Annotated in this window: 57 protein-coding genes and 4 pseudogenes (1 of these 61 cut by a window edge); 34 read left to right on the top strand and 27 right to left on the bottom strand. The window is 63.2% G+C overall.

What is annotated here, in order from left to right; translation table 11 throughout:
- The 7 genes from C7411_RS02225 to C7411_RS02195 form a co-directional block, all read right to left on the bottom strand.
- Positions 1 to 52 carry the 5' portion of a DUF3564 family protein gene (locus tag C7411_RS02225; protein ID WP_110382912.1) on the bottom strand. The gene continues 317 nt to the left of window position 1, outside the view, so only the first 52 of its 369 coding nucleotides appear in the window; the start codon lies at positions 50 to 52; its stop codon lies beyond the left edge, outside the window.
- Between the two features lie 34 nt (positions 53 to 86).
- Positions 87 to 422, bottom strand: a complete 336-nt coding sequence (locus C7411_RS02220; protein WP_220025052.1) for a c-type cytochrome — start codon at positions 420 to 422, stop codon at positions 87 to 89.
- 198 nt (positions 423 to 620) lie between these two features.
- Positions 621 to 1,409 (bottom strand): helix-turn-helix domain-containing protein, encoded by a 789-nt coding sequence (locus C7411_RS02215; RefSeq protein WP_110382910.1) that lies wholly within the window; start codon positions 1,407 to 1,409, stop codon positions 621 to 623.
- A gap of 13 nt (positions 1,410 to 1,422) precedes the next feature.
- Complete coding sequence (locus C7411_RS02210) at positions 1,423 to 1,830, bottom strand: response regulator (protein WP_110382909.1); 408 nt, start codon at positions 1,828 to 1,830, stop codon at positions 1,423 to 1,425.
- Between the two features lie 125 nt (positions 1,831 to 1,955).
- The gene (locus tag C7411_RS02205) at positions 1,956 to 2,609 is read right to left on the bottom strand and encodes a response regulator (RefSeq protein ID WP_110382908.1); all 654 of its coding nucleotides are present in this window, start codon (positions 2,607 to 2,609) and stop codon (positions 1,956 to 1,958) included.
- Complete coding sequence (locus C7411_RS02200) at positions 2,606 to 4,699, bottom strand: PAS domain-containing sensor histidine kinase (protein ID WP_243413016.1); 2,094 nt, start codon at positions 4,697 to 4,699, stop codon at positions 2,606 to 2,608. Before C7411_RS02200 ends, C7411_RS02205 begins: the two co-directional genes overlap by 4 nt.
- A gap of 201 nt (positions 4,700 to 4,900) precedes the next feature.
- Positions 4,901 to 6,340: an MBL fold metallo-hydrolase RNA specificity domain-containing protein gene (locus C7411_RS02195; RefSeq protein WP_110382964.1), complete on the bottom strand. Its 1,440-nt coding sequence runs from the start codon at positions 6,338 to 6,340 to the stop codon at positions 4,901 to 4,903.
- A gap of 480 nt (positions 6,341 to 6,820) precedes the next feature.
- On the opposite strand from C7411_RS02195, the gene C7411_RS02190 reads away from it, so the two are divergent.
- On the top strand, positions 6,821 to 7,021 hold the full coding sequence (locus C7411_RS02190) for a hypothetical protein (protein ID WP_110382906.1): 201 nt from the start codon (positions 6,821 to 6,823) through the stop codon (positions 7,019 to 7,021).
- A gap of 198 nt (positions 7,022 to 7,219) precedes the next feature.
- Here the strand turns inward: C7411_RS02190 and C7411_RS02185 are convergent, their stop codons facing one another.
- The gene (locus C7411_RS02185) at positions 7,220 to 8,245 is read right to left on the bottom strand and encodes an Acg family FMN-binding oxidoreductase (RefSeq protein ID WP_110382905.1); all 1,026 of its coding nucleotides are present in this window, start codon (positions 8,243 to 8,245) and stop codon (positions 7,220 to 7,222) included.
- A 307-nt stretch (positions 8,246 to 8,552) separates the two neighbouring features.
- On the opposite strand from C7411_RS02185, the gene C7411_RS02180 reads away from it, so the two are divergent.
- Positions 8,553 to 9,299, top strand: coding sequence for a beta-ketoacyl-ACP reductase (locus C7411_RS02180; protein WP_110382904.1), 747 nt, complete (start codon positions 8,553 to 8,555; stop codon positions 9,297 to 9,299).
- 97 nt (positions 9,300 to 9,396) lie between these two features.
- On the opposite strand, the gene C7411_RS02175 is transcribed toward C7411_RS02180, so the two are convergent.
- The 5 genes from C7411_RS02175 to C7411_RS02155 all read right to left on the bottom strand — a co-directional run bounded on the left by C7411_RS02175 (position 9,397) and on the right by C7411_RS02155 (position 11,548).
- Positions 9,397 to 9,639 carry a hypothetical protein gene (locus C7411_RS02175; RefSeq protein WP_110382903.1) on the bottom strand — a complete coding sequence of 81 codons (243 nt, stop codon included), beginning with the start codon at positions 9,637 to 9,639 and terminating at the stop codon, positions 9,397 to 9,399.
- Between the two features lie 237 nt (positions 9,640 to 9,876).
- The gene (locus tag C7411_RS38030) at positions 9,877 to 10,185 is read right to left on the bottom strand and encodes a hypothetical protein (protein ID WP_243413015.1); all 309 of its coding nucleotides are present in this window, start codon (positions 10,183 to 10,185) and stop codon (positions 9,877 to 9,879) included.
- Between the two features lie 105 nt (positions 10,186 to 10,290).
- Positions 10,291 to 10,572 carry a DUF6566 family protein gene (locus tag C7411_RS02165; RefSeq protein ID WP_110382902.1) on the bottom strand — a complete coding sequence of 94 codons (282 nt, stop codon included), beginning with the start codon at positions 10,570 to 10,572 and terminating at the stop codon, positions 10,291 to 10,293.
- Positions 10,573 to 10,652: 80 nt separating this feature from the next.
- On the bottom strand, positions 10,653 to 11,066 hold the full coding sequence (locus C7411_RS02160; protein ID WP_110382963.1) for an Hsp20/alpha crystallin family protein: 414 nt from the start codon (positions 11,064 to 11,066) through the stop codon (positions 10,653 to 10,655).
- Between the two features lie 41 nt (positions 11,067 to 11,107).
- Complete coding sequence (locus tag C7411_RS02155; RefSeq protein WP_110382901.1) at positions 11,108 to 11,548, bottom strand: Hsp20/alpha crystallin family protein; 441 nt, start codon at positions 11,546 to 11,548, stop codon at positions 11,108 to 11,110.
- 197 nt (positions 11,549 to 11,745) lie between these two features.
- On the opposite strand from C7411_RS02155, the gene C7411_RS38570 reads away from it, so the two are divergent.
- The 6 genes from C7411_RS38570 (at position 11,746) to C7411_RS02115 (ending at position 16,317) form a co-directional block, all read left to right on the top strand.
- Positions 11,746 to 11,868: a hypothetical protein gene (locus C7411_RS38570; RefSeq protein WP_258365406.1), complete on the top strand. Its 123-nt coding sequence runs from the start codon at positions 11,746 to 11,748 to the stop codon at positions 11,866 to 11,868.
- A 471-nt stretch (positions 11,869 to 12,339) separates the two neighbouring features.
- Positions 12,340 to 12,657 carry a co-chaperone GroES gene (locus C7411_RS02135; protein WP_110382962.1) on the top strand — a complete coding sequence of 106 codons (318 nt, stop codon included), beginning with the start codon at positions 12,340 to 12,342 and terminating at the stop codon, positions 12,655 to 12,657.
- A gap of 76 nt (positions 12,658 to 12,733) precedes the next feature.
- Complete coding sequence (gene groL, locus C7411_RS02130) at positions 12,734 to 14,356, top strand: chaperonin GroEL (RefSeq protein WP_110382900.1); 1,623 nt, start codon at positions 12,734 to 12,736, stop codon at positions 14,354 to 14,356.
- 109 nt (positions 14,357 to 14,465) lie between these two features.
- Complete coding sequence (locus C7411_RS02125) at positions 14,466 to 14,720, top strand: hypothetical protein (protein WP_110382899.1); 255 nt, start codon at positions 14,466 to 14,468, stop codon at positions 14,718 to 14,720.
- Positions 14,721 to 14,797: 77 nt separating this feature from the next.
- The gene (locus tag C7411_RS02120; protein ID WP_133253606.1) at positions 14,798 to 15,196 is read left to right on the top strand and encodes a hypothetical protein; all 399 of its coding nucleotides are present in this window, start codon (positions 14,798 to 14,800) and stop codon (positions 15,194 to 15,196) included.
- An 842-nt stretch (positions 15,197 to 16,038) separates the two neighbouring features.
- The gene (locus C7411_RS02115; protein WP_110382897.1) at positions 16,039 to 16,317 is read left to right on the top strand and encodes an HU family DNA-binding protein; all 279 of its coding nucleotides are present in this window, start codon (positions 16,039 to 16,041) and stop codon (positions 16,315 to 16,317) included.
- A 228-nt stretch (positions 16,318 to 16,545) separates the two neighbouring features.
- Here the strand turns inward: C7411_RS02115 and C7411_RS02110 are convergent, their stop codons facing one another.
- Together C7411_RS02110 and C7411_RS02105 are read right to left on the bottom strand one after the other, a co-directional pair.
- Entirely contained in the window at positions 16,546 to 18,048 is a 1,503-nt protein-coding gene (locus C7411_RS02110; protein ID WP_341476933.1) for a sensor domain-containing diguanylate cyclase, read from the bottom strand.
- A 239-nt stretch (positions 18,049 to 18,287) separates the two neighbouring features.
- Positions 18,288 to 18,665 carry a DUF427 domain-containing protein gene (locus tag C7411_RS02105; protein WP_110382895.1) on the bottom strand — a complete coding sequence of 126 codons (378 nt, stop codon included), beginning with the start codon at positions 18,663 to 18,665 and terminating at the stop codon, positions 18,288 to 18,290.
- A gap of 213 nt (positions 18,666 to 18,878) precedes the next feature.
- Here C7411_RS02105 and ssuD point away from each other — a divergent pair, with 213 nt between their 5' ends.
- From ssuD to C7411_RS02090, 3 genes are all read left to right on the top strand, one after another.
- On the top strand, positions 18,879 to 20,024 hold the full coding sequence (gene ssuD / locus C7411_RS02100; RefSeq protein WP_110382894.1) for an FMNH2-dependent alkanesulfonate monooxygenase: 1,146 nt from the start codon (positions 18,879 to 18,881) through the stop codon (positions 20,022 to 20,024).
- Between the two features lie 150 nt (positions 20,025 to 20,174).
- Positions 20,175 to 20,420 (top strand): helix-turn-helix domain-containing protein, encoded by a 246-nt coding sequence (locus C7411_RS02095; RefSeq protein ID WP_110382893.1) that lies wholly within the window; start codon positions 20,175 to 20,177, stop codon positions 20,418 to 20,420.
- Between the two features lie 2 nt (positions 20,421 to 20,422).
- Positions 20,423 to 21,748 (top strand): type II toxin-antitoxin system HipA family toxin, encoded by a 1,326-nt coding sequence (locus C7411_RS02090; protein WP_110382892.1) that lies wholly within the window; start codon positions 20,423 to 20,425, stop codon positions 21,746 to 21,748.
- A 94-nt stretch (positions 21,749 to 21,842) separates the two neighbouring features.
- Here C7411_RS02090 and C7411_RS02085 read toward each other — a convergent pair whose 3' ends face one another.
- Complete coding sequence (locus tag C7411_RS02085) at positions 21,843 to 22,763, bottom strand: LysR family transcriptional regulator (RefSeq protein WP_110382891.1); 921 nt, start codon at positions 22,761 to 22,763, stop codon at positions 21,843 to 21,845.
- Positions 22,764 to 22,955: 192 nt separating this feature from the next.
- Between C7411_RS02085 and C7411_RS02080 the strand changes: the two genes are divergently transcribed.
- The 15 genes from C7411_RS02080 to C7411_RS02010 all read left to right on the top strand — a co-directional run bounded on the left by C7411_RS02080 (position 22,956) and on the right by C7411_RS02010 (position 38,473).
- Positions 22,956 to 24,104 (top strand): muconate/chloromuconate family cycloisomerase, encoded by a 1,149-nt coding sequence (locus C7411_RS02080; protein WP_110382890.1) that lies wholly within the window; start codon positions 22,956 to 22,958, stop codon positions 24,102 to 24,104.
- 29 nt (positions 24,105 to 24,133) lie between these two features.
- Positions 24,134 to 24,424 (top strand): muconolactone Delta-isomerase, encoded by a 291-nt coding sequence (catC, locus tag C7411_RS02075; RefSeq protein ID WP_110382889.1) that lies wholly within the window; start codon positions 24,134 to 24,136, stop codon positions 24,422 to 24,424.
- Between the two features lie 41 nt (positions 24,425 to 24,465).
- The gene (gene catA, locus C7411_RS02070; RefSeq protein WP_110382888.1) at positions 24,466 to 25,401 is read left to right on the top strand and encodes a catechol 1,2-dioxygenase; all 936 of its coding nucleotides are present in this window, start codon (positions 24,466 to 24,468) and stop codon (positions 25,399 to 25,401) included.
- Between the two features lie 113 nt (positions 25,402 to 25,514).
- Entirely contained in the window at positions 25,515 to 26,885 is a 1,371-nt protein-coding gene (locus tag C7411_RS02065; protein ID WP_110382887.1) for a Rieske 2Fe-2S domain-containing protein, read from the top strand.
- Entirely contained in the window at positions 26,882 to 27,370 is a 489-nt protein-coding gene (gene benB, locus C7411_RS02060; protein WP_110382886.1) for a benzoate 1,2-dioxygenase small subunit, read from the top strand. Before C7411_RS02065 ends, benB begins: the two co-directional genes overlap by 4 nt.
- 52 nt (positions 27,371 to 27,422) lie before the next feature.
- Positions 27,423 to 28,445, top strand: coding sequence for a benzoate 1,2-dioxygenase electron transfer component BenC (benC, locus tag C7411_RS02055; protein ID WP_110382885.1), 1,023 nt, complete (start codon positions 27,423 to 27,425; stop codon positions 28,443 to 28,445).
- Positions 28,442 to 29,218: a benzoate diol dehydrogenase BenD gene (gene benD, locus C7411_RS02050; RefSeq protein ID WP_110382884.1), complete on the top strand. Its 777-nt coding sequence runs from the start codon at positions 28,442 to 28,444 to the stop codon at positions 29,216 to 29,218. The genes benC and benD overlap by 4 nt, the downstream gene beginning before the upstream one ends.
- An 83-nt stretch (positions 29,219 to 29,301) precedes the next feature.
- Positions 29,302 to 30,036 carry an ABC transporter substrate-binding protein gene (locus C7411_RS02045; protein ID WP_110382883.1) on the top strand — a complete coding sequence of 245 codons (735 nt, stop codon included), beginning with the start codon at positions 29,302 to 29,304 and terminating at the stop codon, positions 30,034 to 30,036.
- A gap of 488 nt (positions 30,037 to 30,524) precedes the next feature.
- A complete protein-coding gene (locus tag C7411_RS02040; protein WP_110382882.1) occupies positions 30,525 to 31,685 on the top strand; it encodes a porin in 1,161 nt (386 codons plus the stop codon).
- 252 nt (positions 31,686 to 31,937) lie between these two features.
- Positions 31,938 to 32,315 carry a MarR family winged helix-turn-helix transcriptional regulator gene (locus C7411_RS02035; RefSeq protein WP_243413014.1) on the top strand — a complete coding sequence of 126 codons (378 nt, stop codon included), beginning with the start codon at positions 31,938 to 31,940 and terminating at the stop codon, positions 32,313 to 32,315.
- A 56-nt stretch (positions 32,316 to 32,371) separates the two neighbouring features.
- Positions 32,372 to 32,590 (top strand): hypothetical protein, encoded by a 219-nt coding sequence (locus C7411_RS38825; RefSeq protein ID WP_373682555.1) that lies wholly within the window; start codon positions 32,372 to 32,374, stop codon positions 32,588 to 32,590.
- Entirely contained in the window at positions 32,587 to 33,321 is a 735-nt protein-coding gene (locus C7411_RS02025; RefSeq protein WP_110382880.1) for a trimeric intracellular cation channel family protein, read from the top strand. Before C7411_RS38825 ends, C7411_RS02025 begins: the two co-directional genes overlap by 4 nt.
- Positions 33,322 to 33,606: 285 nt before the next feature.
- The gene (locus C7411_RS02020; RefSeq protein WP_110382879.1) at positions 33,607 to 34,710 is read left to right on the top strand and encodes a porin; all 1,104 of its coding nucleotides are present in this window, start codon (positions 33,607 to 33,609) and stop codon (positions 34,708 to 34,710) included.
- A 54-nt stretch (positions 34,711 to 34,764) separates the two neighbouring features.
- Positions 34,765 to 37,296, top strand: coding sequence for a glucose/quinate/shikimate family membrane-bound PQQ-dependent dehydrogenase (locus C7411_RS02015; RefSeq protein WP_110382878.1), 2,532 nt, complete (start codon positions 34,765 to 34,767; stop codon positions 37,294 to 37,296).
- Positions 37,297 to 37,435: 139 nt separating this feature from the next.
- Positions 37,436 to 38,473, top strand: a complete 1,038-nt coding sequence (locus C7411_RS02010; RefSeq protein WP_110382877.1) for a porin — start codon at positions 37,436 to 37,438, stop codon at positions 38,471 to 38,473.
- A gap of 151 nt (positions 38,474 to 38,624) precedes the next feature.
- On the opposite strand, the gene C7411_RS02005 is transcribed toward C7411_RS02010, so the two are convergent.
- Positions 38,625 to 39,065 carry a hypothetical protein gene (locus C7411_RS02005; protein ID WP_110382876.1) on the bottom strand — a complete coding sequence of 147 codons (441 nt, stop codon included), beginning with the start codon at positions 39,063 to 39,065 and terminating at the stop codon, positions 38,625 to 38,627.
- 259 nt (positions 39,066 to 39,324) lie between these two features.
- Entirely contained in the window at positions 39,325 to 39,462 is a 138-nt protein-coding gene (locus C7411_RS02000) for a toxin-antitoxin system HicB family antitoxin (RefSeq protein WP_243413013.1), read from the bottom strand.
- 159 nt (positions 39,463 to 39,621) lie between these two features.
- Between C7411_RS02000 and C7411_RS38020 the strand changes: the two are divergent.
- Positions 39,622 to 39,738: pseudogene (locus C7411_RS38020) on the top strand (IS481 family transposase); the annotation flags it as partial.
- Between the two features lie 352 nt (positions 39,739 to 40,090).
- Positions 40,091 to 40,411: a hypothetical protein gene (locus tag C7411_RS36885; protein ID WP_133253605.1), complete on the top strand. Its 321-nt coding sequence runs from the start codon at positions 40,091 to 40,093 to the stop codon at positions 40,409 to 40,411.
- A 184-nt stretch (positions 40,412 to 40,595) separates the two neighbouring features.
- Here C7411_RS36885 and C7411_RS01990 read toward each other — a convergent pair whose 3' ends face one another.
- The 3 genes from C7411_RS01990 to C7411_RS37790 are packed head-to-tail and all read right to left on the bottom strand — an operon-like array spanning position 40,596 to position 41,695.
- Entirely contained in the window at positions 40,596 to 40,952 is a 357-nt protein-coding gene (locus C7411_RS01990) for a type II toxin-antitoxin system HicB family antitoxin (RefSeq protein ID WP_110382875.1), read from the bottom strand.
- Positions 40,949 to 41,203, bottom strand: a complete 255-nt coding sequence (locus tag C7411_RS01985; protein WP_110382874.1) for a type II toxin-antitoxin system HicA family toxin — start codon at positions 41,201 to 41,203, stop codon at positions 40,949 to 40,951. Before C7411_RS01985 ends, C7411_RS01990 begins: the two co-directional genes overlap by 4 nt.
- Positions 41,204 to 41,239: 36 nt before the next feature.
- Complete coding sequence (locus tag C7411_RS37790; RefSeq protein ID WP_181431298.1) at positions 41,240 to 41,695, bottom strand: IS21 family transposase; 456 nt, start codon at positions 41,693 to 41,695, stop codon at positions 41,240 to 41,242.
- 247 nt (positions 41,696 to 41,942) lie between these two features.
- On the opposite strand from C7411_RS37790, the gene C7411_RS01970 reads away from it, so the two are divergent.
- A complete protein-coding gene (locus C7411_RS01970; protein ID WP_110382873.1) occupies positions 41,943 to 42,992 on the top strand; it encodes a PDDEXK nuclease domain-containing protein in 1,050 nt (349 codons plus the stop codon).
- Between the two features lie 41 nt (positions 42,993 to 43,033).
- On the opposite strand, the pseudogene C7411_RS01965 reads toward C7411_RS01970, so the two are convergent.
- Together C7411_RS01965 and C7411_RS01960 are read right to left on the bottom strand one after the other, a co-directional pair.
- A pseudogene (locus tag C7411_RS01965) lies at positions 43,034 to 44,499 on the bottom strand (ATP-binding domain-containing protein).
- 484 nt (positions 44,500 to 44,983) lie between these two features.
- The gene (locus tag C7411_RS01960) at positions 44,984 to 45,559 is read right to left on the bottom strand and encodes a DUF7686 domain-containing protein (protein WP_110382872.1); all 576 of its coding nucleotides are present in this window, start codon (positions 45,557 to 45,559) and stop codon (positions 44,984 to 44,986) included.
- A 756-nt stretch (positions 45,560 to 46,315) separates the two neighbouring features.
- Here C7411_RS01960 and C7411_RS01950 point away from each other — a divergent pair.
- A complete protein-coding gene (locus C7411_RS01950) occupies positions 46,316 to 46,492 on the top strand; it encodes a DUF3800 domain-containing protein (protein WP_110382870.1) in 177 nt (58 codons plus the stop codon).
- Positions 46,465 to 46,913 (top strand): annotated as a pseudogene (locus C7411_RS38015) (integrase core domain-containing protein); the annotation flags it as partial. The gene C7411_RS01950 and the pseudogene C7411_RS38015, both read left to right, overlap by 28 nt.
- Before the next feature lie 607 nt (positions 46,914 to 47,520).
- Here C7411_RS38015 and C7411_RS01930 read toward each other — a convergent pair.
- Positions 47,521 to 47,985 (bottom strand): MarR family winged helix-turn-helix transcriptional regulator, encoded by a 465-nt coding sequence (locus C7411_RS01930; protein WP_110382867.1) that lies wholly within the window; start codon positions 47,983 to 47,985, stop codon positions 47,521 to 47,523.
- 93 nt (positions 47,986 to 48,078) lie between these two features.
- Between C7411_RS01930 and C7411_RS01925 the strand changes: the two genes are divergently transcribed.
- From C7411_RS01925 to C7411_RS01915, 3 genes are read left to right on the top strand one after another with little or no spacing between them, the layout of a single operon-like run.
- The gene (locus tag C7411_RS01925; protein WP_110382866.1) at positions 48,079 to 49,077 is read left to right on the top strand and encodes a substrate-binding domain-containing protein; all 999 of its coding nucleotides are present in this window, start codon (positions 48,079 to 48,081) and stop codon (positions 49,075 to 49,077) included.
- 3 nt (positions 49,078 to 49,080) lie between these two features.
- The gene (locus C7411_RS01920) at positions 49,081 to 50,079 is read left to right on the top strand and encodes an amidohydrolase family protein (RefSeq protein ID WP_110382865.1); all 999 of its coding nucleotides are present in this window, start codon (positions 49,081 to 49,083) and stop codon (positions 50,077 to 50,079) included.
- A gap of 2 nt (positions 50,080 to 50,081) precedes the next feature.
- Positions 50,082 to 51,077, top strand: a complete 996-nt coding sequence (locus C7411_RS01915) for a substrate-binding domain-containing protein (protein WP_207786518.1) — start codon at positions 50,082 to 50,084, stop codon at positions 51,075 to 51,077.
- Between the two features lie 185 nt (positions 51,078 to 51,262).
- On the opposite strand, the gene C7411_RS01905 is transcribed toward C7411_RS01915, so the two are convergent.
- The 3 genes and pseudogenes from C7411_RS01905 to C7411_RS01895 form a co-directional block, all read right to left on the bottom strand.
- Positions 51,263 to 52,324 carry an IS630 family transposase gene (locus tag C7411_RS01905; protein WP_110382862.1) on the bottom strand — a complete coding sequence of 354 codons (1,062 nt, stop codon included), beginning with the start codon at positions 52,322 to 52,324 and terminating at the stop codon, positions 51,263 to 51,265.
- A 242-nt stretch (positions 52,325 to 52,566) separates the two neighbouring features.
- A pseudogene (locus tag C7411_RS01900) lies at positions 52,567 to 53,252 on the bottom strand (site-specific integrase); the annotation flags it as partial.
- A 156-nt stretch (positions 53,253 to 53,408) separates the two neighbouring features.
- Positions 53,409 to 54,047, bottom strand: coding sequence for an NAD(P)H-dependent oxidoreductase (locus C7411_RS01895; RefSeq protein WP_110382861.1), 639 nt, complete (start codon positions 54,045 to 54,047; stop codon positions 53,409 to 53,411).
- Between the last annotated feature and the right edge of the window lie 126 nt (positions 54,048 to 54,173).

Below are 54,173 nucleotides of genomic sequence, written 5' to 3'. Positions count from 1 at the left end.
AAGCGGAAGGGTCGAGCTGGTCGAAACTGTCGAGATGAACGGTAACGCGCATGAGGATGCTCCTTGCCTTTAAACGCCCGACGCAATTACTGGCTCAGTACCCATTGGACAAGCGTACTTGCGTCCTGAGCCGAGAGCGGGCCGCCGCGGTCGTCGGGCAGGGGCATGGGCATGTCCCCCCAGTGCGCCTTGCCGCCGTGCCTGAGCTTTTCTGCAAGCATGGTGCTGGCGTTCGGTTTGTCGCGGTAACGCTCGGCGATCTGGTGAAACGACGGCGCGAGAAATGGCGCGTCGGACGTGTGGCAGAACATGCAGTGCTGCTGGTCCACGAGCTCAGTGGGTTCGGCGAGTTGCGCATGCGCCGCGACGGCATACAACGAGACAGCGCAAACCGCTGCGGCGTGAAAAAGGATCTTCCTCACCCCGTCATGGCAGGACGGAGTCACCAGGGAGCAAGCGGCTGGCGTGGGAGTGCGTGACATCGAATCTCTCCTCGAGTGCGGCCGGGGAGCGGAAGACCGCCGGCGAGATTCATAGTGTCATCGGCGCCCTTTTTCCCGTTGACATGTGTCAATCGCCAGGCGATTCCGGTCGCGGGCGCTCGCACCGGGCTCCTCGCTTCACACACGCGCAAGTCCCTCCAGATCGACGATGCGGATCTGCTTGCCGTTCGGCTCGACCAGGCCTTCGCGCTGAAAGCGCGAGAACATCCGGCTCACGGTTTCGAGCTTCATGCCGAGAAAACAGCCGATCTCCTCCCGGCTCATCTTCAGGTTGAATTGCGCGCCGGAGTAGCCGCGCGCCTGGAAGCGCGCCGCGAGATCGAGCAGAAACGCGGCGAGGCGCTGTTCGGCAGTCATCGTGCCGAGCAGCATCACCAGGCTGGATTCGCGCACGATTTCGCCGCTCATCAGTTGATAAAGATGGCGCTGCATGCGCCGGCTCTCGCGGCAGAACGTTTCGAGCTGGCCGAACGGCATGATACAAACCGTGCTGTCTTCGAGTGCAATGGCGTCGCAGCTGTGCGTGCCGGAGCAAACGCCGTCGAGCCCGAGCGGCTCGCCCGGAATCTGGAAGCCCGTGACCTGCTCGCGTCCGTCGCGATGCATGACGACCGTCTTGAACGATCCGGTCCGCACGGCGTAGAGGCTCTGGAAGGCGTCGTGCGCACGGAACAGCGTTTCGCCGCGGTGCACATTGCGTGTGGTGAGGACGACGGTGTCGAGTTGCTGGAGTTCTGTGGACGTGAGGTCCGCGGGCATGCAGACCGCACGCAGCGAGCAGGTCGAGCAGCGCGTTGCCGGCTGGCGCGGCGCGGCCTCGCGCACGGCTGGCTGCAGCGGCACGACGGGCCAGCGCGCGGACGGCGGCGTGGACAGTGAGGTTTCGCAGGCGGGCTCGGCATGCATGATCGTCTCCGGTTCAGCGCGCGGGGGGGACGCGCTGTTTCACTAACGTTTCAATGGCTTCGCAGGCGGCTTCGAACTCGGATGTCTTGTCGAAGAAGAAATGGGCTCCCGCTCTTTGGCAGGCTGCGCGAAACGGTGCGCCGGAGTGATTCGTCAGCACGACCGTTACGACCGAGGGTTGCTCGCGGCCAAGCAGGGCGACCAATTCGATGCCGCTGCCGCTCGCGAGCCTCAGGTCGACTACCGCAACGTCCGCACCGCTTTGCGCGATGCCGGTCAAGGCGCTAGCCGCATCCTCCGCTTCGCCAATCACGGTCACATCGGGAATGGCCGACAACGCTTCGGCGATTTTCCCGCGCACCGCGGTCGCATCCTCGACGAGGAAGACCTGCAGGCGCGTGCGGACAGGACTGGCTTTCATATAGCCAGTATCGTCAACGCCATCTCAAAAAAATATCGGCGGCGATGGAAAGTGACGTACGCGGAACGGAAGACGTGTAGGGCGATTCCTACAGACATGCGGCAATCGGCCGCGACACCTGAGGGTCAGGCTTCGTCGGGATCGTCGATGAGCTTGTGCCGCATCGCATAGCGCACGAGCGCGGCTTCGTGCGGCATCTGCATCTTTTCGAGGACGCGCACCTTGTAGGTGCTGACGGTTTTCGTGCTCACGCAGAGTTCCTGCGCGATTTCGGTGATGGTCTGTCCGGACGCGAGCCGGCGGAACACTTCGAACTCGCGGTCGGAAAGCCGTTGATGGGGAAGCGTGTCGGCGGGCTCGGTCAGGCTCTGGGCGAAGCGTTCGGCCATCGTCATGCTGACATAAACGCCACCGGCGGCGATCTTCGTCACGGCACTGACCAGCTCCGTGCTCGCGCATTCTTTGGTGAGGTAGCCGGAAGCGCCCGCCTTGAAGGCGCGCACCGCGTATTGCTGCTCGGCGTGCATGGTCAGCACGAGAATGCGCAACTCGGGCTTTTCGTCCTTGATCTGCTTGACGAGATCCACGCCGCTGCGTCCCGGCATCGAGAGGTCGAGCACCAGGACCTGGGCGGGGCGCTCCCGCACGAGCGCGAGTGTGGTCGCGCTGTCGCAGCCTTCCCCGATGACTTCGAACTGGGCGTCGCTTGCGCTTTCCAGTATGCGGCGCAGACCGTCGCGCATGAGCGCATGGTCGTCGGCGATGATCACCTTGATCATGATGCGGCCTCTTCGGGGAGGAGAGCATGGAGAGCGAACGTGATCGTCATGGCAAAACCCTTTCCGGGCGCGGTAGCAATTGAAACGGTGCCGTCGAGCATGTGAGCTCGCTCGCGAATGCCGAGCAGGCCAAACGACTTGTCCCGCAAAGCGTTGCGCTGCGTGCTGGCGGGATCTGCGGGGTCGCCGGTCGCGCCAAGCCCGTCGTCGGCGATGCGCAGGACGCAGCCTGGTCCGTCCACCTTGAGCGAAATTTCGACGAGACTCGCGTCGGCATGACGGGCGACATTGGTCAGGGCTTCCTGAACGATGCGAAAGAGTGCGGAGGAAGCGGCGTTCGAAAACATCTCGGCGTCCGCGTCCAGATCGCGCTCGACGGCAATGCCGTAGCGGTTCGTGAAGTCGTTCGCCAGCCACTCGATCGCCGGCACGAGGCCGAGATCGTCGAGCATGACCGGACGCAGGTCGGCTGCGATGCGCCGCAAGGCCCCCACCGTCGAGTCGATCAGGTTGCGCATGCCGGCGAGGCGCGCGGGGACATCGCTGGTGTCACTCTCCCCAAGCCGGCGCTCGAGCGCGGAGAGATCGATCTTGAGCGCGGTGAGCTGCTGGCCAAGGTCGTCGTGAAGCTCGCGCGCGATGCGTGTCTTTTCGGCCTCTCGCACGTTCTGCAGGTTGGCCGACAGTTCCCGGAGTTCTTCGCGCGAACGCGTGAGCGCCTCCTCCGCGCGCACGCGTTCCGTGATGTCGCGCAGCACGACCGTGAAAAGCTTGCCCGAGTCGTCACGGATCTGCGAAATCGATGCCTCGATGGGAAACTCCTCGCCATTGGCCCGCAGCCCGTGGAGCACCCGTTGCGGGCGGCCCATCTGGCGCTCGGTGACGCCGGTCTCGCCAAACTGTTCGACATGCTGCGCGTGCGCGGCCCGGAACCGCTCGGGAATGAAACGCGAGAGCGGCGAGCCGATCGCTTCCATGGCGGACAGGCCGAACACCTGTTCGGCGGCGGGATTGAAAATCACTACGCGCTGGGTATCGTCGACGGTGACGATCGCTTCCATCGACGAGCGGATGATCCCCATCATGCGGGCTTCGTTCAGGCGCGCGTCGCCTGCGGTCTTCGTGGGCGCCAGGTGTACGCGCATGAGGCGTTGCGCGAAAAACGCGAACGCGGCGGCCCCGAGCGCCCCCGCGAGCAGAATGGCCGTGGCGCAGGCTGCTGCCCCCGTAAGCACAGGACTTGCATCGGCACTGACGTCGAGCGCGAGCGTTGCGCCGCCAAACACGAACGGATCGTTACGCCGGAACCGCTTGCCGGGCAACACCTCGTCTTCTACGCCGCGCTTACCCGTGTAGAGGTCCAGAGGAGGCGTGCCGATCCGGGCGCTGAACACAAGCCCAGGATCGGCGGCAACGAGCGGGGCGAAGAGCCGCCGTGCGTCCAGCAAGGCAACCGCGAAGCCGATGACCTTCCGTGCATTGCCTTGTGCATCGGGTGCCGTCTCGTAGACGGGCAGCCAGAGCGTGAGAAGCGGTGGCGCGTTGGCCAGCGCCGGCAGCGCCGCGAGCGCGGCGTTGCCGGTTTCGGCAGCGTAGCGTCGTGCGGCACGCGTCGCGTCGGTCTGCGCGAATGCGTTTGCGGGGAGATTGGCGCTCAGGCCAGCCCATTGCGTCGCGACTTCGGCACTGCCGGCCGCGCCTGCCGCCGGGTTGGCGTACAGGGTGACATAGCCGAGCGCGGTGACCGCCGAACGGGAGTTATCCAGATCGATCGCGGCGACAAAGTGCTTCCAGGTTGCTGGATCGGGGCCGGGCGTCTGCTCGAGCAAAGCGCGTGCGCCGCGCAAGATGGACTCGTCGGCAATCAGCGCCTGCCTGAGCGTTTCGTGCAGCGCCGCCGCGCGCCGGGTGAATCGCACTTCCGCCGCCGCTTGCCACTGCCGCGTAACGAACGTCGCAACGACGCCAGCCAGCGAGAAGGCCACGACGAACGCCAGCACGGCCGAGACGGCCGGATCGCGCAGGCGCGCGACAATGGCGTGCCACGCGCCTTGACCGGCGCGCATGCGCCGCTCAGCACCCGCGCTCATGCCGACTATCCGCGGCGCAACGCTTGCGCGAGATCACTGCGTAGGCCATTCGCATATGAAGGATCGACTCCAGTGGGAGGGACGCCGGCATCCCGTGCACGAGGGATGCTCGCCCATTTTATGAGCCCCTCGAAGCCGTGTCCCAAAAAAGTTCGGCGCTCGTCCCGCAGGCGCGCGCGCGGGACGCGCCGGGCCTGCAGTTCAGGGCGCTGCGCCTGCCGCCGGCGCGGGCAGCAGTTCCTCGGCGAGGCTCCGCGTGCAGGGGTAAGACTGCACGGCTTCCTCCGCGAGTTCGAACGACTGCCCGTATTCCGGCACGCAGCAATCCCAGTGCAGCGTCTCCACGATGCGCCGGCGCAAGGCATCCGCCGCTGCGGGCTCGCCGTGCGTGACGAACGTGCGCACGGGCGGGCACGTCATGCCGGCAAGCCAGCGCAGGGTTTCCCGGTAATCGCCATGCGCGGAGAGGGACGTGATCGAGGAGATCTCGGCGCGCACGCGCACGTAGTCGCCGTGCAGCTTGATGGCTGGCGCGTGAGCCTCGAGCGCCGCACCGCGCGTGCCGGGCGCCTGGTAGCCGACGAGCGCGATCGTGTTGCGCGGGTCCGAAACGTACACGCTCAGGTGGTGCAGAACGCGGCCGCCGGTGGCCATGCCGCTGCCTGCGATGATGACCATGGGGCCGTTGCGTCCGGCAATGGCCTTGGACTCGTCCACCGTTCGCGCCATGAACGCCGCATGATCGATGGCATGCACCTGCGAGACCGTCAGCCGATGGTCGCCCATGTGACGCCGGTAGAGATCCGTCACGCTGATCGCCATCGGACTGTCCAGGTAGACCGGAACATTCGCCATGCGGCCCGACTGTTTCAATCGCGCGATGTAGTAAAGGACTTCCTGTGCGCGTCCCACGGCGAAGCAGGGCATCACCACGATCCCGCCACGCGCAAATGTGCGCGAGAACATCCCGGCGAGCTCGTCTTCGGGGTTGAGTGCCTCGTGCAGCCGGTCGCCATAGGTCGATTCGACCACCAGGTAGTCGGCATGCACCGGCGGGGATGGCGCACGCACGATCGGATCGCCGGGGCGCCCGAGGTCGCCGGAAAACGCAATGACCGTATGCCCGTTGCACAGCACGACGCTGGCCGCCCCCAGGATATGGCCGGCTGGCAGCAACCGGAAGCTCAGTTGCTCGCCGAGCGCGACGGGTTCATCGAATGGGCGCGGCGCGACGAGCCGCAGCGCCTGTTCGGCATCTTCCAGCGTGTAGAGCGGCAGCGCAGGATGGTGTTTGGAGAAGCCGTGACGGTTCGCAAACGCCGCGTCTTCCTCCTGTAGCCGTGCGCTGTCGCGCAGCATGACGCCGCACAGGTCCGCGGTGCCGGGCGTGCAGTACACCGGGCCGCGATAACCGCTGCGCGCAAGGACTGGCAGGTAGCCGCAATGGTCGATATGGGCGTGCGTGAGGATGACGGCATCGAGCGAGCCGGCGGGAAAGGGCAGCGGATCCCAGTTGCGCAGGCGCAGGTTCCTGGTGCCCTGGAACAGCCCGCAGTCGATCAGCACCCGCCTGTTCCCCGCTTCGAGCAGGTAACGCGACCCGGTGACCGTCTGTGCCGCGCCCAGAAACGTCAGTTTCATCATGCTCGCCTCCCTTCACGCGCGACGCTGCGCGCCCGACATCGATTGGAGCGCACGCCTGCGCGCCGCATTTGACGTGAGTCAGACGAAGCGGCATTGACGCGGCCTCGTCTCGATTTGAGGTAGATCAATCGAAACGAGGAGGGGGCCCTTACCCTGAGTCGGTGGCACGCGGTCGCGAGCCGATCTTCGGGCGAGGGCGAAAAAATGTCGCGCAGATTGTCCTTCGGCTGGGCGCTTGGTCCGATGCTGTTGATTGCATCGCTTTTGGCTTGTACTACGTACCGGGACACCGGCCGCGACGCCAACGCCGCCTTTCATCGGTCCGAGACCGAGTTGCAAGCGCGACGAGAGCAAAGTGCGATCCAATGCGCACCGCCCGACGACTGTGCGCAGGCCTGGGCACGCGCCAGGGCCTTCGTCCAACGGCACTCGCCCACGCCTGTCGAACGTGCGACAGACGCAACGATCGAGACACGCATGCCGCATGAATTCGGCATCGCTTACTTCTGGGCGGTACGGCAGATGGCGGCGGACGGAACGACGACGATACGGCTCAAGGGCTTGTGCCGCGGCATGTACAGCACCGACAACGGGCCCGGGTGGCTCTATGCGCGCTGCGCCGAACAGATCCTGCAGGCGCAGCTCGAATTCGTGCGCGAAATGGGGAACGTCAGATAGCGCGTGCGGGTGTTGGCTAACGTCCAGCGCACGTGTGCTTTGGCTGAATGTCCAGGGCGGCCGTAGCGAATTCGCCGGGCTCGCGCCAGCCACGTCACGCCGCACGTCACACCGATGCCGCATGGCCGGGCAAATTCCTTGCCGCGTCCGGATCTGTTGCGGGCTCGAGAATCCAGACGATTTGCCCGGGACGAGGACTTACGCCACGACTTCGCTCAGCGGGCGGCGCGGTGACGGCGCGTCCGGCGTGCCGTGTCCGATGCGCAGCAGAAGCTGCGGACAAGCGGATTCCGGCATGCCGAGCAGCGTGCCTAGCTGCGAGCGCAGTTCGGCCACTTCGATAGGCTGGTTCAGATAGGAGGCGCAAAGTCCGTGCACTGTCAGCACGAGCAGCACCCGCTCGAGCGCCTCGCCCGCGGCAAGCCAGGCCTGCGCATCGTCGACGCTCGTCGCGATGCACAGCAGCAGGGGCGAGCCTGCCGCGAGTTCCCGATGTGTCGCCGCCACGCCGCCACCCATGTCGAAGGTGCGGATCGCGGAGGCGACGAGCGGTGCTGCGAAGTCGAGCAGGGGGGCAAGTCCGGCCGCATAGGCCGGCATGCCGTCGCCGGTGCGGCGCGGATGGATCCATTTGGCGAGTTCGCGGCGGAACCTGGGATCGGCGAACTGCCGCCGGTCGGCTTGCGCGATGAGGTCGGCGATCGCCTCGCGCTTCGCGGCTTCGGTTGCGCATGCAACGTCAACCCCCTCGGTGCGGGCCGCTTCGATCAGTTCGTGTTCGACGGCTGCCGAGACCGGCGCGGGAGAAAACGGGCGGCGCGTGGTGACCCGCAGCGAAATGGCATTGAGCAGCGGAACCAGGTCCGCGCCCACAGGCCGCTCGCGAAGCAGGCGCACATCGGCGAGCACGTCGGGATCGAGGCTCGTTGGAAAGAGCGTAATGGCATAGCCGATGCCGAGACTCGCGAGCGCCACGCGCAGGTTGAAGAGCGCCGCGCCGCAACTGATGATCAACTCCCGATCGAAAGGATCGACGACCGGCAGCGCCCGCAGGCGGTCGGCGCACAACAGGATCCGGTCGTGGGCGGGCACGAAACGCCACGGCTGACTGTTGTGGCTCGACGGGGCAAGCGTGGCGTGGCGCACGGCGTAACGCAACGCGTAGTCGTCGAGCTTGTCGAGCGGGGTGGCGCTGGCGGCAGCGTCGTTGGGCTTGTCGGGCATGGTGGTTTCCCGCCTCTTCGAAGGCACGGTGCGCCGGGTGGATCCAGATGAACAAGAATGCCGCAGTACTCCCTGATCGGCGCTCCACGATTGAGAAAACCGCGAACAAGGGGGGCGTGCGATGAGTCTAGGTCCCGGCAAGGGGGCACCATTGATTTGAGTCAACCCTTCGCGCCTCGCGATGGTTTCCGGCAGAAGAGTTCCGATTGATGCATGTCAATCGCGGACGAATGCGCGTTTTTATAGTGATGCGACAGTTCGATCGCGCCGATCCGCGGCCGATCGCCTATCTGCGAGGAGAAACAGGATGCGCAAGGAGCGGATTGCCTTTGTGAGCGGCGCAATGGGAGGCCTTGGCGCCGCCATCAGCCGGAGGCTGTACGACGCCGGCATGACCGTGCTGGTTTCCCATTCGGAGCGCAACGATCACGTGGCGACATGGCTGCACGGCGAACGCGAGGCGGGGAGGACGTTCCATGCGTTCGGGCTCGACGTGGCCAGCTACGACTCGTGCGAGGAGTGTGCACGAAGGGTAATCGCGGAGTTCGGCGGCGTCGATGTGCTCGTCAACAACGCCGGTATCACGCGCGATGCCAGTTTCATGAAGCTCTCGAAGCCCGAGTGGGATGCGGTGATACACACGAATCTCGACAGCATGTTCAATCTCACGAAGCCATTCGTGCCGGGTATGTGCGAACGGCGGTTCGGCCGCATTGTGAACATTGGTTCCGTGAACGGTTCGCGTGGGGCTTTTGGGCAGACGAACTACGCGGCGGCAAAGGCCGGCATTCATGGTTTTACGATGTCGCTCGCGCTCGAAGTTGCGAAACGCGGCGTAACCGTGAATACGGTGTCGCCGGGCTACCTTGCCACTGCGATGGTGGAAGCCGTGCCGCAGGACATCATGGATACGCGCATCCTGCCGCAGATTCCCGTGGGGCGCCTCGGCCGGCCGGAGGAAGTGGCGTCGCTGGTTGCGTACCTGTGCTCGGACGATGGCGCGTTCGTGACAGGGGCCAATTTTGCTGTCAACGGCGGCATGCACATGGAATAGGGCGCGCGGCATGCGCTGCAAAGCATGTCGATGCAGGCGCGCTTTGGCGAAATGGTGCCCATCGTCGGAACGTCGGGCGGCGACAAGACCACGCTGTCTAGGTCCGTCGAACATACCGGTCCGAAACGACTGAGCGTTGCTGGATCCATGCAACGGCAAGCTCCAGCGCTTCATCGCGCGCCTCCTCGGCGTTGGCGAAATCTCCATCGACACCGAGCGTGCGTATTTCGCCCGCCCGGTCGGTGACAATAGCCGCGGCTGTGTAACGGCCGCTCCCGGTGGCGGTGACCACCGGCCGGAGCTCGCAGCCGTGATACTCGATGACTGAGTCCGTGTTCATCTGACACCTCCAACAGGGCGCCGCACGCAGACCGCCTGCGGCGACGAAGTTTCGCTATCCGTTCGTGCAGCACATGGCATTCCACATCGCATCGCGCCCTTGGGCCACCGTCGGTGCGACCGGGCGTTACCACGGCGACTCGTGTGGCCCCCGAGGCAGCCCGGGAGGCCCCTGGCAGCCTCGCACCCGCGCCTCACGGCGAGGACGAGAGACCAGGCGTTGCGAATACGCAGCCATTCAGCCAGCGCGTCCCGGCTCCACAATATCCGTCGTGCGGCCACCCGGCATAGAGGGCGTTTCCGGCCCTGTCCCACCGCCGTTGCCGGCGGTCTTCCGGCTTCGATGTGGTGCGTCGCCCGGGTGGAGCGCGTCGAGGAACGTTCTGCCCTTCCCGGTCAGGTACGCGCGGCGCGCGCCCTTGCCGCAATGTTCCAGCATGACCAGTTGGCGCTCGAGCAGCGCGTCGAGTTCGGCGCGGTTCATGTCGAGCTGGTCCGGCGCCTGACGAACCAGCATCAGGGTCGCAAATTCGTGTGGACTGAGCATTTTCTTCTCCCGTATGGCAGGGTCCCGAAAGCAGGGGCTCCCTGCAGAAAAACGACACGTAAAGCAAGCCAGACAAGGGTCTCGGTACCATGCAGCGTGGCGCTGTCAAGCGAGGAATCGCGCCGGCGAACCCGTGTCGGTCAGACAGCCCGCGTTGATGGCGCGTATCGCATACTCGACCGCCTCCCGGTGCGCCTCGTCCGGGCTTGCCCAGTGCTGGGCGTAGCGTGGCAGGTGCCAGTCCGCGACCGTCTGCTGTGCGCGCCGGATGCGCACGACGGCCACGTACGCGTCCCGGCCGGCATGAGGCAGCGCGCAGTGCCGAACCGGAAACGCGCCGGTCTCGATCGTGAAGCCCTTCCAGCTTTGGCTGCGTAGGTTGTCCATACATTCCTCCGCCAGTCGGGTCACGCGGAGCGGGCCGTGCGGGCCACTCCGCATGACCGGACTTGCCTGCGTGCATACGTCTAACCAACGCTCACCTCAATGCGTCGCGGCTTTGCCTCGTCGCGACGAGGAATGGTGAGCTTGAGCACCCCATCGCGCAGTTGTGCATCGATGCGCGAGACGTCGAAATCGGGGCTGAGCGTGAAGGCGCGCCAGAAGTGCGGGTGACGCACCTCGCCATGCTGCAGGCGCAACCCGGATGGGGTCGGGATCACGGCTTCCGCCTCGATGTTCAGGCTGCCGTCCTGCACGCGCACATCGAGCTTTTCGCGCGGCACGCCCGGCAGATCCGCGTAGAGCGTGATGCCGTGGCTGTCCTCGATGATGTCCACCGCAGGCGCGATCCGGGTGAGCTGCTTCGCAGGTTGCGCACCCTCGCGCGAAGCAACGTCGGTGTGCGACTTACGGGTCGCCAGTTCAGTGCTGTCGTTCATGATGTCCTCCGTGCTGTCTCGCATTTCATTTGCGCCTGGGCTCACTGGACGGCGATGGCGCGCGGCTTCGACGCCTCGGAACGTCCGACGCTCACCGTCAGACAGCCGTTCGCGTAGCGCGCACTGACCTTGTCGGGATCCGCGTGCGGCGGCAGTTCGATCACGCGCCGGAATGCACCCATGAAGCGTTCCCTGGCGTATACGCGGGTCTCGTCGTCCGCTTCATGTCCGGGCGGCTTGCGCTCGCCGCTGATCGTCAGCAACCCCTTGTCGATCGAGACGTCGATTGCGGCCGGATCAAGTCCTGGCGCGAACGCGACGATCTCGACGCTGTCGTCGGTGCTGCCGATGTTGACGGGAGGAAAGGTTTCGCTGCGCGTGGCGCGCAGGCTCGCGGGAAAGCCCGCGAAGACGCTGGCCATCTGCCGTTGCAGGCGGTCGAATTCGCCCAGCAGATCGGTGCTGAAGAAAAGATCGCTCATGACTGGCTCCTTGAAACCGGGGCCTCTCACGAAGAACGAACCGGACCACGCGCTCCAGTTCGCCTGCCGGTGGGAGACCCCTCTGACAAACAAATCGAAACACGCAGCGCTTAATCGCGACTGCCTGAGCGATGAATAAAATAGCGTAAAGAACGGAAATTTCAAGAGGCCCTGCAACATGTCAACCGGGAGGTTTCATGGACCTTTTCGACAGGCTTCAGGAGCACATCGACACCGTGCGCCTGCCGCTCTTTGCCGTCACCGTCACGGCGCAACTCGTCATCGAGAAGCGACTGGCCAGGCGCCTGTCCTCTCCGTAGTCGCCAAACGCCTGACGGCAGGCGAGCGCCTCGGCAGCGCTGGCGCCGATCCTGTTGCAGGCGCGCTTCCGATCGCAGCGAGCTGATGCATCTCGCCGCGCGCAGGGGCTACGTGCGTTGACTGTTTCGGCCCGTCAAGGGCGGCTTGTGGCGCATGCTCGACGAACCCGACGACACCCTTGATGCCGATGGCGGACGCCAGCCTCCATGTCCCGTGATGCCTGAGCCCCGCCGCCAGGATGGACGCGGTCGCACGGTTTATCGCCTCGGCGCAGTCCATCACATCCTGCCGTCGCGCTGAAACAATTTGTTACAAAGAGCCGCTTTCAGCCCCCTTGAAGGGCGCGACGGGCACCTCTATTTCGCTTTCCGCCAGACGTTGGCTCGGCTGCGCTGTGGTGTCGTCACGCGCCCCAGTACCCGCAGCCGGATTCCCTTATTGGTGATCCTTTAATCGCTCAGGAGATGGAAATGCAGATTCGTCCCCTCTACGACCGGGTTATCGTCAAGCGAATCGAGACGCAGCGGACGACGGCCTCGGGCATCGTGATTCCCGACTCAGCGGCAGAAAAACCCGAACAAGGCGAAGTCGTCGCAATCGGCAGTGGCCGGCTGCTGCAGGATGGAACGCTGCGTGCGCTCCAGCTGAAAGTCGGTGACCAGGTGCTCTTCGGAAAGTACGCCGGCCAGACCGTCAAGGTCGATGGCGAGGAACTGCTCGTCATGCGCGAGGAAGACGTCATGGGCGTCCTCGAGGTCGACGCGGGCAACGCCCGCAAGGCCGCCTGAATTCCCGTTACGGTCGCGGACATCTGGCCGGTCGTTCGCGACGCGTTGAGTCAACGACTTTACCCGGAGCAACAACATGAGTGCAAAAGACGTCAAATTCCATGACAGCGCACGCGCCCGTATCGTCAAGGGCGTGAACGTCCTCGCCGATGCCGTTAAGGTCACACTCGGACCGAAAGGCCGCAACGTGCTGATCGAGCGCAGCTTCGGCGCGCCGACCATCACGAAGGACGGCGTGTCGGTGGCAAAGGAAATCGAGTTGAAGGACCGCTTCGAGAACATGGGAGCGCAGGTGGTCAAGCAGGTCGCCTCAAAGACCGCCGATGTGGCCGGGGACGGCACCACCACGGCCACCGTGCTCGCGCAGGCCATCGTGCAGGAGGGCATGAAGCACGTCGCCGCGGGCATGAATCCGATGGATCTGAAGCGCGGAATCGACAAGGCCGTGGCCGCCGTGCTCGACGAGCTGCACAAGCTGTCGAAGCCGATTTCCACGAACCGGGAGATCGCGCAGGTCGGTTCGATCTCGGCAAACTCCGACGAGGCGATCGGCAGAATCATCGCCGACGCCATGGAGAAGGTGGGTAAGGAAGGCGTGATCACGGTCGAGGACGGCAAGTCGCTCGAGAACGAACTCGATGTGGTCGAGGGCATGCAGTTCGACCGCGGCTACGTGAGCCCCTACTTCATCAACGATCCCGACAAGCAGGCTGCGTATCTCGACGATGCGCTGATCCTGCTGCACGACAAAAAAATCTCGAATATCCGGGATCTGCTGCCGGTCCTTGAGGCGACGTCCAAGGCCGGCAAACCCCTGCTCATCATTGCTGAGGATATCGAAGGAGAAGCGCTGGCCACGCTCGTGGTCAACGCGATGCGCGGCATCCTGAAGGTGGCGGCCGTCAAGGCCCCGGGCTTTGGCGACCGACGCAAGGCCATGCTCGAGGACATTGCGATCCTCACGGGTGCGATCGTCATCTCCGAGGAAACCGGCAAGCAACTGCAGAAGGCAACGCTCGAGGATCTCGGACGTGCGAAGCGCGTCGAGGTGCGCAAGGACGACACGATCATCATCGACGGCGCGGGCGACGGGGAGCGCATCGAGGCGCGCGTGAAGTCCATTCGCACGCAGATCGAGGAAGCGACGAGCGACTACGACCGCGAAAAGCTCCAGGAGCGCGTGGCGAAGCTCGCAGGCGGTGTGGCCGTCATCAAGGTTGGGGCGGCAACCGAGGTTGAGATGAAGGAGAAGAAGGACCGCGTGGACGACGCGCTGCACGCCACACGCGCGGCGGTCGAGGAAGGCATCGTGCCGGGTGGGGGCGTGGCGCTGCTGCGCGCGCGTTCGGCGGTCGCAAGCCTCAAAGGCGCCAACAGTGATCAGGACGCAGGCGTCCAGATCGTGCTGCGCGCGCTCGAGGCGCCGCTGCGCGTGATCGCCGCCAACGCGGGGGATGAGCCTTCCGTGGTGATCGCGAAGGTACTCGAAGGCAAGGGCAACTTCGGCTACAACGCGGCCACCGGCGAGTACGGCGACCTCGTCGAGGCGGGGGTGGTCGATCCCACCAAGGTTGCGCGCACGGCACTACAGAACGCCGCATCGATTGCCGGGCTGATCCTGACGACGGACGCAACGGTCGCAGAAGCGCCGAAGGACGAGAAGCCGGCGCAGACCCCCGCACCGGAGTTTGACTACTGATCCGGCAGCGTTGCCTGCATGCGCCGGCCAACAGCCGCGGCCGGCGCAACCCGTTCGGCGCCGCACGCTGTCTCCGTCATGCGGCGCCGCTTTTTGTGCTGGAGCGGTCATGAAACTGAAGCTCAACATTGATTCGAAACCGCTGGAAGTCGAGGTCGACGACGTCGTGGCGGGCCTGCTGGCTGTCCGCCTCGACCTTCCCGCCGGTGAGGACAATCAGGACGCCCTCGCGCGCTACCTCAGCGAGAAGGGTGCGCCCTGGACTCTGGACGAAGAACACATGCGCAGGCGCATCCTGCGCAGGCTCATTCTGGATATCGCTGACCCTGCACTCGTGATTCGCCATCTCATGGCTGATGAGTGAACCGGGCGGGTCAGCTCAGGTCGGGAAGTACGGCACGACCAGGTTATCTGTTCGGTTATCCTGCACAATCTGACATCATGATGTCCGGCCATCCTCGTTTGCCTGCCCGCACATCCGCCAGACTACCCGCTGGCGTGCTCGGTCTGGATTACCTCAAGTTCCTGCAACTCTCGGTCGATGATGAGCTTGCCTGTGAGGGATCGTTCGACGATGCAGCGCTGCAGGACGCTATGGCCGCTGTTCGCAGCGGTTCAATGCGCGCGGCGCAGCCGGCAATGAAGGTCTTCTTTGACGGCTGCCAGTTCTGGCTTGCCAGTCACTTTCACCGCCACGAGGCGGCGCGACGTCTCGGTGCCCGCCACCAGGAATTCTGGTGTGAGATTCGGCCCGGCCCGAAGGACCATGCCGTGCGATATGCGTCGAGAATCCGCAGCGTCATGCGCCTCTGCCGTGATTCCTCTGCCCCGGTTGCCTGACCGCTGTCTGTCCATCGCCTGGTCGAACCTGGCGCCGCCCTTGCTCCGAGCGGGGCGCTTTTAATCTTCCTGATTCTGGGGGGCTGTTTTGCTGCTTGCGCGTAGCCGATGGCAGGGCTAGCGACAGCTTCCAGTTGCCGGCACTCTGCCGCTTTCGCTGCGCCAATCTTGCCGATGCGCCCGCGCGAGCGCTATGGTTTTTCACGTGAGCCTGGCTGTCGCGATCGAACGCGGCGGGTCGGCAGGTAATCAGCATCACTGATCAATCCATTGCCCGACCGTGCGGTTTCCTTTTTGCGCAGACGGTACCAAAGGCCAAAGGCGTACACGCCGCCTTACGTTGCGCAATTGAAAGACAGGCAGGCAGGCGATTTGGCCGGCCGCCATCCTTACTCTGGAAGACGGCTCCGAAGCTGCGTCGCGACCCAATCGACCCAATCGAGCTGCCCGGCTGGCTTGCCGGAAACCACGCGGACGGCGTCCCCAAGGGGGCAGGAGGCATGCGGCTGCCCCGGCGAGGCTTTTTTTCTGGCTTGGTCATAACCGGAAATATCGCCGATTTTCGTTATGCCTCAGGGGTCATCTGCACGAATCGTTCCTGTATAAACCCGCCTAAACCCGCCGCAATGTCGTTTTTGTGCATTTTTGCCAATTTTTAACGCGCTTTTGTCTACACACTGACCCCGTGTTGTGCTATTGATTCGGCTTTCGCCGTCATGCGCACGTGGCGCAAAGCACGTGCCGGGCGGGCGATCGGCGCGTTTCCATATGCAACGCGATTTGCCTGTTTTGCCCGCGTGAGGTAGGGTATGCAGGTTTTCTCAACTCAACACAGGTAGCAGATGAACAAACAGGAACTCATTGACGCAGTCGCCGCTAGCACGGGCGAGACCAAGGCAGCCACGGGCGCAGCCATCGACGCGATTCTCGAGGTCGTCACGCGTGCGGTCACCTCGGGTGACTCCGTGCAACTCGTCGGCTTCGGCTCGTTCTCGACTGGCCAGCGTGCCGCCCGTGTGGGCCGCAACCCTGCCACGGGCGCGGAGATCCAGATTGCCGCCGCCAAGACGGTGAAGTTCACCGCTGGCAAGGCATTCAAGGACGCCGTCAACGCGTCGTGATGCCAGGTCCGCCGCCATGGCGGACGCGCGCGCAGCTGGCTTGCTGGCGCGCGGCGCAGCATCACGCCAGTGCGGTGGCCCGCACTCAGGCAGGTGGCGTCGCGCCGCTGGCCTGAGTGTGTGAAACGAGAGCGCAAAGCCCTCGGCAAGCCGGCATGCTTACATGCCGGCCGCTTTTTCTTCCCTGCTTTTCTTGCGGTATCCGAAGCGTTGCGCGCGCATCGAGCTTCAGGCATCGCGCGCGGCGTCGGCTTCCAGCGACGTGCGGCTCGTTTCGTTGCGGCGGCGCTTGGCCTCGTACATCGCGGCGTCCGCTTCGCGCAGCATCGCTTCCACGCTTTCGCCTTCCTCGCAGCCCGCAAAGCCCATTGAAAAACTCAGCGTCGGTCCGCCGTAAAACTGGTTGTTCAGCTCCACCAGTTTGGTGATGCTGTCCACCACGGTTTGCGCATCGCGCACGTCGGCGCCGGGCATCAGCACGGCGAATTCGTCGCCGCCGATGCGGGCGGCCTGCCAGGGTTTCTGGATCGCTTTCGCGAGCACTTCACCGGCGCGGCGCAGCAACGCGTCGCCCGCGGCGTGGCCGAGCTGGTCGTTCACCGTCTTCAGGTTGTCCATGTCCACGACGATCGCGCTCACCGGGAACGGCCCCTTACGATGCAGACGATTGAGTTCGTCCACATAGAACGAGCGGTTCTTGAGCTTCGTGAGCACGTCGTGCTTGCCGAGGAATTCGAGGTAGGCTTCGGCTTTCTTGCGCGCCGTGATGTCGGTGAGCGCGAGCAGCACGAGGTCCCACTGTGCTTCGTGGCCCGGGAATACGGAAAACTGCAGGTGTACGTTGACCTCGCTGCCGTCGAGCGCGTAGTTCACCACCTCGCGCTGCTGAAAGAGTCGGCCTTCCCAGAGATCGAGCAACTGCTCGCGAAAATGCGGACGCATTTCGTCGCGGAATACCTCGGGCAGGCGCGCGAGCAGCGTGGCTTTGTCCGGTGCGCGAAACATGCCCAGTGTGTAGTGATTCACGTCGAGCACCTGAATCTCGCTCATGCAGCGCTCGACAAATTCGGGGTGTACGTCGGTGAAGGTGCGAAAGTCGATGATGCCCTGCTCGCGTACCTCGTTGAGCAGTTCGCGAATGGCCGAGAAGTCTTCGACCCACAGCGAAACCGGCGAGTGTTCGAAGACGCCGAGCGCGTATTGCTCGCTCACGGCCGCCCGATGGCGCGCTTCTTCGAGCGCCGAGACGTCTTCGATCGCCACGAGCACGCGGCTCCAGTCGGTTTCGTGGCCCGGCAGGATCACGCCGCGCAACAGGATGTCCATGCGCCGGCCGCGCAGCGTGTAGTTCACGCTCTTGCTCTCGAACGTCGTGTGGCCGGCCCACATCTGCTCGAGCTCGCCCACGTGTGCCTGGAACATGTCGTCGCGCAGCACCTGCGGAAGATGCGCGGCGAGCTCTTCATAGTCGCGCGCACCGTAAAGATCGAGCGTATGGCGGTTGACCTTGAGCACGCGGATGCAGGCCGAGCATTCGGCCACGCGGCGCGGATCGTCTTCGAGGAACTGGCGCAGGCTCGTCACGCCTTGTGCACGCCAACTGTCGAAGAGCGCGCGCAGCTGGCTATAGTCCTCGAGCCACAGCGAAGTGGGCGTCACGTCGAAGAAGTCGAGCAGATCGACGCCCATGTTGGCAAAACTGGCCGCAGTGGCCGGGGTGCCTTGTTGCATGTCGGTTGGATGTAAGGGAGCGGGGTGCGGCGGGCTTAGCCGCACGAATAACCGAATCCTGGCACATCTTGGGGCCCGAGTGGGCGTCGGCGAAGCGGATGTCGCGTCGCCGCGGCATCGTTGGCGGCCGATCGGTTCCCCCGAGGGCCAACATGCATGACGGCCGGCTCGGCACAAATCTTGAGCGGTTAGCGTCGTGTGGCGTTATGTGTTGCGCATCGATGGGCGGCGCGAGGCGTTCAGTCGGCCGTTTCGATCGAATCGACGCGATCCGGGTAGAACGCAAGGTGGTCCTTGATTGCCGATACCGCTTCATGCGGCATTTCGTAGCTCCATATCGCGTTCACGGCTCGCGCGCCGCCTGGCGTGATCGAGTAGTACGACGCCTCGCCCTTGTACGGGCACCAGCTTTTGTGTTCCGTGCGGGAGAGCAGCGACATGTCGGCGTCCTCGCGCGGTATGTAGAACACGGCCGGATAGCTCGCCTCGCGCAGCGTGAGCGCACGGCGCGTGTCGGCGACCACGCGGCCGCCTGCTTTCACCACCACGCGCGTGTGCGCCGGTTCGACCGTGATCGGGTGATCGGGGCCGGGAATTTTGACGGTCTGTGTGCCCATGGCTGGGGTCCTCGCGAAAGAGGGAATACGGTGTTTAGCCGAATACATCATATGCAATTGCAGATTAACTGGTAGGGGAAAGCGCTGCAGACTGTTTCAATGAGGGCGCGACTGAGTTCGACGCACGGGCGGCGATAGTCACGCGATTGCGCCGCGCGCATTCGCGCTTCGAGTCTTCACCCGCGCCTTCATTTACCTGCAGCAGGATCACTGATGAGTCTCGATATCTTCTGGTTCTTGCCGACTTCCGGCGACACCCGCTACCTTGGCAAATCCGATTTCGGCCGCGCGCCGACCAACGCCTATATGCGCCAGATCGCCGTGACCGCCGAAGAACTCGGCTACGACGGCCTCCTGATTCCCACCGGCAGCAGCTGCCTCGACCCGTGGGTGACGGCAGCGAGCCTTGCGCCGGTCACGCAGCGCATCAAGCTGCTCGTCGCGCTGCGCACGTCGCTTGGCAGTCCCACCGCTTCGGCGCGCCAGGCGGCCACGCTCGACCAGGCATTGAACGGCCGTTTGCTGCTCAACGTCGTACCGGGTGGCGACGCCACCGAACTCGCGGCCGACGGCGTGTTCCTCGCGCACGACGAGCGCTACGAAGCCGCCGACGAATTCCTGACGATCTGGCGCGATCTGCTGCGCGGCCACACGGTGGACTTCGAGGGCAAGCATTTGCGCGTGCAGGGCGCGCAGAATTTTCACACGCCGGTTCAGACGCCGCATCCGCCGCTGTATTTCGGCGGCTCGTCGCCGGCGGCGCACGAGCTGGCGGCCAGGCACGTGGACGCCTATCTCACGTGGGGCGAGCCACCAGAGGCCGTCGCGCAGAAGTTCGCCGATATCCGCGCGCGGGCGGCGCGCCATGGACGCACGCTCAAGCTCGGCGTACGCCTGCACGTGATCGTGCGCGAGACCAGCGACGAAGCGTGGGCCGCCGCCGAGCGCCTCATCAGCAAGCTCGATGACGACGATATCCGCCGCGCCCAGGATAACTACGCGCGCATGGATTCGGTGGGCCAGCGCCGCATGGCCGAGTTGCATGGCGGCAGCCGCGACAGGCTCGAGATCAGCCCGAACCTGTGGGCCGGCGTGGGCCTCGTGCGCGGCGGCGCGGGCACGGCCCTCGTGGGCGACCCCCAAACCGTGTCGGCGCGCCTCAAGGAATACGTGGACGCCGGTGCGGACAGCTTCGTGCTGTCGGGCTATCCTCACCTCGAAGAGGCGATCCGCTTCGCCGAACTGGTGTTTCCGTTGCTGCCGGGCAAGAAACCGGTGACGCTGCGCGATCAGGCATTGACGGGCGGCGCGTTCGACGTGCGAGCGCGTGAGCGGACGCAGGAGGCGGCGCGCGCGTGAGCGCCGCCGTGCGCGGCAATCGAGCCGGATCCAGGAGGTTCGCCGGGCGATTATTCGTGTGAGCGATATTTCCGGTTTATTCGTGTGAGTGATATTGGCGAAATATTCCCCACAGGCATATAATCGGTTTATGCCTCACAGGAATATGCCATGAAGATCATCGTCCAGACGCCAGGCGGGCTTGGCGAGATTCTGCAATCGGCCCGCAAGGCGCGCGGCATGACCCAGGCGCAGGCCGCGGCGCATCTCGGCATCGGCCAGCCGCGCCTTTCCGCACTCGAAACCACGGGTGCCGCCAGCCTCTCGCTCGAGCAGATGCTCGCGCTTTTCGCGCTCTACGGGCTGGAACTCTGCGTGCAGTCGCGCGAGGCGGCCGCCGGCGCGCCGGAGTGGTGAGCATGGGCCGCAAATCGCATTCGCGCGCGCTATCGATCTGGGCCAACGGCGAGCGCGTGGGCACGTGGGTCATGACGTCCGCCGGCGACGCCGAGTTGCGTTATGACGACGCGTGGAAGCGCTCGGCCGTCGGCCGGCCGCTTTCGCTCTCGCTGCCGTTCGGCATCGGCGACGTGCCGTTGCGCGGCGAACGCGTGCAGCACTTTTTCGACAATCTCCTGCCCGACAGCGAGCCCATCCGCCGCCGCATCGCCGCGCGTTTTCGCACCGATACGCTCGAGGCCTTCGACCTGCTCAAGGCCATTGGGCGCGATTGCGTGGGCGCGGTGCAACTGCTGGGCGAGGACGAAACGCCGGGCCGCGTCGACCGCATCGAAGGCACCGCGCTGAGCGATGCCGTCATCGAGCGCCTGCTGCTCGAAACGGCCGGCGCGCTGCCCGGTGGCGCGCTCGAGACCGACGACCTGCGCATTTCGCTGGCGGGCGCGCAGGAGAAGACCGCGCTCTTGCGCCACCGCGGCAGATGGCTGCTGCCGCGCGGCGCCACGCCTACTACCCATATTCTCAAGCTGCCACTGGGGCTGATCGGCCATCGCAAGGTGGACTTCAATACCTCAGTCGAAAACGAATGGCTTTGTCTGGCACTGCTGAGGGCCTACGGTTTGCCCGCTTCGCAGGCGCAGATCATCCAGTTCGGCGCGCAGAAGGTGCTCAGCGTGGAGCGCTTCGATCGTACGCGCTCGCGCACCGGTGGCCTGCTGCGCCTGCCGCAGGAGGACTTCTGCCAGGCGCTCGGCGTGCCGCCGCATCGCAAGTACGAAGCGCATGGCGGTCCCGGCGTGCGCGAGATTGCCGGTCTCCTGCGCCAGTCGCTCCAGGCGCGCGAGGACCTCGAAACGTTTCTCGTTGCGCAAATCGTCTTCTGGATGCTCGCGGCACCGGACGGCCACGCGAAGAATTTCAGCATCCGCCTGTTGCCGGCAGGACGCTTTCAGCTCGCGCCGCTCTATGACGTCATGTCGATCTGGCCCGTGGAGGGCGACGGCGGCAATCAATGGTCGTGGCACAAGGCGTCGCTTGCCATGGCGGTGTGGGGCAAGGCGCGCCACTATCGCATGCGCGACGTGAAGCGCGCGCATTTCGACGCCACCGCGCGACTGTGCCACTACGGGGCGGATGCGGGGCCGCTGATCGAGCGCGTGCTGGCGCGCACGCCCGGCGCGATAGAGGAGGTCGCGGCGGCGCTGCCGGAAGGCTTTCCCGGGCGCGTGGCCGAGCGGCTTTTCGACGGCGTGCGTTTCTCGGCGGAGCGGCTCGCCGCGCAGTGATGGTTCGCTTCAGCGCACGCAGGCTGCAAGCCGCACGAGACCGGCGCCGCCGTGCGCGCATTCCTGAGCGAACCGGGGTAGGCGGCACATCGCTTCAAGCCTTTTGCTTCTTCGCAGGCAGCCACGTCTGGGGCTCGGCGTACATTTCCCTGACCAGTTGCTTCACGAGATCGACGTAGACGGAGTTGTCGTTCACGCGGTGATTCAGAATGATCGGCGAAGTCGCGTGGTCGCTGTCGATCAGCCGGTAGTGCACGTCCTGACGCAACTGCCGCGCGGAAGCGGGGATCACGCATACGCCGAACTCGGCCGCGACGAGACCCAGCGCCGTCTGGATTTCCCGCACTTCCAGCACTTCACCCGGTTGCACGCCGTCGCCGTGCAACACGTTCAATACCTGATCGGCGAAACTGGGGCGCGGCTCCTTGGGATAAACAATCAGTTTCTGTCCGGCCAGTTGCTCGATGGGGATGGGGGTCGATTCCTGCGCCATCTCGCTGCCGATCGGCACCACCACCGCAAGGGGCTCTTCGCGCAGGACGATACCGGCCACGTTGGGGTCGCTGTGGCGCACGCGTCCGAAGCCGATATCGATGCGGCCTTCCTTCAACGCCTCGATCTGCTGCACCGACATCAGCTCGACCATCTGGATGTCGAGCTCCGGCGCATTCTGGCGCAGCTTGCGCATCAGCGGCGGCAGTCCCGAATACAGAACGGAGGCGACGAAGCCGATCGACAACACGGTGCGGTGATGCAGCCCCACGTGTTTGGCGCTCGCCTGCAGCTGTTCGACGCGCCCAAGAATCTGCATGGCCTGCTCGTAGACGAGGCGTCCCGCATCGGTCGTGCGCACCGGCCGCGTATTGCGTATCAGAAGGGGCACGCCGATCTCCTGTTCGAGCAATTGAATCTGCCGGCTCAGCGGCGGTTGAGCGATGCAAAGCTGTTCAGCGGCGCGCGTGAAATTGCGCTCGCGGACAACGGCAACGAAGTAACGAAGCTGGCGCAGATCCATGTTTGTTTCCCAAATGGCGCATCCAATTATCAATACTCTGAGAATATGATGCATCGCAATATCGGCCTTTATATGGGCGATATAGAGTCTTCCATATTATAAAGGTATGGAATTGGACGCAAATAGTATTGGATCTCGTGGATGTGCGGCGGGTATAAATCCACCATGCCTTCTTCACTTCACGCATTCGAGATGACTTCCGCCACGATCGAACGTATCGAAACCCGCCTCGTCGATCTGCCGACGATTCGTCCTCACAAGCTGTCCGTCGCGACGATGTACGGGCAAACCCTGATGCTGGTGAAGGTGTATTGCAGCGACGGCGTGACCGGCGTCGGTGAAGGTACGACGATTGCCGGCATGGCCTACGGTCCCGAAAGCCCGGAAGCGATGAAGCTGGCGATCGATGCCTACTTCGCCCCGGCGATGATCGGCCAGGACGCCACACGAATCCAGGCGCTCATGGCGCATCTGGGCAAGCTCGTGAAGGTCAATCACTTCGCCAAGTGCGCGCTGGAAACCGCGCTGCTCGACGCGCAGGGCAAGCGCTTGGGCGTGCCGGTGAGCGAACTGCTGGGCGGCCGCCGCCGCGAGCGCCTGCCGGTGGCATGGACGCTCGCTTCGGGCGACACATCGAAGGACATCGCCGAAGCCGAGACCATGCTCGAAGTGCGCCGCCACAAGATCTTCAAGCTGAAGATCGGCGCGAAGGATCTCAAGACCGACATCAAGCACGTCGCCGACATCAAGAAGGCCGTGGGCGAGCGTGCCGCCGTGCGCGTGGACGTCAACATGGCCTGGAGCGAGACGCAGGCGGCATGGGCGATTCCCGCGCTGGCGGAAGCCGGCTGCGAACTGGTCGAGCAGCCGGTCGCTTCGCCTGCGGCGCTGGCGCGCCTCATGCGGCGGTTCCCCGTGGCGTTGATGGCCGACGAAATCCTGCAGGGACCGGAAAGCGCCTTCGAGATTGCGAAGAACGAGGGCGCCGATGTGTTCGCCATCAAGATCGAACAGAGCGGCGGACTGTTCGCGGCGCAGCGCGTGGCCACGATTGCCGACGCCGCGGGTATCGAACTGTACGGCGGCACGATGCTCGAAGGCGCGCTCAGCACGGTGGCGTCGGCGCACCTGTTTGCGAGCTTCGCCAACCTGCAGTGGGGCACCGAACTGTTCGGCCCCTTGCTGATCACCGAAGAAATTCTGACTACCCCCCTGGACTACAGCAACTTCGAGCTGACGGTGCCGAACGGCCCGGGCCTGGGCATTGAACTGGACGAAGCGAAGGTCGAGCGCTTCACCCGCGATGGCCTCATGAAAGTCACGAAGTCATCCGCAAAGTAATCTGGATAACTGACAAACGGAATTTGACGATGCTTTTCCACGTACGCATGGATGTGAACATCCCGGCCGACATGCCGGCCAATGTCGCCAACGAGATCAAGGCGCGCGAAAAGGCGTATTCGCAGGAGCTGCAGCGCAGCGGCAAGTGGCGCCATATCTGGCGACTGGTGGGCGAGTACGCGAACTACAGCATCTTCGATGTAGAGAGCAATGCGGAGCTGCACGACATTCTCACCGCCTTGCCGCTTTTTCCGTACATGAAGATTTCGGTGACGCCGTTGTGTCGCCACCCGTCCTCCGTCAGGGACAACGACGCTTGAGCTGATTCCCCCTCAATACCAGCAAGCACCAGGAGACAAAGATGAGCGCAAAAGTATTCGACACGAAGGAAGTGCAGGACCTGCTGAAGGCCGCTGCGAATCTCGATGGCGGCAACGGCAACGCACGTTTCCAGCAGATCGTCTATCGACTGCTGGGCGACCTGTTCAAGGCCATCGACGATCTCGACATCACGCCCGATGAAGTCTGGGCAGGCGTGAACTATCTGAACAAGCTCGGCCAGGACGGCGAAGCGGCGCTGCTCGCTGCCGGTCTCGGCCTCGAGAAGTACCTCGACATCCGCATGGACGCCGCCGACAAGGCGGTGGGCCTCGAAGGCGGCACGCCGCGCACCATCGAAGGGCCACTGTATGTCGCAGGCGCGCCGGTGCGCGAGAGCGTGTCGAGAATCGACATCAACGCCGACGCCGATGCGGGCCCGCTCGTCATTCACGGCACGGTCACCGACCTCGACGGCAAGCCGCTCGCGGGCGCCGTGGTCGAATGCTGGCACGCCAATTCGAAGGGCTTCTATTCGCACTTCGACCCGACCGGCGCACAGGACGACTTCAACCTGCGCGGCGCGGTCAAGACCGGGGCGGACGGCAAGTACGAATTCCGCACACTCATGCCGGTGGGCTACGGCTGCCCGCCGCAAGGCTCGACCCAGCGGCTGCTGGACGGCCTTGGCCGCCACGGCAACCGCCCGGCGCACGTCCACTTCTTCGTTACGGCGGACAATAGCCGCAAGCTCACCACGCAGTTCAATATCGAAGGCGATCCGCTGATCTGGGACGACTTCGCCTACGCGACGCGTGAAGAACTGATTCCGCCGGTGGTCGAGAAGACCGGAGGCACCGCGCTCGGCCTGAAAGCCGACACGTACAAGGACATCGAGTTCAATTTCACGCTCACGCCGCTGGTCCAGGGCAAGGACAACCAGCTCGTCCACCGCCTGCGCGCCGCAGCCACGGCGTAACCGTCCCGCATGGCGGCGGCGTAACGCCGCCGCCCCTCGTTTCACCGCGATCATCATTCGACACCGATGCAGGAACTCCGTACCGCGTGTGGAGTATGCATAGGAGAGCTAATATGTCAGTCATCATCGACAAAGCCAGTGACCTGGATCACCTGCTGTCCACCGCCGTGCAGGACGACAGGCAAAACGGTGTGTTCCGTTGCCGCCGCGACATCTTCACCAATGCCGACCTGTTCGAACTGGAGATGAAATACATCTTCGGGAAGAACTGGGTGTACCTCGCGCACGAAAGCCAGATTCCCGAAAACAACGACTACTACACCACGTGGCTCGGTCGTCAGCCGGTAGTCGTCACGCGCGACAAGACCGGTACGCTGAACGCCGTGATCAACGCCTGCGCGCACAAAGGCGCCATGCTGTGCCGGCGCAAGCATGGAAACAAGGGCAGCTTCACCTGCCCGTTCCACGGCTGGACGTTCTCCAACACCGGCAAACTGCTCAAGGTGAAGGATGAAAAGACCACGGAATATCCCGTGCAATTCAACAAGCAGGGTTCGCATGACCTGAAGAAAGTCGCGCGCTTCGAGAACTACCGGGGCTTTCTGTTCGGCAGCCTCAATGCCGACGTGCAGCCGCTCGAAGACTACCTCGGCGAAGCGAAGATCATCATCGACCAGATTGTCGACCAGTCGCCAGGCGGCCTCGAAGTGCTGCGCGGCAACTCCTCGTATGTCTACGACGGTAACTGGAAGATGCAGATGGAGAACGGCTGCGATGGTTACCACGTCAGTACGGTGCACTGGAATTACGCCGCAACCATGGGCCGCCGCAAGGAAGACGGCACCCAGGCGGTGGACGCCAATAGCTGGAGCAAGTCCGTGGCGGGTGTCTACGGCTTCGACCATGGCCACATTCTGTTGTGGACCAACACGATGAACCCGGAAGTGCGTCCGGTCTACAGGCATCGCGATGAAATCAAGGCGCGCGTGGGGGAAGTGCAGGCCGATTTCATCGTCAATCAGACGAGAAACCTGTGCCTCTACCCGAACGTGTTTCTGATGGACCAGTTCAGCACGCAGATTCGCGTTGTACGTCCGATCAGCGTGGACAAGACCGAAGTGAACATCTTCTGCTTCGGGCCGAAGGGCGAGAGCGCTGAAGATCGTGCGACGCGTATTCGCCAGTACGAGGACTTCTTCAACGTCACGGGCATGGGCACTGCCGACGACCTGGAAGAGTTCCGTGCCTGCCAGGCGGGTTACGCCGGCACCACGGCAATGTGGAACGATCTCTCGCGCGGCGCGCCGCTGTGGGTCGAAGGCGCGGACGAAAACGCGAAGAAGATGGGCCTCAAGCCGGTCATTTCCGGCGAACGCAGTGAAGACGAAGGGTTGTTCGTGGTCCAGCACGAGTACTGGGTGCACACCATGCGCGACGCCCTCGAGCAGGAACTGAATCGCGAACAGGCGGGGGCACAGGCATGAGCAACGATTACCAGAAAATCTGCGCCGCGTTGTACCGCGAAGCGCGCCTGCTCGACGAGCGCCAGTGGGAAGAATGGCTCGCCTGCTACGCTGAAGACGTCACGTACTGGATGCCCGCGTGGGACGACGATGACCAGCTCACCGACGACCACGAATCCCAGATCTCGCTGATGTACTACCCGAATCGCGGCGGCCTCGAAGACCGTGTGTTTCGCATCAAGACCGAACGCAGCGGCGCTTCGATGCCGGAGCCGCGCACGAGCCACAGCGTGGCGAACGTGGAAGTGCTGGCGGACCGCGGCGACGAAGTGGAGGTGCGCTACAACTTCCACACGCTCAGCCATCGCTACAAGACCACGGACAGCTTCTTCGGCACGATGTTCGTTACCTTGCGCAAGACCGGCGACGACTTCCTGATTGCCTGCAAAAAGATCGTGCTGAAGAACGACTACATCCGGCAGGTGCTCGACGTTTATCACGTTTGACGTCTCGATCGACATCGAGACGCGGTATCAACATGGGAAAGAAGGAGACACCATGTCCAGCTACAAGATTGCACTGAATTTCGAAGACGGTGTGACCCGTTTCATCGAATGCAAGGCGGGCGAGAAAGTCCTCGACGCGGCGTTTCGCGCGCGGATCAACCTGCCGATGGATTGCTCAGACGGCGTGTGCGGCACCTGCAAGTGCCGCGCCGAAAGCGGCAGCTACGACCTGGGCGAGGACTATATCGAAGACGCGCTGAGCGAAGACGAAAAGGACAGCGGTCTCGTGCTCACCTGCCAGATGGTGCCGGAAAGCGATTGCGTGATCGCGATTCCCGCGTCTTCCACGGTGTGCAAGACCGGGCAGAGCAGGTTTGCGGCCACGGTGGCGAGGATCGAACAGCACAACGATGCCGCGGTCGTGCTCGAACTGGACGTCGACGCAGCGGGCCCCGTGTTCCTGCCGGGCCAGTACGTCAATATCGACGTGCCGGGAAGCGGCCAGCATCGTTCGTATTCCTTTTCTTCTGCGCCAGGCGAATCGAAAATCAGTTTCCTGATCAAGAAGATTCCGGGCGGCGTGATGAGCACCTGGCTCGAAGCCGCACAACCGGGCACGAAGCTCGATTTGACGGGCCCGCTCGGCAGCTTCTATCTGCGTGACGTGCAGCGGCCGCTGCTGTTCCTCGCAGGAGGCACGGGTCTGGCGCCGTTCCTCTCGATGCTGGAAGTGCTCGCGCGTACCCACGCGCAGCATAAGGTGCACCTGATTTACGGCGTGACGCGCGACCTCGACCTTGTGCTGGTCGAAGCCATCGAAGCGTACGCGGCGAAGCTGCCTAACTTCAGCTTCGCTACCGTTATCGCCGATGCGGAGTCGAATCACCAGCGAAAAGGCTGGGTCACGCAGCATATTCCCGCCGATGCCTTGAACGATGGCGACGTCGACGTGTATCTGTGCGGGCCGCCGCCGATGGTGGACGCCGTGCGCAAGTATTTCGACGACGAAGGCGTGAAGCCCAACAGCTTCCACTACGAGAAGTTCACCCCCAACGCAGTCCCGAAGGCGGCATGATCATGCAACGATTCGCAGGCAAAGTCGTCGTCGTCACCGGTGCGGCACAGGGAATTGGCCGCGGCGTGGCGCTGCGCGCGGCGGCCGAAGGCGGCAAGGTGGTGTTCGTCGATCGCGCGGAATTCGTCGCCGAAGTCGCGGCCGAGGCGCAGGGCGCGCAGACGGCGGGATTCGTCGCCGACCTCGAAACGTATGACGGCGCGAAAGCGGCAATGGATTTCGCTGCGCAAAAGTTTGGCGGCATCGACATTCTCGTCAACGGGGTAGGTGGCGCCATCCGCATGCGTCCGTTCGCGCAATTCGAGCCGGCGCAGATCGATGCGGAAATTCGCCGCTCGCTCATGCCCACGCTCTATGCGTGCCATGCCGTGCTGCCGCATTTGCTCGAGCGCGGGCGCGGAACCATCGTGAATGTGTCGTCGAACGCCACGCGCGGCATTCGCCGCGTACCGTATTCGGCGGCGAAGGGCGGCGTGAATGCGATGACGCAATCGCTGGCCATGGAATACGCGGAGCACAATATCCGTGTGGTCGCCACGGCGCCGGGCGGCACCGAAGCGCCACCGCGCCGCATTCCGCGCAATGCCGCCGGCGACAGCGAGCAGGAAAAGGCGTGGATGGGCGAGGCGGTGCGGCAGGTCACCGAATCGACCTTCTTCAAGCGCTACGGCAGTCTCGAAGAGCAGGTCGCACCGATCCTGTTTCTTGCTTCGGACGAGGCGAGCTATATCACCGGCTCGATCTTGCCGGTCGCCGGAGGCGATACGGGCTGAGCCATGAACGCATGGTGACGGCGGGCACGCGCAAGCGGGCGAGGTGATATGCTCGAAAGAGTCCGGTTCTCGCCCCGCTGCCCATGAACATCGATCCCGCTGTCGTCAAAGCCTTCGCGCCAACGGGCACGTTGCGCGCGTCGATTAATCTCGGCAATCCGATACTCGCGAATCGCGATGTGGCGTCGGGCGAACCGTTTGGCGTTTCCGTCGATCTCGCGCGTGCTTTCGCGCAGCATTTGAGTGTGCCGCTCGAACTTGTCGTATTCGACGCAGCGGGCAAATCGGTCGAAGCCGTGAGCGATGAACGCGCCGACTTCGGCTTCTTTGCCGTCGATCCCAAGCGAGGCGAAACAATCGCGTTCACCGCGCCTTATGTGTTGATCGAAGGCTTCTATCTGGTTCGCGACGATTCGCCGGTGCGCACCAATGCCGATGTCGATCAACCGCATCATCGCGTGGCCGTGGGCAAGGGCAGTGCTTACGACCTCTTTCTCACGCGAGAATTGAAGCAGGCGCAGATCGTGCGCGCACCCACTTCGCCTGCCGTCGTGCGGACCTTCCTCGAACAAGGGCTCGAAGTGGCCGCGGGCGTGAAGCAACAACTCGAAGCCGACGCCGCGAAGGCCGGCGGCTTGCGCCTGCTCGACGAGCGCTTCATGGTGATTCGCCAGGCCATGGGCGTCGCGAAGCGCCGTGGTCAGCAGGCCGCCGAAGCGCTCGGCGCGTTTGTCGAAACGATGAAGGCATCGGGATTCGTCGCACAAGCATTGGAGCGCCACGCAATAGCGGGAGCATCGGTTGCGCCGGCCGCTTGAACGAATCGCGTCAAGCCAAAAGAGAGAGCGTATTAAAAGAACAATCGACACGCTCCGAGGGCCGATTACTCCGTGGGTTCTCGATGTGGATAATCGGCCATTCTCGCCGGATTTAATACGTTACGCCGAAAGCATGATGTAATTTATCCGGCAGCATTCACGCCCCGCACATTCCTCGGCGCGCGTCGAGCCTTGCCGGGCGCGGTTGTGCCATCGACGCCACGTCGCTCGAATTTCGACACCATTTTTATTTTCGACACCCTATGATGCGGGTGTTCGATTCACACCGCGCTCGCCACACGATTTCCATTTTGTCATTGCATTTTCAACATCGATGAATTGCACGATTCGCAATAATCATCGGCGGAAAGCTTTTGGCTTTTGAATCTGCACCGAAATGGCATGGACGCATATGTGGTTGCACGTCGATGGTGCCGGCTGCCTGAATTCGATGCATTAACCCACCGCCCAATCCGGAGCTTGAAAACATGAAAAAATCGCTACTCGCCGCGACACTCCTGAGCGCCTTTGCTGTTTCGGCGCACGCGCAAAGCAGCGTGACCCTCTACGGACTGATCGACACCGGTATCGTCTACACGAACAACCAGTTCGGCCACAGCAACTGGCAGATGAACACCAGTTCCACGCAGAACACGGTGTTCGGACTCAAGGGTTCGGAAGACCTGGGCGGCGGTCTGCACGCGATCTTCAAACTCGAGCAAGGCTTCCTGCTCAACAACGGCGCGCAGGCGTTCTCGGGTCTCGGCTTCGGTTCGCAGGCGTGGGTGGGCCTGCAAAGCGATCCGTACGGCACGCTCACGTTCGGCCGCCAGTTCGACGTGATGAACGACCTCGTGGGCCCGCTCACGGCGGAATTCAACACGTGGGGCGGCAACCTCGCGGCCCACCCGTTCGAGAACGACAACCTGGCCGCGAATTCGGTGGTCGTCAACAACTCCGTCAAGTACGCGAGCCCGACCTGGTACGGCGTGACGTTCGAGACGATGTACTCGTTCAGCAACAAGGCAGGCGACTTCGCGAACAACCGCTCGTACGGTTTCGCCGTTTCGTATAGCCAGGGTCCGCTGAACCTCGCGGCCGGCTACCTGCAGTTCAACAACGCGGGCAACGGCAGCGGCGCGGTCACCTCCGGCGACACGAGCGCGAACTTCCTGGCGGAGCGCCAACGCGTCTGGTCGCTCGGCGGCAACTACACGTACGGCCCGGCCACGGTGGGTCTGGTCTGGAGCCATTCGCAGATCGACAACGCCGCAGGCGTCTACTCGTTCGGCACGGGCACCTATCTTGGCTCGAACGACGACTCCGCCGGCTCGCTCGCCGGTTCGCTGCGCCTCGACAACTTCGAAGCGAACGTGAAATACGCGCTTACGCCGGCATGGAGCGTTTCGGGTGCGTACACGTACACGCACGGCGCGTACAACGGCACGAACCCGGGCTGGAACACGGCAATGCTGCAAACGGACTACGCGATCAGCAAGCGCACCGACTTCTACCTCGAAGGCGTGTACCAGAACGTGCACGGCGCACCGGAGGGCTCCGTGCTTTCGCACGCCATGATCAACACGCTCTCGCCTTCGTCGACCGATACGCAGGTCGCCGTGACGGTGGGCATGCGTCACGCGTTCTAAGTCGATTCAGCGATGACTTCGGCGGGCACCTGTCCCCGCCGGACATTTCCTCCTGCGCGGCGGGCTTCCTCGAAAACGGGAGCCCGCCGCGTTGTCACAACTGCGCCCGCTCAATCGTGCTTCCTCTGAATCCAGATAGTTGAACTTTTCAACTATCTGGCTATACTGGCGTCCAGCTGGCGTACGGATGGGAGCACGCATTTGTATTCGGATTTCCTTACCTTCAGGCTCGATCAAACGAGCGCGCTGCTGATGGATCGCGCCAACGCGGTCTACCGCGAGCGCTGGGATCTCGACGTGCGTGCCATGCGCGTGCTGCGCATCATCCGCGCCGAGCCGGGCATCACGCCCAAGGCCGTTTCGCAGCGCGCGCTCATCGAAAAAACGCTGCTTTCCAAAACGCTCGGCGAACTCGAATCGCGTGGCCTGATTGGCCGCGGCACGCATGCGCAGGACCGGCGCAGCGTCGTGCTGCGCGTCACGCCCGCGGGCGCGAAGGTGGCCAATGCCTCCGAAAAAGCCGGCTCGAAGCTCGAATCCGAACTCGCCGCCGTGCTCACCGAACACGAGCGCAAGACGCTCGACCAGTTGCTCGCCAAGCTTGCGCAAAGCCTGATCGAGGGTGTTTGAGATCGCGGCGCGCACGCCGCACATTGGACAATGAAATACGCATGAAGGAGTCGTCCATGCCGAATCGGGTCGAAACCGTGGCACCCGCCATTGACGCGCTGCTGCCCGAACTCGAGGCGCTCTATAAGGATCTGCACCAGCATCCTGAACTCTCGATGCAGGCGTTCCGCACGGCGGCGCTCGTGGCGGTGCTCGACCCCACCTTGCGCGCCGGCCTCGAAGCGATGCTGTGCGCGGCCGCCGCGTGGCTTGGCCGCGAAAGCGAGGCGGCGTGAGCGTGGCACTCGGGGCTCACGTGGGCGCGCATCTCAACGCTCACACGGCCTATACGGCACTCGACCTGATCGGCACGTTCACCTTCGCGATCTCCGGCGCCGTGGCCGCGCGGCAGCGGCGGCTCGACCTGTTCGGCATCGTCGTCGTGAGCTTCATGGTGGCGTGCGGCGGCGGCATCATCCGCGATCTGTGCATCGGCGCGGTGCCTCCCGCCGGGCTCGCAAACTGGGCCTATCTCGCGGTCACCCTGCTGGCTACGGGACTGACCATTGCCGCGTATCCGCAGGTGAGGCGGCTGCGTCATCCCGTGCTGCTGTTCGATGCGATCGGTCTTGGACTCTTTGCGGTGGCCGGTGCGCAGAAGGCGCTCGCGTATAGCCAGAGCGCGGAACCGGCCATCATCCTCGGCATCGTGAGCGCGGTGGGAGGCGGCGTGATGCGCGACGTGCTGCTCTCGCGCGTGCCCGCCATTCTCGAGCGCGAGATCTATGCTTCGGCGGCGCTGCTTGGGGCCAGTGTGCAGGTTGGGCTCACGTATGCGGGCTGGTCGACGTTCTGGACGCCCTGGGTCGCCGTGATTTCCTGCGTGGCATTGCGGCTGGCCTCGCTCTATTTCGGCTGGCGTTTGCCGGTTTTTCACGCCGTGCGCGCAAGCCACCCGCAGCCGGCGCAGCGCGCCGACGCCGCAAAGCCCGGCGGCAAGGCAGATTCGCGGCACGACGCGCGCTAGCGTCGGTCACCTTACGCCGCCGGATCGAACGCCTGTGCGATGCGCCGCGCATGGTGCGGCGCAGTACGCAAAATGCTCGACGCCACCGGCGCCGTCGCGCCGGTACAACTCTGTACGACGTTTGCCGCCCAGCCAAAATACGGCTTTTCTCACCACGCGCTATGCTTTTTGGTGCGCGATGTGGCCGGCAGGAGACCAGGGACGCCGGCTGGTCCGCACGTTCAACCACGCGATCCGCCCCGGCATGGACCGGACCAGGAAAGAAGACTCCACGAGGGAGCCAAAGTGAAAACGACTCTGGGCGCAGTGGTGCTGCTCGCCGCCAGTTCGGCCGCGAGCGCACAATCGAGTGTCACGATGTATGGCCGCGTGGATGGCGGCATCGAATACCTCAATCACATCGCGAACGGTAACGGCGGCAGTTCGACCCGCTGGAGCGCCGAAGGCGGCGACTGGGGCACCAGCATGTTCGGCCTCAAGGGCACTGAGGACCTGGGCGGCGGCAGCGCCGCGATCTTCAACCTCGAAACCGCTGTGCAGATCATGAACGGCACCACGGGGGGCGGACGGCTTTGGTCGCGCCGCGCGTACGTGGGTTTGAAGAACGACACATGGGGGCAACTGCAAGCCGGCCGTAATCTCTTCATCGACAGCGACGGCGTGTGGGCATTCGATCCGTTCGTGCAGCAGGCGGTGTCGTCGGCCTCGCTCGTGCGTGGGCGCAACTGGCAGCAAACGAGCAATAACGTCGAATATCACAGCCCGGTGTGGAACGGCCTCGACGTGCAGGGCCAGTATTCGTTCGGCAACCAGCCAGGCAACTTCAACGCCGGTGCCGAAGGCGAGTTCGGCCGCTCGGACGGCATCATGCTCTCGTATCATTCGCCGCTTTTCGATTTGCGCGGCATCTACGACGAACTGCGCGATTCGAGCGGGCGCTTTTCCAACATCTTCACGGCCTCGCGCGAATACTTCGTGGGCGGCAACCTGCGCGTGCAGAAGTTCAAGATCCAGGCTGCGTACACGCATTACTCCGCACCCGATTCGCCGCCCGGCATCTCCGATACCGCCGACCACTACTGGCTGGGCGCGACCTACCAGGCCACACCGAAGTGGGCGGTGACCGCCGCGGGTTTCTATATTCACGTAGGTGAGGGCGGTGGCGACGCCTCGCACGACCCCGCGAGCCACGCCATGCTTTACGCGCTCGGCGCGACGTACAACCTGAGTGCGCGCACGTTCCTGTATGGCACGGTCGCCTATGTGGACAACAGCAAGAACGGTACGTTCTCCGTGTTCGCCACGCCGCGCGACTCGAGCACGCCGACCAGCCCCATGGCGGGTCAATCGCAAACCGGCGCCTACGTCGGGATGATGCACGTGTTCTGACGCCACGCTTTTTTCCGCCATCGCAGACGGCATTCTTCGAGGAAAGTTGAGATCATGGCCAGACTATCGAAACCGCTGGGCTTCATCGGAGTCATCTCCGTACTGTTCACATTGCTCACCGCGGTGTATCTGCTGGCTGGCGGCGCGTGGCTCATTTCGCTCGGCGGCTCGCCGTACTACGTCGTGACGGGCGTGCTGCTGCTCGTCTTCGCGTGGCTTTTGTGGCGCGCGAGCCCCTCGGCGTTCGTGCTCTACGCGATCGTGCTCATCGGTACGGCGATATGGGGCCTCTGGGAGTCGGGGCCGGACTTCTGGGCGCTCGTGCCGCGCTCGGGCGTGCTGGTGGTGTTCGGCATCTGGCTGCTTGTGCTCATGAGCTGGCACCTGGAGCGCCCGCGCCAGTTCGGCGTGCTTTCGCTCGTGGTCGGACTGCTCGTGTGGGGCGGCGTGCTCGTCTATGCGCATTTCAACGACCCGCAGCAGAACAACGGCTCGCTCGCGGCGGTGAGAGCCACGCCCGCGCCGAATGTCGACGGCATCGAGCCGTCCGAGTGGCCTGCCTATGGACGCGACCAGCAAGGCACGCGCTACTCGCCGCTGCAGCAGATCACGCCCGAGAACGTGCATAACCTCGAGGTGGCCTGGACCTTCCGTACCGGCGACATGAAAGGCCCCAACGATCCGGTAGAGATCACCAACGAAGTCACGCCGATCAAGATCGGCGATCTGCTTTACCTGTGCTCGCCGCACCAGATCCTGTTTGCACTCGATGCGCAAACCGGCGAGCTCAAATGGAAGTTCGATCCGAAGCTGCAGGCCGATCCCTCGTTTCAGCACGTGACCTGCCGGGGCGTGTCGTTCGTGGATCTATCGGCGGCATCCGTGAACGCCGCGGCGGCGGACCTGGGAGCGACGGCAACGACGCCCGTGGCCGCGTCGGACGCCGCGGCGGCTTCGGGCGCCGAAGCGGCTGCGCCGGCCAGCGATCCCGCGTCGGCCACGCAAGCCGCTGCGCCCGCGAGCGAACCCGTGGCCGCAGCAACACCTGCCGCCGCGAGCGGCACGTGCATGCGCCGCATCCTGCTGCCCGTGAACGACGGTCACCTCTATGCACTCGACGCGCTGACGGGCGAGCGCTGCACGGGTTTCGGCAACAACGGCGGCCTCGACCTCCAGCACGCCATGCCGGTCACGACGCCGGGCATGTACGAGCCCACTTCGCCGCCCATCGTGACGAACAAGGTGATCGTCGTGGCGGGCGCGGTGGAAGACAACTTCTCGAACCGCGAGCCCTCGGGCGTGATTCGCGGCTTCGACGTGCGCACCGGCGAACTGCTGTGGGTGTTCGATCCGGGCGCGGCTGACCCGAACAAGATTCCGGGGCCGGGCGAGCACTACACGTGGAATTCGCCGAACTCGTGGGCGCCGGCCGCCTACGATGCGAAGCTCGACATCGTCTATCTGCCGATGGGCGTGAAGACGCCGGACATCTGGGGCGGCGACCGCACGCCCGACCTCGAGCGTTACGCAACGGGCCTGCTCGCGCTGCACGCGTCGACCGGCAAGCTCGCCTGGTTCTACCAGACGGTGCACCACGACCTGTGGGACATGGACCAGCCCTCGCAGCCCACACTGGCCGACATCACCGACAAGGACGGCAAGACCGTGCCGGTGGTGTACGCGCCTGCGAAGACGGGCAACCTGTTCGTACTCGACCGCCGCACGGGCGCGCTCGTCGTGCCCGCGCCCGAAATGCCGGTGCCGCAGGGCGCGGCGCCCGGCGACCACGTCTCGGCCACGCAGCCGTTCTCTCAACTCACGTTCCGGCCGTCGAAGAATCTCACCGACGCCGACATGTGGGGCGCCACGATGTACGACCAGCTCATCTGCCGCGTGATGTTCCACCAGCTGCGCTATGAAGGCACGTTCACGCCGCCTTCGCTGCAAGGCTCGCTCATTTTCCCGGGCAACCTCGGCATGTTCGAGTGGGGCGGCCTCGCCATCGACACCGACCGACAGATCGCGGTGGCGAACCCCATTGCGCTGCCGTTCGTCTCGCGGCTCATTCCGCGCGGACCGGGCAATCCGATCGAGCCGCAGCCGGGCGCGAAGGGCAGCGGCACGGAGGCGGGCGTCCAGCCGCAATACGGCGTGCCTTACGGCGTGACGCTCAATCCGTTCATGTCGCCGATCGGGCTGCCCTGCAAGCAGCCGGCATGGGGTTATATCTCCGTCGTCGACCTGAAGACCAACCAGATCGTCTGGAAAAAGCGCATCGGCACGACGCGTGACAGCTCGCCGATTCCGGTAGCCTTCCGCACGGGCATGCCGATGCTGGGCGGCCCGATGGTGACGGCGGGCGGCGTGATCTTCATCGGCGCGACGGCGGACAACTACCTGCGCGCCTTCGACGTGAACAACGGCAACCGGCTCTGGCAAGCGCGGCTGCCTGCGGGAGGGCAGGCCACGCCGATGACGTACGCGGTGAACGGTCGCCAGTTCGTCGTGATCGCGGCGGGCGGGCACGGCTCGTTCGGCACGAAGCTCGGCGATTACGTGATTGCCTACGCGCTGCCGAAGCAATAAGCAACGCGCGGCCGCCCGGCAGCACAGGGCGGCCTCGGCTTACGGTTTTCCCACGCGGCGGCAGGCGACAAGCACAGTGCCTGCCGCCCCTCAAGCAGCATACGACGCACCGCTCGTGTGCCTCACCCGCTTTTCCCTCATGAATCGAACATTGCGCGCGCCGCGCGCCTGGGCGGTGTTGTCTGCGGCAACCTTCGCCACGTTGCACACCATAAGCGCATACGCGCAAAGCTCGGTCACGCTGTACGGGGCACTCGACACGAGCATCGAGGTGACGAATCCGGGCGCGGGCTGGGTTGCGCGCATGGACTCGGGCGCGTATCGCGGCTCGCGATTCGGGCTGCGCGGCGTGGAGGATATCGGTGGCGGCATCAAGATATTGTTCGAGCTGGAAAACGGCTTCGGCTCCAACGACGGCACCTTTGCCGTAGCCAACACGATCTTCAATCGCCAGGCGTGGATAGGGCTCGGCACGCAGTGGGGCACGGTGCGCGTGGGGCGGCAATACTCGCCGATCTATATTCCGTTCAAGGGACAGCTCGACGCGTTCGGCGCGGGCACCATCGCTTCGGGCCTCAACAATCTTTCGAAGATCACGCCTTACGAAAGCAACGCGATCACGTATCTGTCTCCCGACGTCTACGGTTTCTCGACCACGCTGATGGCCTCGCTGCGCGATCCGTCCACGGGTATCAACGGGCTGGCCGGCAACATCGAAACCATCGAGTGGCGGCGCGGAACGTTTCGCATATCCTATGCACATCAACAGCAAAACGGCAACGGAGCGCTGCGAGCCAATCTGGGAGGCATGTCGTACGTGCTCGGGCCGGTGACCGGATTTCTCGCGTACTTCAACGGGGATGGCGGCACGCCGCGCAACCACAACAACGGTGTCTCGATCTCGGCGCGCTATGCGGTCACCGCGCGGTTTCGCGCGTCGCTCGGTTACGCGTGGGTGCACGACCTCTCGGGCGCCGACAACGACGCCGACCAGTTCAGCGCCGCGTGCGAGTACGACCTCTCGAAGCGCGTACTGCTCTACGCGAGCGCAGGGTGGCTCCGCAATCGCGGCGAGGCGACGTACACGCTGCGCGGCGTGAACGTGACCGGCCTGCCGCCGTCCTGGCCGGGCGCGCCTGTGCGCGGCGTGCAGTTCGGTATGATCGACCGCTTTTAAAGCGTACTCGTTGTGCCGGATTCGACTCGCTGGATCTCGTTCCCGATCGCGTGCCGACCGGCATTGTCGGCCGCAACGGCGTCGACAAAAGCATGCTCGCGCAACTGGCGTGCTCGGGCCGGTTAGCGGCGTTGGCAAGGCGCGGATCTGCCTAGTCGAAGGCCGTGCAGAGGCGCTCGATCGGTGCCGCGATCAGTATGCAGATCGAGAAAGCGAGACCAAAGGTGAAGGCCACGGAAGTGGCCGCGCCGCACCAGGCGATGAAGCGCCTGGCGTCGCGCTTTTCGTGCGCGACGTTGGCAATCTTGCGCCAGGCGCGGCCCGCAGCGTACGTAATGGCGAGCGCGAGCACGAGCGCGCAGGCCGAGGCGACGCCGAGGATCCACTGCGTGCCGTGCCAGCCTGGCATCGGATCTCGCGTGACAGCGTCGGCGCAGGCCGTGGAAACGAGCGTGACGCCAAGCGCCAGATGCAGCAGCCAGATGAGCGGCACCGCGCACAGACCGAGCCAGCCGGCGACGCGCTGTGCGCGCGTCGGCTCCAGGTGCGAGCCGGGGCGGGGTGGTTGCCCGGACACGTGGGCGGACGCCATGAGTTCCTCCGGTGAGACGGCATGGATTGGCCGCGCAGGAGGCGTGCCTGAGTGGGGCGATTTGATTTGCACTACATAAAACTATGTCTTCGCAGAGTACGACTTGCTTTGATGCGGTGCAATATGTAACCGTACCGTGGCTACTTGCAGCGGCGTCGCGAGTTCGCAGCGCCAAGCGAATACCCTTCGATATGTGCACATGATAGGAAGGCCGCCTGCGTGGAGACACGCGTGGCCTTTTCGCTTGGCGGGTTGGGTTTCAGGCGTGTGCAGCACGCTCCAATACTTCGCGCGCTGCACGGCCAAGCACTTCCTCCGACCACTGATTCACACTCTCGCCCGAGACGGCCGCGGCGATGCCAACACGCGCATGCACGTCAGGGGCGATGCGGAGCATTAGCTTGGGTAGCGTCGCGATAGCAGGGCCGAGATGAGGTTGTCCCGATACAGAAAGGATTGCTATATGACCAGCGAGTAGAACCGATCAGCAGTAGTTTTGTGTGTGATTCACGGACATCGTTTCAACTAATATGGAACGATGGAGCACGAAATTTCGATGCGATTACGGTGGGTACGCATGTATCACGAGACCAGTGACGCCGGTCTCGTGTGCACGCGTTGTGGCATCTCCAGGCCAACGCTTCGCAAACTGGTAGCGCGTGGCAAGAATGCGAACATTGCTGTGGTTGCCGTGGCCCGTGAACTCACGGGATTCATCTGGGACATTGGCCGACTGTCAATCTCACTGGCTGTGCCGGGTGGTGCACAGGGGGGCAACACAGCAGGTTCACCTTGCCGGCCACTGCAGAACAGCAATCCGAAGGAGTTTCCTGAAGGCGGCGTAGCCCGGCACCCGAGCAACCCGCGCCCCGGCTGTGCAACGGATGTCATCCGATTTGCGGCTTCAGATAGCGGCAGGCTCATTGGGCGGAATGGAATGAACGCCTCCACCCTGGCCGGTGAGGAAATGCAGGAAGGTGGATCCTCGCGGGCCGACGGCATCAAAGTGCCCAAGGTGGGAGATCATGACGATTTCCCAAGGCAAAGCGGATTATATCGGCATCGTCCACAAGCGGCTCACGAATATTGTCGACCTGTCGGCCACGATATACGCGATCAGGGTCGGGCAGAAATGTGATGGAAACGGGATAGTTGAGGCGCGGCGTCAGGTCACGCAGCTCGCCAGCCGGGTCACGCGAGATCGCATGGAACTCTGCTTCGATAAAAACACCTGGCACCTCCCAGATCGCCCAGCCGTTCAACTGTTCTCCGCCGTGAGCAGCAATGTATTCTGGCACGATGGTGAAGCATTCAAGTGGTGGCTGCTCGACGAGCGGCAGATGTGAGACACGTAGAGGCGGATTCGGCGCAATGCGCGCACAAAAGTCGCGCGTTTCCCGAGCATCAAGCAGGGCGGCTAAAGGTTCTCGCATCTGTCAGAAAGGTGAGACCAAGGGTAGTTGATTGTCCATAACCGAAGGCCGCCTGCGTGGTGACACGCGGCGGCCTTTTTGCATGGCGATCTGTATTTCAGGCGTGTGCGTTGTGATTCATCGCCTCATTCACTGCACGCCGCAATACGTGCTCCGACCATTGGTTGATACTTTCGCCGGCCGCAGATGCTGCAACACCAATCGCGGCGTGGATGCCCGGATCGATGCGGAGCATCAGCCTGCCGGATGCGGGCTTGTCAGGTGACACGCCGCGCTCCCGGCAGTCAGACAGATAATCATCGACGGCCTCAACGAAGGCCGTGCGCAGCTCGGCCACAGACTCTCCGTGAAAGCTGATGATGGAATTCACGCCGAGCACACGCCCGACGAAAATGTTGTCGCGCTCATCGAACTCGACGCGCGCCGTATAGCCGTTGTGGTGCATGGTGTTCATGGCTTGACTCCTGCTCGTTCAAAAAATTCTCTTGCTTCCTCTATCTGATACCGTCGCGCCTCTTTGCCGGGGTGGGGGCGGTGACACCGCCACTCCTGGCCGTTCAACAGGATCTTGACGCGGGAACCTTCCCGTTCAATCACTTCCCCGTCGAGTGATTTCACCAGTGCTTCAATGTCGGAGAACACCACGCCGCTCAAGGTCGGCTTCGTGAAGATCGCGGCGAGGGTGCGGGCGTGTTTCGTTTTCATGCTCAGATGATATCAAAAAGTGGCAGCATAGTGCAATCACAAAATGATATCAACCCGATGCGCTGGGAGGCGAAGGGCATCAGGAGGCGCCAGAAGCGCCCGGCGCGCTCGGGGTGGCAGGTTCCAGCCGCGCACATAGAACGCGAAGCTGCGTTGACTTGAAAGATAGTGCGGTGCGTGGACGCCGACCCATGCCAGCATTTCCGCGGGCGGCACGTCGGGCACGGCGGGATCGGGTTCGATGTTCGCCGTCACGCCAACGTCGGAAGCGTTGGACGGGCTTTCGGCGAGCGGAGCTGCAGCGGTAGATTCGCGTTTCAAAAGGTGCAGCAGCTCGATGCGATGCCACGGGATTGGGGACTGGCCAGCGACGTAATTACGGACAGTCCGGGTGCAGCAGCGGAGGATATCGGCGACACGGGCGACTGACACACCATCTGTCAACGTCAGGAAGTCGGACAAGTCGCCGGGACGGGGAACTGCGGCAATCATGGGCGGTGGGGCTGAGTTCCTGTAAGAATTTGTAAGTATTTTTACAAACTCCCAACTCAACCTGTCGGAGTTGATAAAGTTTCAGCCCGTTAGCCTCTACAATTTGACATAACATAAATTATCGAATTTTTTATGGGGTGCGATGCTATAATCGAGACTTCTACGCCGGTTACGCTTGTCGATTCCCGGCTCCGTCAAGATAATCTCCCATTCGAGCGCAATCGCCGGCGCCCACACGACCCAACGCATGACCAAGGACATGAGCGCTCCCGCATGGGCTGAGGATTATCGCCACTGGTTTGCCGAGCTCAAGCAGCGCGTCGAGCGCGCGCGGCAGCGCGCCGTTGCCAGCGCGAATCGCGAACTGGTTACGCTGTACTGGCAGATCGGCCGCGATATTCTCGACAGGCAGCAGCGACAAGGCTGGGGCGCCGGCGTTGTCGACCGGCTCGCGCGCGACCTCAAGGCAGCTTTTCCCGACATGCGAGGATTCTCGCCGCGCAACCTCAAGTACATGCGCGCGCTGGCACAAGCCTTCCCGCAGCCGGAATTTGTGCAACAGCCCGTTGCACAATTACCGTGGTCACACGTCGTGACACTGCTGGACAAGCTCAACGACGACGCCCAACGGCTGTGGTATGCGCAAAAGTCGCTCGAACACGGCTGGTCGCGCAGCGTGCTGACCATGCAGATCGAGACGGTCGCCCATGCGCGTGCCGGGAACGCCGTCACGAATTTCGCCGACCGGTTGCCGCCATCGCAGTCCGATCTCGCGCGCGACGCGCTCAAGGATCCGTATATCTTTGACTTTCTCGGCCTGGCCGAGAACGCCCAGGAGCGCGACATCGAGCGCGCGCTCACCCAGCACATTACCCGCTTCCTGCTCGAACTGGGCGCCGGTTTCGCGTTCGTGGGGCGCCAGTACCGGTTGGAGGTGGGTGGCGATGAGTTCTTCGTCGATCTGCTTTTCTACCATCTCAAGCTGCGTTGCTATGTCGTCGTCGAGCTGAAAACGACTCCGTTCAAGCCTGAATATGCGGGCCAGTTGAACTTCTACCTGTCCGCGATCGATGCGCAGGTCAAGGCGCCCGAGGACCAGCCGACCATCGGCCTGCTGCTGTGCAAGGAAAAGAACCGGCTCGTGGCGGAATATGCCCTGCGTGGCGTCGCCAAACCGATGGGTGTGGCCGAGTACCAACTGATGCGCGAGGTACCGCCGTCGCTGGAGACCGGTCTGCCGAGCATCGATCAGATCGAGGCCGAGCTGCGCCCCGACCTGCCGGACGGCACTGCCTAGATATTGCTCGGCCACGCCTTCGCTGCCTTTGCCGGCAGATGCTAGCGCCGAAGACTGAAGATTCGCAGCAGTTCATCGCGCAACCCGGAGATATCGAGGACATGCTGCGCGCGGGTCACGGCCACGTAGAGCAGCCGGATCTCATCCTCGTCCGGCATCGGGCTGCCATCGGCGCCACGCAGGCGGAAGTCGTTCGCCACCTTGACCCGCTTCCATTCGAGGCCTTTGGCGCGGTGAACGGTCGAGATCACATAGTCGACGGCGCCTTCCGTCGCCGAGCGCTGCGCCAGGGCCCGCAGATAGCCGGTGCCCAGTTCATCGACGATGCGCACAACCGGTAGCAGGTCTTGGCCGAATGGACTGCGCGCAAACGCCTGTGCGTCGCTCCAAGTCTCGAACAGCGAAAACGCCGCTGGGCGGAACGCGCGCTGGCCGGCCAGCAGCCGGTCCGCGCCCTCCGCATAGGCGAGAATCTCGGCGGGACTCATCCGGATCGTCGGCCGGTGTCCTGCCTCGAGTCCTGCAGCGAACTGCCAGATCGCCGTGACGTTCTTCCGGCACAGGATCGCGTCGACCGGCGGCGCTAGCGCTGGATCTTCCACCATGATCGAGCCGATGGCGTCCTGTCCCCGGATGGGCGTGCGCTCGCCCAGCAGCGTGAGCAGCCGGCTCGCCAGCGCCGCGAATGTGGCGCCAAAGCGGAACGACTCCGTGAGCGCGCATCCGGGTGCGTCGATCTGCGCCATCGCATTGACCGCGCCGCGCCACTCGTAGATTTGCTGGTAAGGGTCGCCCACGTAGATGATCTGCGCGTGGCGCTGCCGGCCGAGAACCGAAAGCATGACACCGTCGCTGTCCTGGGCTTCGTCGAACAGGAGGTAGTCGGCTTCGATGCGTGGCTCCGAGAGCGCCCAAAGCTTCAGGAGCACATCCGGCGAAATGGGCGTTCCTGTGTGGGTTGCCGCGCCCTCTTCCCACAGCCGCCCGACGGAAGGCAGCAGGTAGGCGCGCAGTTGTGTGGCCACCACTTCATCAATTTTTTCATCGACGACGATATGAAGCGCTGCCGGCCGGAGATCCGCGGAGCGGCAGAACCGGTCCCGCCCGTCGGCAATCATCCGCCCGATCTCGAATGGAGCGATCTCGACGGCCTTGCCCGTCACCGTCCGCACTTCCAGCGGGCCAAGCCCGTAGCGTGCAGCCAGTTCATGCGGTGGCTCGCCCTGCAAACTCATGCGGTTTCGCAGCGACGGGCTGACGGAGGCCCACGCTAGCGAATGCATGGTCCGTGAATCGACGTGAGGCGGAAAGCGCCGGCGGCGCTCGCCGCGATTTCCCGATTGAACGCGAGGTGCATGCCGCGCCGCTGGCCGAAATGCTCTGCCACGAGCTGGAGCGTGGAGGTCTTGGCCGCGCTGGCAAATGCCTTGATCTTCAGGTCCCCGGCGCGACACGCCGCCTCGATCACGGCCTGTTGTTCTCCCGTGAGAATAAAGGTCCTGTTCACGCGATACCAGACCTCATGTGCGGTCGCTCCTGGCGATATGGAGTCGCTGATTTTCGCATGGCGCACAGCCGATCGACCGGCCCGGAGCCGAACGCGCCATCGGGACGTCCGCGGTTGACCACCGGAGACAGCACACCCGGCGTTGCGAAAGCTGACAGGGCCCGTCACGTCTGAACAAGCTCAAGCCCGTTTTCGGCAGACCACTGCCGGTAGCGGTCAGAAGTTTCAAGGTCGTCAGGAAGCTCCTCGTCGAACGCATCGCTGGAATCGGAAGTTCAATAGATTTTTCCGGTATCGAGCGAGACATACGCGTTATGCTCTGTTGGCGCCGCATAGTTGACGAAGTCGAAAGCCAAAGAAAGATCGTCGTGCCTGACTGCGGCCATAGCTCCCCTCCGCCAGGGTTGTAACGTTCGAGCAGCCAACCTGGCAACCAGCCCGGGGCCGGCGTTCGCCGTCCGGTTCGCCGCGTCGGCGCCGTGACTCAAAGCTCCTCGCTCGGGTCAGCGATATCGAGCCGGAACGGCCATCCTTCCATGCTCATGAGCATTTGCCCGAGTTCGTCCCATGAAACCTCCTTGCCGTCGACAACCACAAGTGGCAGATGTCCCGGCTGCGATTCGTCCCATTCGATACGCCCGCGCACCATGCTGTCAATGATCTGGCGCTCATGAAAATCGATGTGCTTGACGGACAGCGCGCGACGAATCTTTTCGATGAGTCGCCCGAGCAGCACGAACACATCGTCGTCGGCCTCACCGATCAGTTGGAACCGGTAGCCAGCGGGAATTTCTCCGCGAAGCTCAAAGCCATCCAGAGCAATCCGGTCGCCCAGGAGGCGGAGCTGGAAATGGAACTGGTGGGACTCCCCTTGGCAGTCGATCATCCGGATGGGGTCAAGCCGGACGTTCTCAAAATCGGTGAATCCGGTGGACTCGGCAATCCTGGCATTGAAGCACAAAGTGCAGAGCAACTCGTAGCTGCCATCGCTGGAGCCGCAGTGGATGGTGTCCCAGGGCGGCGTCTGGCTGCCGCATTGTTCGCATCGCTCGTGTGCCATGTTGTGCCTGATGTAACGGTTCTTCCTGCGATCACTGCGAGGTTGGATTCCGGTTGCCGTCTGTGCCGGCACTGTTCGTCGCACGGTGCGGCAACAGGCAGCCCGACGAAGCCGCAATGGTGTGCGCTGGAACTGGCGAACGGATGCCGCTATTCTGACAGAGACTGCGAGCAGCGCCGCACTGGCGCCGAGCGCCTTGCGCCGCCTGACCGGGAAGGCGACACGCCATCCATGATCGACGCGTTCGATGAGGTCATTCCCGCACGGTGGCTTCCATGCGGACGCGCTACAGGCCTGATATGCCAGGAGCTCGGTAGCGGGCACCGCCTCTTCCCTCAAAATAATCAGAAATACTAACTAAAATGCGATCATTTAATTATGTCAAATCCTTTTGAACCCTCGCTGGACGAGATGCGCATAGAACTTCAAGTTCTCGGACGCGCAGTTAGCACACTGTTCGCAATACACCCAGACCCGACCGCGCCCCGCAGGGCGTGGGCGCGCGTCGTGAGCGACCTCTGTCCCGATGACCTCACCGCGACCGCCGATAAAGTCGCAAAGGAGCGCAACAAAATCCAATGCGAGGAGTTCCGGATCGCGACACAGCTTCAGGCTCGTATAGGCGCATTGCCCCGCTCCGTGGACTAAAGATCTGGCACCAAGGGTTTCACGCTCGGCACTCGCTAAGCGGGCGCTCATGCTGCATTTTCGCCCGCATCACGGATTCCGTCCGGACGGACTAAAGAAATATATAAAATGGCACAAAAAATCTACTTCGACGAATCTGGTTTCACCGGGGACAACCTACTTCACGAGCTACAGCGATTCTTCGCCTATGGGTCCGTTGCCACCGACGATGAAGAGGCAAAAGATTTCGTCGAGGCCCTCGTTGCGAAACACCGGATAAGGGACAGTATTACTACTGGTACATGACGCTGGACGTGTTCAGCCGCAAGATAGTCGGTCACGAAGTGCATGATGCGGAGTCGGCGGAACTGGCCGCATTGCTGATGCGACGTGCCAGTCTGGCGGAGGGTCTGGCAGGCCGTCGGCTGGTGCTGCACTCCGATAACGGCAGTTCGGCAGCATTGATGAAGCGCGGGCCTGGACGCAGCAGTTCGTGCGTTGGTACAACCATGAGCACAAACACAGCGGCCTGAAATTCGTCACGCCGGCGCAGCGCCACAACGGCGTAGCCGCCACAGTGCTCGCGCAACGTGAAGCCGTTTATGCAGAGGCCAGGCAGCGCAATCCACGGCGTTGGTCCCGATCGACGCGCAATTGGGAATTGAAGGATGAAGTCTGGCTCAATCCGGAGCGCATGCAGCCAGGAGAACTAAAGCAGGTTGCTTGAAGTGACGCGACAACTACGTTGACAACCGCCGACAGCGGCGTCACATAGATGCTAGAGGTCGCTCCGAGTTCGAGATCCAGCGCCACTGCACCAGCCTGGTCAGTGCTGATCAGCGCGCGCAGGTCGGTGCATTCTGCGGCTCGATGCGTCTCGAGATCTCCGAGTGCCGCTTGATCGCCGGTGAGGATGGCGCGAAACAAGATGTCAACGACAGGCGGCTGAGTCATAGACGGGCGATGATCGAGAGGGCAATTAGTGTCAGTGAATTTTCGTCAGGCTGATCCATGTGCCTGCGCTGCGACCGACATCCAGCACAGGTATATCGGCTTGCGTGACGGATTCCTTAAGTCGGATGGTTCGCCGGGGAGTCCACCTCGTTCCATCCCGCTCGCGCCACCGCAATCGCGTCATGAATCCGCTGCCCACGAGATGGTACGGCTTAGGGAATTGCACGCACGCTGGCAACGCCGAAGATGAAACCCACTGACACGGACGGCGGCGTGGGCGCCGGATGCCGTACACTTAAATCTCTCTGCCGCGCCCGCGGACCCAGTCGTGGTCGGGATGACTAATCGAGGCGCGGAATGCATAGCTTCTCGAGGACCAGTCACAGGGCTTGAACGATAGTGAGAAGGTCTCCGCCGGGAGAACCGCTCTTGCCAAACACTCGCTTCTGGACATCGATCGCTATCGCCATGGCGCTTTCGAGTGCATCAAGTCCTGCGGGTGTGATTGATGCCGATTTGGCTCGCGGGTGTGGTTTCCCGGCGTGCCGAACGATAAACCCTTTCGCTTCCAGCACGTTCATCATCTGCGACATCTGCATTGGCTCGATCTCGGCGGCACGTGACAATTCTGCCTGTGAAACCGGCTCGCCAGACCTGTTGCTCCAGGCCACGAGCGCCAACGTGGTGAACTGAAGATGGGTGAGGTTTGCCTCATCCAGAGCCCGGTTCATTTCACGCTGGAAGCGGTGCACGAGACGCCATAGGACGAATCCAATCGCTGCGTCGGGTGAGCCTAACGTCCTGCTCTCAAAGAAGTCTTTCAGGACTTCAGGGTTAACCCTCATCGCAATCTCCCAATCCAGCCACTTGAATCGCGGGAGCGATTCTTATATAAATATATTTACATGAAGTTCCATGAACTGGAAAGGAGATACGCCATGCCCCCCCGCAAACTGGATATTGGTTTTTGGAACTACGACCGCGCCCAGGCGTTGCGCGACGGGGAGGTCAAGATCGATGGCGTCGACGCGAGGTTCCATAATGGCCGCATCGTCACGGACATCTTCGAAGCGATGGTCAAGGACCGCGCCTATGACGTGTCGGACCTCGGCTTCAGCTATTTCCTGCGGACCATGGACACGGACGAGGCGCCGTTCCGGCTGCTACCGGTGCCGCTGCTGCACATGTTTCGCCACTCGGCAATCTATATCAACAAGACCAAGGGCATCGAGCGCCCCGAGGACCTCAATGGCAAGCGGATCGGTGAACTGGCGCTTTACGGCCATGATGCGGGCGTGATGCCCAAGGGCATGCTTTCGGACGAATTTGGCTTTCGGCCCGAGAGCTGCCGCTGGATCGTAGGCGGGATCGACTTCGCGTTGAAGCCGATCGACTGGTTGCCCAAGCCCGTGCCGGCCGGGGTCGAGGTCATTTACGCGAAGGCAGACGATGATCTCGGCGAAATGCTCGCGGCGGGCGAGATCGACGCGCTGATCTCCGCGGATGCGCCGAAATGCGTGCTGGAGAGGCGGCCGAACGTCGGACGATTGTTCGAGGATTACGAGACAGTCGAGCGGGACTATTACCGGCGGACCGGTGTCTTTCCGATCATGCACATGGTGACGGTCAAGAAAGAGTTGGCCGATGACGAAACCCTGATGCGGGCCGTCTACAAGGGCTTTCTCGACGCCAAGGAGGCGATGGCGGCGAAGCTTCGCAAGGGCATGACGTTCAACAACATGACGGTGATGATCCCCTGGCTCAGTCACCTGATGCAGGAGAATATGGATACTTTGGGCGAGGATTGGTGGCCCTACGGCATCGCCAAGAATAGACCGGCGATCGAAGCCTTCCTTCGCTATCATTACGAGCAGGGACTGTCGAAGAAACGCTGGGCGATCGAAGAGGTGTTCGTTCCCGCCCTGCTCGATAGCTGACCGATGCGGCTGATTGCACTCGAGGAGCATATCGCCACGCCGGAAGTGATCGAAACATGGCGTCGGCTCGACCCGCAATGGCAGGACGTCGGCTTCCGGCCCTCGTCTGAGGGTGCAGCCGGATCAGACCTGCAGGAATTCGGCGACCGGCGCGTCGCGGCGATGGACGCGAGCGGTATCGACGTGCAGGTGCTGTCGTTGACCACGCCGGGTCTCCAGAACCTGGACGCCGACGATGCGGTCCGGCTGCAGACGCAGACCAACGACCTGCTCGCTGAGACGGTGCGTGCGCGGCCCGACCGCTTCCAGGCCTTCGCCACGCTCGCCACCCCGGATCCGAGCGCGGCCGTCAAAGAACTCGAGCGCGCCATGACGCGGCTCGGCATGAATGGCGCGATGCTGTTCGGCCGCACGCGCAACAGGAACATGGACCACGCCGATTATTGGCCGATCTATGAGGCCGCCGCCGCGATGCACGCCCCCCTCTATATCCACCCGCAATCTCCGACCCCGGCCGTGCGAGCGCAGCTGTACGAGGGCTTCGATCCCGACGTCAGTGCATTGTTTGCGATCGGCGGGGTCGGCTGGCACTACGAGGCGGGAGTGCAGGTGATCCGCCTGATCCTGTCGGGCGTGCTCGATCGCTTTCCCAACCTCACACTCATTCTTGGCCATTGGGGCGAGGTCATCCTTTTCTACCTCGAAAGGATCAATCTGCTGCACAAGGCCGCGAAGCTGCCACGCAGCTTCGCGCAGTATGTCCGCGACCAGGTCTATGTCGGGCCGAGTGGAATTTTCAGCCAACGTTACCTTCGCTGGGCAAAAGAGGTGATCGGCGCCGACCGCATCCTCTTCTCGACCGATTATCCCTTCGTGCCGGCCAGCCGCGACGGACATCGTTTCCTGGAGGAAGCCGACCTATCCGAGGCTGAGTGCGCAGGCATCGCCAGTGGCAATTGGGAACGCCTTGTCGCCGGCATCCGACGCGCTGAGGGACGATGAACATGACGACGCTCGATATCGGTTGCTCGCGCTACGAGCATGTCGCGGGGCTGTTCGATGGCAGCATTAGCATCGAGGGCGCCGATGTGCGGATGCATAGTGCCGATATGCCCTCCGACATTTTCGAGAAGATGATCCGTGACCGCGCCTACGACGTGGCAGAACTCGGTCTTACCTATCATCTGCGGCTGCTCGACACCGGCAATTCGCCGTTCGTTGCCTTACCCATCTTCCTCGCCCGCGTCTTCCGGCACTCGGCGATCTATATCAATACGCAGAGCGGGATCAGGCGACCGGAGGATCTGGCAGGCAAGACAATTGGCGAGTTCGGCATGTACGGCCATGACGGGGGTGTCTGGCCGAAGGGCATATTGTCCGACGAGTTCGGCCTAACGCCCGATCAATGCCGCTGGGTGATCGGCGCGACCGACTGGTATATGCCACCATTCGATTTCATCGCGCAGCCGCATCCCGCGAATGTCGAGGTGCAGCCCGTGCCCGAGGGAGACACGCTCAGCGACATGCTCGAGCGCGGGGAAATCCAGGCGTTGATGTCGGCGCGCGCACCGCGGTGCTTCGTCGACGGGTCGCCACGCGTCGCGCGTCTCTTCCCCGATCATGAGGCGGTCGAGCGCGACTATTTTGCGCGCACCGGCATTTTTCCAATCATGCACACGCTGGTCGTCCGCCGAGACCTGCTCGAGGCGGAGCCTGACTTCGCCCGCGCGATCTTCGAGGCGTTCACCAGGGCGAAGGACGCCGCGTTGGATCGCCTCCGGGTGGGCATGGTGGAAATGAACTTCAAGACGACGGTGCCTTGGTTGACGCCGTTGCTCGACCGGAACCGCACAGGCCTCGGTGACGACTGGTGGCCCTATGGCGTCGCGGCGAACAGAACGGCGCTCGATACCTTCTGCCGGTATTTCCATGAGCAGGGGCTTTCCAGTCGTCATATCGCCGTGGAGGAGCTGTTCGCCGCCGATCTCCTCGACACCTGAAACGAAGTGCCACGCAACTGTTCTCACACTAAAGGGTGCAATCATGACCAGCAAGCCGATTCAGCGAGACGCAAACATGGAGGCCCCGACACTCGTGCAATCGGTGCGATCGCTCGCATTGCCGGCAGCCGGGCGGGGAGAAGACCTGCAACTGCGCATCTCCGCTCCTGTCCTAGTCGACTGCGTCATTGAAATGGCACTGGCCGAATTCGCCGCGTTGGATCGTCGTACTTCCATTTAATCGGCCTGGGATTCTTGTTGTGCTCACGGATATAGCGCATCAGCTTGCGCTCCAGATCCTTTACCGTAGTGAAGATGCCTCGCGTAATCACGTCGCGCTGGATGCGCGAGAACCAGTTCTCTACCTGATTCAGCCAGGAGGTATAGGTCGGCGTGTAATGCAACCGCACGTTTCGGTGTTGCCGCAGTAACTCCTGCACGCGCGGGGTCTTGTGGCTGCTGACGTTGTCGCAGATCACATGGATCTCTTGTTTGGGCCGCTGGCTGGCGATAACGTCGGTGAGGAAGGCCACGAACTGCTCGCTGGTATGGCGCGGCGCCGTCTTGCCGATGACTTCCCCGGTTGTTGTGTTGAGCGCGGCGAACAGGCTCAGCGTGCCGTTGCGCTTGTATTCGAAGCCGTGGCTCTCGGCGCGCCTGGGCGACAGCGGCAGCATCCGGTCTTTACGATCCAGGGCCTGAATCGCCGTCTTCTCGTCTACGCAGAACACCACCGCGTGTGCAGGCGGGTTCAGATACAGACCGATCACGTCTGCCGCCTTGGTCTCGAAGTCAGGATCATTTGAGACCATGTGCGTATCGAGCCGATGGGGGCGCACGCCGTGCTTGCGCCAGATGCGCTGCACCGTCGAGGCGCCCACATCGCCCAAAGCTGCGGCAAGCTTATAGCTGCTCCAATGCGTCGAGCCGTCCGCAGGCCGATGCTTGAGCGTGAGATTCAGAACCCGCGCCTCCAGCTTTTCCGGCGGATGCACCGGAGCTCGTCCCGGATGGCGCGCGTAAAGGCCTGCCAGCCGCTCGGCCAGAAACCGGCTTGACCAACGGCTAATGAAGCGGGAGTCACAGCGCAGCCGCTGCATGATCGCCTCACGTGTTTCGCCGTCGTCAAGCATCAGGATCAACCGGGCACGCCGCGTGTCCGCTGCGCGCACCGTTTGACTACGAGCTGCCGACAGCAATTGGTTGCGCTCGAGCGTGGTCAAGTTCATCTTTTCCATGTGCTTCATTGAATACCAAATCAGGTGCTTTTTCAAAGACGCAATGGACTGATCACCTGCATTTACAGCTGCGGCAGTTTCGAGGACCGCACCTATAGGCGCTGCAGCAACAGCGCCCCACGGCGTCGTAGAGAGGACGGTCACTACGTCCTGTGCGTAGTCGACGTACGTTTGCAAATCGGATTCAGAGCCTGACTCAGCAAGATCGACACCCGACTGAAGGATTCCTAATAAATTACTGACCAAACCGGCCAGCGCCCGCGCCGCTGGAAGAAGTCGGCCGCCTTCGCGTGAGCGGCCTCGCTCGCGCGCAGGGCCGTATGATACAGCAGCCGCACCAGCCAGCGGCTGCGCTCGTAGTGCTGGCATTCGCGCGGCGTATCGCGGGGCCAGCGCGCCATCGAGTCAAGCACGCTTTGCCAGAGCGCGTGATCGAGATAGCGCTCAATGCGGCGCGTGCGTGCTATGGATGTTGGGCGCGAGCGGCGCAGCGCCAGCGGGTTGCCGGCGAGATAGCCGGCGGCGACCAGGTAATTGAGCTGGCCGGAGAGGATGCCGAGGCCTGCCGCTGGCTGCGCTCCGAGAGTGGCCCGTCAAACAGGCGCCGGGCGCCCCCGCGACGCGGCAGCGCCGGATCGGCCCAGTCTGCGGTGGGATCGGCCAGAAACCGTTCATAGAGCAGGAAATCCTCACGCGTGAGGCTCGAGAGCGGCTTGCCCAGGGTGCGGGTGGCCCACACGAGCAGGCGCACGGCTTCCTTGCGATAGCTGCGCAGGGTGTGCGGCGAGCCCGCGTATTCCGCGAGCCACAGGCGCACGGCCTCAACGTTCGTGTCGGCGGCGATCTGCCGGTGGACGCCGTGTGCCCGGTTGGTGCCGTCACGGCCGTCGAGGGCGGCCGGCAGGATCGACTCGGGGGCTGTGGCAGGCAGGTTCATGGCGGACGCGTTTTGAAAAGGCGATGCGGGAGCGTACACCGGAAATACTTTCGATTATTCACCAGATCATACTCGCACATCAGACCGATTTCGAAGCTGAGCCATGGCAGCCCACTGACCAACAACGCTTGCACAGAGATTTTCGCCGCTCAAGGATCAAATGATGTCAGTGACGAAGTTTTCGCGGCTACGTCGGACCTTCTTCAGATTCACCAGCCAATCGCCTCCGGCAGCCCGATAACCTAGCGGCACGATGACGACACTACGCAGGTGCCTGGCATTCAGATCGAGGATCTCATCGACTGCTGCCGGGTCGAATCCTTCCATTGGCGTGGCGTCCACTTCCTCGAAAGCCGCTGCAATCAAGGCGACGCCCAGGCCGATGTAGGCCTGTCGCGCGGCGGCTTGATAGTTGGCCTCCGTTCCTCTCCCGGCGACGATCCCCAGCAGTTTCTGGCGATAGTTTTCCCAGCCTTCGTTCCTGAAACCACGGACCTCGTTGGTGAGGTCGAACATCATGTTGACGCGCTCGGTGGTGATGTCGTCCCAAGCCGCGAATACCAGCAGGTGCGAGCAGTCGGTAACCTGCGCCTGATCCCAGGCAGCGGCGCGAATCCTTGCGCGAACTTCCGGATTGCTCACGACAAACAACTCGAATGGCTGAAGTCCGCTGGACGTGGGCGCCAGTCGTACAGCTTCAACGATGCGCTCGAGTTTTTCGGCAGGCACCGTCTTCGTCGCGTCGTATTTCTTGGTCGCATAGCGCCATGCAAGTCTTTCATTTACGTTGGTCATCTTGTCTTCTTCGTGTTTTGAGTGGGAAACAACGGAGCTGCACGAGGAATCGCTGCATCAGCGAATCGACGTCCAGCGAGAAATAAACGTGCTGAATGATAGCCCTGCCACAGGAGAGGAAAAACC

This window comes from Paraburkholderia silvatlantica (assembly GCF_003096715.1).
In the GTDB taxonomy this organism is placed as follows: domain Bacteria; phylum Pseudomonadota; class Gammaproteobacteria; order Burkholderiales; family Burkholderiaceae; genus Paraburkholderia; species Paraburkholderia silvatlantica.
The sequence above is the reverse complement of the archived record's forward strand: the minus strand, read 5'-3'. Positions and strand labels throughout refer to the sequence as shown.

Excerpts from the sequence above, each read along its gene's own strand:
- C7411_RS02215 (WP_110382910.1), bottom strand. The coding sequence starts at position 1,409 with ATGCATGCCGAGCCCGCCTGCGAAACCTCACTGTCCACGCCGCCGTCC.
- C7411_RS02210 (WP_110382909.1), bottom strand. The coding sequence starts at position 1,830 with ATGAAAGCCAGTCCTGTCCGCACGCGCCTGCAGGTCTTCCTCGTCGAG.
- C7411_RS02205 (WP_110382908.1), bottom strand. The coding sequence starts at position 2,609 with ATGATCAAGGTGATCATCGCCGACGACCATGCGCTCATGCGCGACGGT.
- C7411_RS02200 (WP_243413016.1), bottom strand. The coding sequence starts at position 4,699 with ATGAGCGCGGGTGCTGAGCGGCGCATGCGCGCCGGTCAAGGCGCGTGG.
- C7411_RS02195 (WP_110382964.1), bottom strand. The coding sequence starts at position 6,340 with ATGAAACTGACGTTTCTGGGCGCGGCACAGACGGTCACCGGGTCGCGT.
- C7411_RS02190 (WP_110382906.1), top strand. The coding sequence starts at position 6,821 with ATGCCGCATGAATTCGGCATCGCTTACTTCTGGGCGGTACGGCAGATG.
- C7411_RS02185 (WP_110382905.1), bottom strand. The coding sequence starts at position 8,245 with ATGCCCGACAAGCCCAACGACGCTGCCGCCAGCGCCACCCCGCTCGAC.
- C7411_RS02180 (WP_110382904.1), top strand. The coding sequence starts at position 8,553 with ATGCGCAAGGAGCGGATTGCCTTTGTGAGCGGCGCAATGGGAGGCCTT.
- C7411_RS02175 (WP_110382903.1), bottom strand. The coding sequence starts at position 9,639 with ATGAACACGGACTCAGTCATCGAGTATCACGGCTGCGAGCTCCGGCCG.
- C7411_RS38030 (WP_243413015.1), bottom strand. The coding sequence starts at position 10,185 with ATGCTCAGTCCACACGAATTTGCGACCCTGATGCTGGTTCGTCAGGCG.
- C7411_RS02165 (WP_110382902.1), bottom strand. The coding sequence starts at position 10,572 with ATGGACAACCTACGCAGCCAAAGCTGGAAGGGCTTCACGATCGAGACC.
- C7411_RS02160 (WP_110382963.1), bottom strand. The coding sequence starts at position 11,066 with ATGAACGACAGCACTGAACTGGCGACCCGTAAGTCGCACACCGACGTT.
- C7411_RS02155 (WP_110382901.1), bottom strand. The coding sequence starts at position 11,548 with ATGAGCGATCTTTTCTTCAGCACCGATCTGCTGGGCGAATTCGACCGC.
- C7411_RS38570 (WP_258365406.1), top strand. The coding sequence starts at position 11,746 with ATGGACCTTTTCGACAGGCTTCAGGAGCACATCGACACCGTGCGCCTG.
- C7411_RS02135 (WP_110382962.1), top strand. The coding sequence starts at position 12,340 with ATGCAGATTCGTCCCCTCTACGACCGGGTTATCGTCAAGCGAATCGAG.
- groL (WP_110382900.1), top strand. The coding sequence starts at position 12,734 with ATGAGTGCAAAAGACGTCAAATTCCATGACAGCGCACGCGCCCGTATC.
- C7411_RS02125 (WP_110382899.1), top strand. The coding sequence starts at position 14,466 with ATGAAACTGAAGCTCAACATTGATTCGAAACCGCTGGAAGTCGAGGTC.
- C7411_RS02120 (WP_133253606.1), top strand. The coding sequence starts at position 14,798 with ATGATGTCCGGCCATCCTCGTTTGCCTGCCCGCACATCCGCCAGACTA.
- C7411_RS02115 (WP_110382897.1), top strand. The coding sequence starts at position 16,039 with ATGAACAAACAGGAACTCATTGACGCAGTCGCCGCTAGCACGGGCGAG.
- C7411_RS02110 (WP_341476933.1), bottom strand. The coding sequence starts at position 18,048 with ATGCAACAAGGCACCCCGGCCACTGCGGCCAGTTTTGCCAACATGGGC.
- C7411_RS02105 (WP_110382895.1), bottom strand. The coding sequence starts at position 18,665 with ATGGGCACACAGACCGTCAAAATTCCCGGCCCCGATCACCCGATCACG.
- ssuD (WP_110382894.1), top strand. The coding sequence starts at position 18,879 with ATGAGTCTCGATATCTTCTGGTTCTTGCCGACTTCCGGCGACACCCGC.
- C7411_RS02095 (WP_110382893.1), top strand. The coding sequence starts at position 20,175 with ATGAAGATCATCGTCCAGACGCCAGGCGGGCTTGGCGAGATTCTGCAA.
- C7411_RS02090 (WP_110382892.1), top strand. The coding sequence starts at position 20,423 with ATGGGCCGCAAATCGCATTCGCGCGCGCTATCGATCTGGGCCAACGGC.
- C7411_RS02085 (WP_110382891.1), bottom strand. The coding sequence starts at position 22,763 with ATGGATCTGCGCCAGCTTCGTTACTTCGTTGCCGTTGTCCGCGAGCGC.
- C7411_RS02080 (WP_110382890.1), top strand. The coding sequence starts at position 22,956 with ATGACTTCCGCCACGATCGAACGTATCGAAACCCGCCTCGTCGATCTG.
- catC (WP_110382889.1), top strand. The coding sequence starts at position 24,134 with ATGCTTTTCCACGTACGCATGGATGTGAACATCCCGGCCGACATGCCG.
- catA (WP_110382888.1), top strand. The coding sequence starts at position 24,466 with ATGAGCGCAAAAGTATTCGACACGAAGGAAGTGCAGGACCTGCTGAAG.
- C7411_RS02065 (WP_110382887.1), top strand. The coding sequence starts at position 25,515 with ATGTCAGTCATCATCGACAAAGCCAGTGACCTGGATCACCTGCTGTCC.
- benB (WP_110382886.1), top strand. The coding sequence starts at position 26,882 with ATGAGCAACGATTACCAGAAAATCTGCGCCGCGTTGTACCGCGAAGCG.
- benC (WP_110382885.1), top strand. The coding sequence starts at position 27,423 with ATGTCCAGCTACAAGATTGCACTGAATTTCGAAGACGGTGTGACCCGT.
- benD (WP_110382884.1), top strand. The coding sequence starts at position 28,442 with ATGATCATGCAACGATTCGCAGGCAAAGTCGTCGTCGTCACCGGTGCG.
- C7411_RS02045 (WP_110382883.1), top strand. The coding sequence starts at position 29,302 with ATGAACATCGATCCCGCTGTCGTCAAAGCCTTCGCGCCAACGGGCACG.
- C7411_RS02040 (WP_110382882.1), top strand. The coding sequence starts at position 30,525 with ATGAAAAAATCGCTACTCGCCGCGACACTCCTGAGCGCCTTTGCTGTT.
- C7411_RS02035 (WP_243413014.1), top strand. The coding sequence starts at position 31,938 with ATGGATCGCGCCAACGCGGTCTACCGCGAGCGCTGGGATCTCGACGTG.
- C7411_RS38825 (WP_373682555.1), top strand. The coding sequence starts at position 32,372 with ATGCCGAATCGGGTCGAAACCGTGGCACCCGCCATTGACGCGCTGCTG.
- C7411_RS02015 (WP_110382878.1), top strand. The coding sequence starts at position 34,765 with ATGGCCAGACTATCGAAACCGCTGGGCTTCATCGGAGTCATCTCCGTA.
- C7411_RS02010 (WP_110382877.1), top strand. The coding sequence starts at position 37,436 with ATGAATCGAACATTGCGCGCGCCGCGCGCCTGGGCGGTGTTGTCTGCG.
- C7411_RS02005 (WP_110382876.1), bottom strand. The coding sequence starts at position 39,065 with ATGGCGTCCGCCCACGTGTCCGGGCAACCACCCCGCCCCGGCTCGCAC.
- C7411_RS02000 (WP_243413013.1), bottom strand. The coding sequence starts at position 39,462 with ATGCTCCGCATCGCCCCTGACGTGCATGCGCGTGTTGGCATCGCCGCG.
- C7411_RS36885 (WP_133253605.1), top strand. The coding sequence starts at position 40,091 with ATGACGATTTCCCAAGGCAAAGCGGATTATATCGGCATCGTCCACAAG.
- C7411_RS01990 (WP_110382875.1), bottom strand. The coding sequence starts at position 40,952 with ATGAACACCATGCACCACAACGGCTATACGGCGCGCGTCGAGTTCGAT.
- C7411_RS01985 (WP_110382874.1), bottom strand. The coding sequence starts at position 41,203 with ATGAAAACGAAACACGCCCGCACCCTCGCCGCGATCTTCACGAAGCCG.
- C7411_RS37790 (WP_181431298.1), bottom strand. The coding sequence starts at position 41,695 with ATGATTGCCGCAGTTCCCCGTCCCGGCGACTTGTCCGACTTCCTGACG.
- C7411_RS01970 (WP_110382873.1), top strand. The coding sequence starts at position 41,943 with ATGACCAAGGACATGAGCGCTCCCGCATGGGCTGAGGATTATCGCCAC.
- C7411_RS01960 (WP_110382872.1), bottom strand. The coding sequence starts at position 45,559 with ATGGCACACGAGCGATGCGAACAATGCGGCAGCCAGACGCCGCCCTGG.
- C7411_RS01950 (WP_110382870.1), top strand. The coding sequence starts at position 46,316 with ATGGCACAAAAAATCTACTTCGACGAATCTGGTTTCACCGGGGACAAC.
- C7411_RS01930 (WP_110382867.1), bottom strand. The coding sequence starts at position 47,985 with ATGAGGGTTAACCCTGAAGTCCTGAAAGACTTCTTTGAGAGCAGGACG.
- C7411_RS01925 (WP_110382866.1), top strand. The coding sequence starts at position 48,079 with ATGCCCCCCCGCAAACTGGATATTGGTTTTTGGAACTACGACCGCGCC.
- C7411_RS01920 (WP_110382865.1), top strand. The coding sequence starts at position 49,081 with ATGCGGCTGATTGCACTCGAGGAGCATATCGCCACGCCGGAAGTGATC.
- C7411_RS01915 (WP_207786518.1), top strand. The coding sequence starts at position 50,082 with ATGACGACGCTCGATATCGGTTGCTCGCGCTACGAGCATGTCGCGGGG.
- C7411_RS01905 (WP_110382862.1), bottom strand. The coding sequence starts at position 52,324 with ATGAAGCACATGGAAAAGATGAACTTGACCACGCTCGAGCGCAACCAA.
- C7411_RS01895 (WP_110382861.1), bottom strand. The coding sequence starts at position 54,047 with ATGACCAACGTAAATGAAAGACTTGCATGGCGCTATGCGACCAAGAAA.